Source organism: Methanobrevibacter sp. (assembly GCF_045603845.1).
GTDB lineage: Archaea > Methanobacteriota > Methanobacteria > Methanobacteriales > Methanobacteriaceae > Methanocatella.
Window position 1 is genome coordinate 1 of sequence record NZ_JAZUMY010000074.1, and the last position, 49,530, is coordinate 49,530.

Below are 49,530 nucleotides of genomic sequence, written 5' to 3' on the forward strand. Positions count from 1 at the left end.
TGAAACCATAAAACCGATTTTTGAAAAAGCAGGATTTACAATAGGCAAAGATTTATATCTTGCACATTGTCCTGAAAGAGTATTGCCAGGAAGGATAATTGAAGAGCTAATCCATAATGACCGTATAATCGGCGGAGTAACACCAGAATGTGCCCGAAAGGCAAGTGAAGTTTATGGACAGTTCGTTGAAGGAGACTTGATGTTAACAGAAGCAAAAACTGCAGAGTTATCAAAATGTATGGAAAACACTTTCAGAGATGTTAATATTGCTCTTGCAAATGAACTTGCTAAAATCTGTGCTGAAATTGGAGTCAATGCATTGGATGTTATTGAAATGGCAAATAAACATCCAAGAGTTAACTTACATTCACCTGGTCCTGGTGTTGGCGGACACTGCCTAGCTATTGACCCTTACTTTATTTATGCTAAAGCGCCACAGACTGCTAAGATAATAAAGCTTTCAAGGGATACAAACAATTCAATGCCTGAATTTGTATGTGATAACGTTAGAAAAATTATTTCAGAGGGTAAGATTGCTGTTCTTGGTGTTTCATATAAGGGAAATACCGGAGACGACAGGGAAAGTCCTGCCTATGAAATCATAGCCAATCTAGAAAAGGACTATGAAATAGCCATACACGATCCTCATATAGACAATCCTGACTTTGTAAGCTTTAAAGAAGCTGTGGACAGAGCAGACCTGATTTTAATATTATGTGACCACAATGAATTTAAAAATCTGGATTATGATTTGATTCATGAAAAAACAATACTTTTCGATACTAAAAACATTATTGAAGAAGTTCCAGATAATATTAAGTTATATAACTATGGAAATTTATATGAACTTAACGATTCCTGATGTTTCTTAAAGGTTTCGTTAACTTCCAGCTATTAGAATTTTCCATTTGGTTAATCAGTTCATTTTGAGCTTGAATCTGACTTTCAAGTTCACTTATTCTATCTTCCAAAGTGAATACATAGCGGTTGGTTTCATTAAGATAATTATTCAGTTTTGATAAAAATAATGTGGAAAACTCATTATAGTCAAAGGTATTGAAACTCGGATTTTCATGGCCTGTAAAGTCCTTAACAGTGCTGATTAAATTTTTTCTATATTTCAGATAATCCTTTCTATTTTCCGGCGGGTTATTGACGTCGAATATATTGTAATTTGCTTTGTATTCGTCCAGCGTAATGAAATCAAACCATTCCTTGAATCCGGAAAATCTTATTTCACCGTTAATTATATCGTCATTAATTAATAAAACCGGCGTTTCCAAAGCCAGGCAAGGCAAAGCCACATGAAGCCTTTTGGTGATTACGCAGCTGGCCCTCTGATATAAGTTTAAAAGGCATTCGCCATAGAAGAATTTCTCCCGGCTCGTATAAATCCTGTCCTCTAAAAAATGATATTTTTTAGTTAATTTGCGCTTATTCAAATCTGTCGGAAGACCCTGGGATACTACATAGATTTGCTTATCGGTTTTGCTTCTGACAAAGGATACGACATCATCGGACACATCAACTAAAACAATGTAATCCTCTTTTTCAACATCAGGATTGCCTTTAAGCGTTAAAGTAAGACATCCTGAAAAATATGAATCGATGCCGTTTGACTTAAGAAATTCCTGGGTTAAGGGATCCCTTGCACCGACAGGACCGTATTTTGTTAAGAAGTCCCTGCTTTCATCAGACAGGAACGCCTCAGGAGTATTCTGATTGTTAGTATTTAAATGCATTGCAATCAGTAAAGGATTAATATTCTCATCAACAGGTGGCCATGACTTCTTATCGTGAAGATACCATGCATTCATAATCATTTTGAATTCTTCATCCGCTCTAAATTCCGATAAGTTATTAAAGTCAACATAATAGTCCACTTCAGGTAAAAATCTGCGGGCGGCTATGCTTTGAATTTCATTGCCCACATTTTCCAAGTAATTATAGCATATTAATCCATATTTCATAAAATCACCTATCTTCAAACCATACATAGGTTGCACAGTAGGTATCCTCACCTGTTTGCCTTCCAAGATATGTCATTTGTGCCGGTACGGTGTCTATCTGAAGCAGTTCTAGAAATGGAAATTCCCTTTTCATATAATCATCATCTATTTCGTCCTGAAGGTGAACTTCAAAAGGATTTCCCTGCCATTCATGATGGTTTTCATACATATAGGGAACTTGAATAAATAATTTTGAAGCCTTTCCGTTGATGAATCTGTTCAAAAGAGTTTTACTGTCTTCCAATGATATGTGTTCCAACACATCGCCCATTATGATCAGATCATATTTTTCAAATTCAAAATCCATTACGTTTTCAATGAAAATATTATCATAAATAAAGTTCAAACCCATCTCATTGATGTTTTCAGGCCATGCATCGACGCCGTCAATATTCTCGTAATAAAATGCCTTTAGGATTTTGCCGTAAACTCCGCCGCCAAAACCGACATCCAGAATCCTTTCACTTCGCTCAACATTATTCAAAACCCAATCAAGAAAAACGGTTTTGCCAACATCGCCGGAAGATCCTCTGATTTTCCGCTTGAACATATTCTTATCAGCCTGAGTTTGCTTTAAAATGGCATTTTCTTCTTTTAAAATATTATTTTCATTGAGAAGCAGTTCATAATTTTCTTTATAAAATTTAAACTGGTTGCTTTGGGACAGTAATTTGTTCTTAAAATTCATGTTGATTTCCTACTTAATATTTTTCCAAGTATTGGTTACAATTTCCATTGTTTTGTCTACGCCGGATATTTCCTGAACGTCTTCCTGAGCCTTTTTCCTTATTTTTAACAGTTCATCTTCATCTAAAGCCATTATCTCATTAATTCTATCTTTAAAAGCCTCTTTATTATTAGCTTCAACAATAAATCCGTTAACGCCATCATCTATGATTTCAGGTATTGAAGAAACATCGGTTGTCAATACAGGCGTTCCATAACCCATAGCTTCAAAAAGGATTGTTGGAATGCCGTCCATATCACCGTCGCTTGCACGTTTACATGGTGAAACCAGCAAATCAGATTGCCTCAGCACTTTCTTGACTTCAGCTGCACCCTTAAGCTCATCATTGATTGTGATATTTGAAAGGTTAAGCTCTTTAACCTTATTTTGAAGCTCCTCTTTTAATTCACCGAAGCCGTAAACGGAAAATTCACAATTTTCATTTTCAAGTAGCTTGGCTATATCAATCAAATCATCCAAGCCTTTCTTTTCAGTGTATCTGCAAATTGACACTATCTTTTTTGGATTGTTGCTGTTTAACTCTATCTCTTCAATGTCATAGTTGCTTGCCTGTTTGGTGATGACAATCTTTTCTTCTAAAACATCACGTTCCATCAGATAGTTCTTATGAAAATTGCCTAAGGTGAATATTGCCTTACAGTACTCGTTTTGAGAAATTGCCCCTACATTATTTGCTTCATCGACCCAATATCTAAAAATATCCGCCGCATGAGCGAAAATTGTAAAAGGTATCTTCAGATTGTCTATCATAGGATGGATAAATACTGTGCCTATCGGATAAACAAAGTGAGTGTGAATCAATTGAATGTCATTTTCAATCAGTATCCTTTCTAAATTATTGACTAAATCTTCATGGCAATCGGCATTTTCATCGAAACGGATATTTTCAACTTCAAAGTCCAAATTTGCAGCAACGTCAGGTGTTGAAAATGAAATTACTTTAATATTATACCCGTTTTCGACCAGCCATCTGATTTCATTAATTACAAAAGTCTGTGAAAGTGACGGAAAATTAGCCAGCACGTAAGCTATATTAATGTTTTTTAAATCACTGTAATCTAAAGATTTATGTTTATTAAATAAATCTTTGACGAACTTAAACATCAAAACACCTAAAAATCAATGGATTGATCTTTATTAGTCACATGTCCGTTCCATGCTTTAAGGGAAGTCCATTCAGCAAACTCATCAGACCAGAACGGATCATTTGAATCAAGTCCCAAAGCCAAAAATATTGAACAGCAAATATATAAGCTTCCAGTGTTTATATCACTTTCAGCAATGTCGACCTGATGACCATTGAAACCCAATAACAACCATCCACCGTTGGTAAAATTCTGATTACCTTCAAAAATGTTTCTTAAAACTTTTGTTAAAGCTGACCTGACTTGGGCAACTTCAATATTTCTAGGTAAAATTCTAAGCAGGGCAACCTGTGACAATGTGTGGAAAACTCCGGTACGATAACTGATTGATTTTCCTATAACCGGAAAAGTTCCTTCAGGAGATATGTACCTTTCCAATTGTGAAGCCAGCCTTGAAGACCTCATGAATTGTACATCCAAGAATTCACCGTCAGGCAATCTGTATTTTCTCATTACCATTAAAATGTCATTGAGCATTGGGTGAATAATAAAACTGTTATAGTAATTTTTAGTAAATTCCGGTCCGTCTGCATAAATCGCATCGCCAATATACCATTCATCCCTGAACTTATGAACGGCGTAAACCAGACGTTCCATATCACACTCTCCGGTGAATTCCAGAAGGGCTGCTTCAATCATTGAAGTGTATAAAAGCCAGTGATTCTCATAAGGAGCAATGATTCTTGTATTTTTAAGCTCTTCAGTGACTTTTGCCTGAACATCCATCGGTAAGTTTAGCCAGATTTGATTTTTTGAACGGAGCAAACCCTGGGCGAATAATGCCATGTCAACCAAAGACTGTTTAGGTTCGGTGTATAATATGTAATCATTCTTTTTTGGATTAACGGCAGTGGAAATAGCCTTAATAGTTAAGTCAATGTATTTTTCACGTAATCTACCTTCTTCAGATTCATCCGGTCCCAGTTCCAACCAAGGTGCAATGCCGTTAAATACACGAGCAAAAGCTTCAAGATAAGCGAATTTTTCACCTTCCGGACTGCTGGACTCTATAATCATATTTTTTCTTAAGGAATCCTTTTTAAGGTTCATTAATACAGGTAAAGCTATTTTCTGTAAAGTTTCTACCCAAAAAATTCTATCTTCCCAAACAGGAACCTGTTCTTCCATAACAGGAATTTCTTCTTTTTTAAATCTTCCAAAGAACTTACTCATGAGAAATATTTTGTTTGACATATTATAATAAATTTATGATTATATTAATCTCAAAAGTCAGTTTCCGTTATAATTTTTTCGATTATATTTGAATTTATATAAAAAAAAGGATAATTGCTTGTCAACTTTCGATTAATGGCGCTAGTTTTCATTTAATAGGTCTTTTTCAAAAAAATATTAAAAATGGAAGAGAAAAATCTTCCATAATCTGATAAAGTCTAAGCTATTTGAGGAGGAAATTGTGATTCCTCTAAATTAATGTTTGGCTTATCCAAACCGTCCAAATGCTGCTGATCAACTACACGGTGAGGATTCTCATTCCAGATTTCCAATGCTTCCTCATAAGTGTACTGATTGGAGTAGGTACCATCTGAAACCTGTACTCCGCAAGCGTCAGGACAAATAGCTTCTTCAGGAAGTGCTTTAGTAACATTTCCGAACGGGATGAAACCTCCACAAATACACTGAGTATATATGTCCGTATAATCAACTGATTTTTTAACGTAGATATTTGTTCCAGGAATATTTCTCATGTCATCTGTTGGCACGAAATTAATTGCCTGAATGACTCTGTCTACAGTTTCTTTTTGATTAATGTGGTCAAAATAATCATAAGTCATATTAGCTATATCCTTATACGGGACAAAGTATTTTTTAGGTGTGTAATTTGCATTTAATTTACTGCTATCATCAGAAATCTCTTTTCCAGAATTTTTATCTAAATTTAACGTGTCTGCAAGAGTAGTTAATGAAACTTTTTCTGAATCATTTACTATAGCTATCTGATTATTGGGTGAAGTTACATTATCAGATGAATCATCCTGTACAACAAAATCGCCCAATCCCGTATTAATAATTGCATAACTTCCAGAGATTAGAAATATGCATAATAACGTTATTATTCCAATATATTTTTTGTCCATACTTTTCCACCTCCATTCACTATGTATATGTTAGTAATATATTACATTTATTCTATATATATGGATTTTGAACTGCATCCGGAATCCAAATAATGCAGGAAAATTTCTTGATTTCAAGAATTGAAATCTTATTAAATTAAATATGAGACAATATAACAAAATAAATTGATAATTCTTCTTTTTTTCAAAATTTAAATAGAATGTAAGACAAAATATTAATCATTACTATGAGGTTTTATTAATATGTCAAGTACGATGTCTGAAAAAATATTGGCTAGAGCATCAGGTAAAGATAAAGTGGAAGCCGGCGACATTATTATTGCAAATATTGATGTTGCAATGACCCATGATTTAACCGGACCTCTTGCGGTCGAATCCTTTGAAAAGATTGGTGTTGATAAGGTATGGGATTCATCAAAAATTGTTATACCCTTTGATCATCAGGTCCCGGCAGATTCCATCGACTCAGCCAATAATCATATAATCATGAGAAAATTTGTAGAAAAACATGGTATTGAAAACTTTTATGACGTTAATGCCGGTGTTTGCCATCAGATACTGCCTGAATTGGGTCATGTTGTACCTGGAGAAGTTATTGTAGGTGCTGATTCACATACATGTACCCATGGTGCTTTGGGAGCCTTTTCAACAGGTATAGGTTCAACTGATATGGCCATGGTTTTCGCTGAAGGTAATTTATGGTTTAAAGTTCCCGAAACAAACCGTTTTGAAATTACGGGCGAATTGAAAGATAATGTTTATGCTAAAGACGTTATTCTGAATATTATAGGTCAGGTTGGAGCTGACGGTTCAACATATAAAGCATGCGAGTTTGCAGGAGATACCGTTAAGGACATGAGTGTATCTGACAGAATGGTTTTATGTAACATGGCCATTGAGATGGGCGGAAAAACCGGTCTGGTGGAACCTGATAAAAAAACAGTGGAATATGTTGAAAAACATTCCAAAAAACCTTATAAAATATTTAAAACCGATTTGAACGCAGATTCACTTAATATTATAGACATTGATGTTAGTGACTTGGAACCTCAGGTAGCTTGTCCGAATAATGTTGATAACGTGAAAGCTGTAAGCGAAGTGGATGAGGAAATTGACCAGGTATTTTTAGGCTCCTGTACGAACGGAAGAATCAGTGACCTGAGAGATGCGGCAAAGATTCTGAAAGGAAAACGTGTTGCCAAAGGCACAAGAATGTTGGTTATTCCGGCATCAAAAGAAGTTTACTCAAAAGCTTTAGACGAAGGATTAATCAGAATATTTGTGGATGCCGGAGCATTAGTTTCTGCTCCCTGCTGTGGACCATGCCTTGGAGGACATACCGGAATTATAGGTCCCGGTGAAGTGAGCCTTTCAACTTCAAATAGGAATTTCAAAGGCAGACAGGGTTCGCCTGACGGTAAAGTTTATTTATCCTCTGCCGCAGTTGCTGCCGCTTCTGCGATTGAAGGAAGAATTGTTGCACCGGAGTGAATAATATGAAAGGAACTGCATGGAAATTTGGAAATGACATTGATACAGACATCATTCTTCCCGGAAGATATCTGATTTATACTGATGAAGAAAGATTATCAAAGCACTGCATGGAAGGATTGGATGATAAATTTAGCGAAAAATGTGAAAAAGGAGATTTTATAGTTGCAGGAAAAAATTTCGGTTGCGGATCTTCCCGTGAGCATGCGCCGATTGCAATAAAGGGCGTTGGAATTTCAGCGGTAATAGCTGAGTCATTTGCAAGAATATTCTACCGGAATGCAACAAACGTTGGCGTTCCTCTTCTTGAAGCTCCGGGAATCACGAATCTTATTGAAAATGGAGAGGAAATTGAAGTAGATATGGATGAAGGAACCATTACAGCTAAAAATGGTGAAATTATTACGTTCAAGAAATTACCTCCATTTATGTTGGAAATACTTGAAAAAGGTGGGTTAATTGAGTACCTCAAAGACAAAAGAGAATAAATATAAAATTGCAGTCGTTCCTGGTGACGGAATTGGCCGTGAAGTAATGGAAGCTACCATTAATGTTTTAAACAACTTAGATATTGATTTTGATTATGTTTATGGTGAAGCCGGTGATGAGTGCTTGGAAAAAACAGGAAATGCACTGCCTCAGGAAACAATTGACATTGTAAGGGACAGTGATGCATGCCTGTTTGGTGCTGCCGGTGAGACTGCAGCAGACGTTATTGTTAAACTGCGTCAGGAAATGAAGATGTTTGCTAATCTAAGGCCTGTTAAGTCCTATCCCAACACCAATTCCCTGGCGGATGACATTGATTTCATGATTGTTCGTGAAAACACTGAAGGATTATATATTGCAGATAAAGAGGAAATTACCGAAGATGGGGCTACTGCAAAACGTGTAATTACCCGGGAAGCTGAAGAAAGAATTATAGACTATGCATTCAAATATGCCCAGGACAATGACAAATCCAAGGTTACAGGAGTTCACAAAGCAAATGTTTTAAAGAAAAGTGATGGTTTATTTAAGGAAATCTTTTATGAAGTGGGAGAAAGATACCCTGACATTAAAAAAGAGGATTTCTATGTGGATGCAACTGCAATGTATCTCATTACCCAGCCTGAAAGCTTTGAAGTGATTGTTACAACCAACCTGTTTGGCGACATACTGTCAGATGAAGGCGCAGGCCTAGTTGGCGGACTTGGACTGATACCTTCCGCAAATATTGGAAGTGACGGAGCATTATTTGAACCAGTGCACGGTTCAGCTCCAGACATTGCAGGAAAAGGAATCGCCAATCCGATTGCAATGATGCTGTCTGCCGTGATGATGCTCAGATACCTTGAAGAAAATGAATCTGCAGACAGACTGGACAACGCCATTTTAAAACTTTTAAGCGAAGGAAAAGTATTAACCGGCGATTTGGGCGGAAATTCAACCACAAAAGAAGTTACAGAAGAAATAATTAATTTATTATAGGATTAGAATATGACTCAGAATTATAAGGAAAAGTATTTGTCTAAAAAATACGAACTGTTTGAAGTGGAAAATCAATTGGAAAAAGTTAAAAAAGACAATGCTAGCTTAAAGTCCAGATATGATAAAATTAAAAAAGAAAATGAGCATTTCAAATCCAGTAAAGCCTATAAACTATGGGATAAATATAGGAAAGACAAAAAAGCTGAAGAAAATAATGATGAGTTGAAATTCATTGACGAAATAAAGGTGGCATTAATCTCTGACCAGTTTACTCACGACTCTTTCAAATTCGAGTTTGAAATTGTTGAAATAATGCCTGAAAACTGGTATGAGAAGTTTGAAAAAGAAAAGCCTGACATATTCTTCTGTGAATCCACCTGGCACGGATACTGCAATGGCCAGAATAGAGTGTGGTCCGGAAAAGTAGAAAAAATAGATGGGGAAGGCGAAAACAGGACAATCCTTTTTGAAATTTTGGATTACTGTAAAAAGAACAATATCCCAACCATATTCTGGAATAAGGAAGATCCTATCTATTACAGAGCCACAGGAGAGTTTTTCACAGACACTGCAAGCAGATTTGACTATGTATTTACATCAGCAGAAGAAATGGTTGAAAACTATAAAAAAGATTTTAATATAGAAAATGTTTATCCGTTGATGTTTGCAGGACAGCCGAAGCTTTTTAATCCATTGAAGTTTACAGACGACAGCATTTGCGAGGTCGTCTTTGCGGGGTCATATTATAAGCACCATGAAAACCGCATGAAAAAGATGGACATGATTTTCGATAAAATAATTTCTCAAGATATTGACCTTAAGATTTATGACAGAACATACTATGAGGACATTCCACATATCGGATATCCGGAAAAATACAAAAAATACACAAATCCCCCAATTGACTATAAGGACACTGCTAAAATCTATAAACAGCTGAATTGGGCCATAAATATTAATACGATTACCGAATCAAATACTATGTTTGCAAGAAGAGTTTTTGAACTCGCTCTTTGTAATACAAACATAATCAGCAATTATTCTAAAGCTATGGAAAGAATATTTGAAGACAATGTATTTATTGTTGAAAATGATGATTTTCCAAATTTAAATGAGAACTATGATGATAAAAGATTGAATAACCTTTATACAGTGTTAAAAAGTCATACATATTCTGAACGCTGGAAATATATATTGGACACCATTAATTTCCCATATAAAGAAAAATCAAATGAAATAAGTATAGTGTTTGATGCAAATGACATAAATATTGATGATATTATTGAAAAATTCGGTGAAATCCAATATAAAGACAAGAAATTGGTTATTATTTGCGATAAAAAGCTAGAAATTAATGACGTTTTAATTTTCAGCAGCGTTGATGAATTTTTAGCTCATGTTGACAGTGAATATTACATCATTGCAGATGATGGGCTGGACAATGATTTCATCGAAAGGGCAATTCTGCATTATAAATACCTCAACAAAAGTTACGGAATAAAACAGTCAAAAGACAAGTTCAGGATTGACATTACAGATGACTATACAAATGTTTTATTTAACAGAAAGATTAATGATTTAAATAAGGAATGCTTTGATATTTATTATATTTAACTAAAATGAGGCTAGAATATGAAAAATGAACTGATTATATCCTATGCATTTAGCCCGATAAACACCACTACAAGCAATGTTGTTGCAAAAAGAATATTAACCGAAAAAAATACCGTGGATGTTATCTGTGCAAGTTTGGATGAAATGAACAGGGACTTTACACTTGAAACGTATGTCAACGAATATGTCGGAAAAAAATATGTTGTCGAATCAAACTTCTCAACAGACTGGAACAATATTAAAAACTTCATAAATGAAGGCATTAAACTAATCAATGGCTATGACAGGATTTACAGCAGAGCCAACTTCGTTCATTCCCATTTCCTGGCACTAGAGTATAAGCTGAATAATCCCGAAACTTATTGGAGAGCGGAGTTTTCAGATCCGTTAATATACACCTTTGGAAACAGGCATCTGAGCGGAAAGCTTGAAGATGAGGAATACATCAATAAGATTAACACCATTCTAAAAGAGAAAAACTTAGAGTTAATTAGTTCAGATATGGATATTAACTGCATTTGTGAATATCTGACGTTTATTTTTGCAGATGAGATAATATTTACCAATGAAAGCCAGAAAGACGTGATGATGGATACGCTGAACCATAAGGTGGAAGACCTAGTGAATGAAAAAACCACCATTTCACCGCATCCGACACTGGATGAGAAATATTATCATATAAAGGAAAGCAGCTATCAGTTGGATGACAATTATGTTAACTTCGCTTATTTCGGAGTTATTTTTTCAAACAGGGCTTTAGAAGACTTCATTAATGCATTTGATAGTGTTTATGACAAATACAGGGAAAAAATCAGATTGCATATATTCAGCCCGAACAGAACATTATTCGAACAGGTCTTAAGCAGAGAACTGCTGGAAAAAACTACCTTTAACAATAACGTTGATTATCTGGAGTTTTTAAACCTTACAACAAAATTTGACGTGCTGATAGTTGAAGACAGCTATACAAAAGGACATTTCATTAAAAATCCATATCTTCCATCGAAAATATCCGATTACAAAGGTAGTGACACGACAATTTGGGCGATATGCGAAAAAGACAGTGAAATGTCAAAACTGGATATTGAATATAAATCCCCAATAAATGATTTATATGAAAATATGAACACCTTAAACTTTATAATGAGTGAAAAAACCAAGCTGCCGATTAAATTACGTCATGACGTTGTTGAAGATGTGTATAAAAAAGAAAGATTGACCGAGTTAACGCAAAAGATTATAGAGTTAATTGAAGTGTGTGAGAGAGAATTTGAAAAGGACAGTGTTTACGAATCCCGAATCAGTGAACTGAACAGAAAAATTCAGAAATTGGAAAATGAAAATTCAGAAATTATTAACTCAAACAGTTGGAAGCTTACAAAAAATTTCAGAAATATTGGAAAAAAATTTAAATAACTTAAAAATGTTATATTAATTATAATTTAAGGAGATTTTTATTATGAAAAAACTTAGTAGAATGCAATTAGCTGCACTCTTTATCATAATCATTATGGTATTAAGTGGGGTTGCTGGTTTCTTACTCTTAATATTTGCATAGATTTTTTAAATGGAGGATTAAAATATGGTTAAATACGAAATTGCTGCAGTCGTTGCAGAATTCAATTATGATATTACACAAATGATGTTAGAATTAGCTACAGCTGAAGCTAAAAATAGAGATTGTGAAATTACAAAAGTAGTGGCAGTTCCAGGTGTTTTCGATATGCCTCTTGTCATTAAAAAATTATTACAAAAAGGTGAATACGATGCTATTATCACCTTAGGTGCTGTAATTGAAGGCGCTACCGACCACGATCAGATTGTTGCTCAGCATGCTTCACGTAAAATAGCTGATTTGGCTTTAGAATATGACACTCCAGTAGCTTTAGGTATTACCGGTCCAGGTATGACCAGATTAGATGCGCACAGACGTGTTAAAAACGCTAAAAGTGCTGTAGAAGCTGCTATTAAAATGTGTGACAGATTAAAAGAAATTTAAGATGATTATATGGAAATTCTAAAACCTGAAGAGTTAAAAGAAAAATTTTCAGACCCATGGGTTGCACCATACGAAAAGGTACTTACAATGGTTGACGGCGACAAAGTAGAGATTGTCGAATATCACCCATGTATTTCAGGCTCCCACTGGTTACTGCATCAATACAAAAACAATTCAGAACTGATTGATGACGCTTATCGTGACGGCAACAAACATGTCTATTCATGTCATGTCGGATCTGCTCCTCTTGATTTGAAGGCCAGTTTCAATGCTGCCGGAATAGATGAAATCAAAATAGTTGATGATGAAGTTAAGGTAACGCATGCAGGCCTGGCCGGTGCTGGCGTTGGAGCCGGAATGTGTAGAGGAATGGGTAAAGGAGTCAAATACATCGAGCTCATAAAGTCTGGCGGAGGCTCTAAAGAGGGAAGAGCAACCGTAGTGACACCAAAACTTGAAAAAGTCGTTATCGGTGTTGATGACACGGATGTGAAAGATGCAGGTGCAACATGGACAATGGCACATAACTTAGGTGTTGAATTAGCTAGTGAAGGTTTTGAATACCTTGACCATATTATTGTCCAGTTATATCCACATAATCCGCATAAAACTCAAAACTGCGTTTCCATTGCACTCACTTTTGCTGTTGAAAGCGAAAAGAAAGAAGAGTTAATCAATAGAGTTATTGAAATTCTTAAAAGAGATACCTTATCTGACAAGACTGCAATAGCTATTTTGGAAGGTCTTGAAATACCGGAAAAGCTAAGGGAATATTCAATTGCAACAAAATCCAGTATGATGGATGTCGAAACGGCTGAAGCGACCGCTCGTGATTTAGGCATTGAACTGATAGCAGTTACCGGTGAGCAAGGTAAAGTTGGTGCTCTTGCAGCTTTAGGTTTATATAATGATGTGGAAGAAGCTGTAAAAGCTTATGACAAAAAATAGAGAGATTTTTCTCTCTCATTTATCTATTTAAGTGAAATACATATCAACAAAGTAATCATTGCCGAACTGTTTTATTGATGAAGAATTCATGTAGGTGAATTTCAACTCAATGTAATGATCGCCATATGTATAATTCTGATTGTTTATTGTTCCGTCTGAATATGAAAAGGAACCCAAATAGGAATTGTCTGCAAAGACTGAATAGCTTTGATTTTCATTGAACAAACCTGTGGAATATCCGATTGAAGTATTGTCTACTACAACTTCATAAGTCCAACCGCCTGTTTGTCTTGATTGGATGTCGAATTTTTCAATTACAGATACGTTTTCACCATCTATACTGTGATATATGGTTGATTTTTCGAAAATATCGGCAAGACGACTATTTTGAATGATATCTCCGTCATCGACATCAATGGTATTCTTTACGTCTAAAGGAAGTCTTAATATATCCGGTTCAAAGTTTCTTGTATCCTCGATGATGTAAGATACACCATTTACAACAATCGTGTCATTTGCTTTAACGCCAAGCGTCATCATTGCATCTGACGGCATCCTTAGTATATCAGATTCATTTTCAATTGCGGAGTCCACGGTGTAGGGTCCCCTTACTGAAACTGTATTGTCACTGTTCTGGTCTGTAAATATAATTAAATTTCTGGAGTTAGGCTCGATGGAAATTGCACCGTTTTCAAATGTGGCCGCTCCCAAAAAGGTTGAAAGCATCAGAAGCAAGAGAACCATCGATATGATTAACGGGAAATGAATTCTGATGAAAGACTTGAATAAACTGGCTCTAGGAGTTTTCCGATACATTATGATGGACTGGATAATAACCTTTATTATATAATAAACAGCAAGAATTATTCCAATAAGAGTAATTATGACTCCTATGGATAAAGGTATGAATTTGACGAAAAATATCATGAATAAACCTAAAATAACCAAAGATAAACCTACAATAGACATACGGATATAATATCCTATATCATCAATCATCGTTACCCTGCCGTACTTGTTGGCACGGTTCATAATTGTTCTTACAACCTCATTAGCCATGATGTTTAAATCAGCCAATGGAGACATGTCATGCTCTATTGCACCGATATCGACCTCCATAATGGAAATGCCTAAAATATTAGCATCAATAACAATACCTACATCAACACCATAATCCTTTTCAAAATTAATTTTTTTCAATATTTCCTTACGGGCTGCAAACTGACCGCTTAACGGCTGTTCAAATGAAATTTCCGGGAAAAAGAAGTTTAATAACGGTTTTGCAGTGAGTTCAGTAACCCTTCCACTTTCACGTGCGAATTTGGTCTTGGTAATATCCGTCTTTCCAAGCAAGATCGGTTTAATCATTGATTCGACCTTTTTAGATGTTAAATTATGAATATCCGCATCAATAAAAGCAATGATATCACATTCAGCATTCTTATATCCGGTATGAAGCGCTTCACCCTTACCCTTATTGACTTCATGATTAATTACAATAGCTCCTGCATTACTGGCTTCCTGGGCTGTGTTATCTGAAGACCCGTCATTGACAACTATTATCTCATCAACGAATGAAACGGATTTTACAACATCAACCACCCTAGCTACTGTATTTTCTTCATTGTAAGCAGGTATAATAACAGAAACCTTCTGGTACTTAGGTTTGGATGTTTTTATACTGGCAAGCAAAAATGCAAGAATAACAAATAACCAAGACAATTTTTCACCTTAAAAATTACTTAATATATTCATAATTATATTATTTAAATAGTATAAATGTTTTTAAAAAAATAGGATTAGATGTTTCTAATTGTGATTGTATTAGAAACATATAATTCGTTGTACAAGCTAGTTATAATGTATTCACCAGGTATCAGATTAATATTTAACTTGGCAATTCCTGAAGCGTTGCTTAGTCTAACATAAAATACGCCGTTGATATTGAATGTCACGTTTACGCCAGGAGCTATATCTCCAACCTCATCCAGCAGCCTTACGTTGAATGTTGTTCCATCCCTGTAGTTCATTGAGATATCCTGGGATTCTATTATGGACAGGACAGTGATCTTATTGGAAACAAAGGACTGGCCATATTGTGCGGTAATGATATAGGTGCCCGGATTGAGATTGATATTCAGGCTTGCAACACCGTTTGAATTCGTTAGCCTTGTATAAAATACACCATTAATGTTGAAAGTTACATTGACACCTGCCAAAGGATTGCCTTTCTCATCCAAAACCTTTACTGAGTATCTGGAAGCATTTCTATAATACTTGACCAGATCGGTGTTTTCAACCAGACGTGAAAGGACTGTTATGTTGTAAGACCTCTCCTCACCGGTTATCGGATTGGTAATCGTCAGGATATAGACTTTAGGCTCCAGGTTGATATTTAATTTTACTATACCGTTTTCATTGGTTTTGCGGTCATAAAATACACCATTGATGTTCATTCTGACGCTTACATTTGAAACCGGATTTCCATTATAGTCCAATATGGTTGCATAATATTGAGTGTCGTTTCTAAAGAATTTGACAATGTTGGATGAGTTTACAGTTGATTTGATGGATACATTCCTTGATATGTTGGAAGGAAGATATTTTTCATCCCCATCGAAAGTTACCAAAACCTCATAGACATTGGAATTCAGATTTATTGCAATTGATGCTGAACCATTTGCATTGGTAACTCTCCTGTTATCAACTCCATTGATTCTGATTAGGATATTTTTATTGGATAATGTCTTGTTGTTCTTGTCAAGCAAAGTAACGTAAAACCTGCTTCCGTTCTTATAATACATCACCAGATCATCAGCATCGAAATGTGTTTTAACATTGTCTATGCTGAAATTACCTTTTTGAGAAGCGTTTTGATAAATGCCGCTTGAAAAGCTTGCATCAACAGTATACTTTCCATAGTCCAAATCTTTAAGTGATATGCATCCGTATCCATTAGTGGAATTGATGTCATATGCTTTGGAATTGACTTTAAGGGAAACCGTGCCGTTAATTGCATCTGAAAATCCTACGGTAATCATAACTGCATCATAATCCGTCTTTAATATGTTGAGAGTCATTGATAAAGGCAATTTTGCTACATTGAAAGTTGCATTTGCCGTTGCAATATTTGAATAATATCCGATTGCCGTATAATTGCCCGGATTTAAAATGTCTTCTACAATGAATTCACCATTGGAGTCCATGGAATACTTTTTAGAGTCAATTATTATGTTTACAGTTCCTGAAATGTTTGAAGCGTTTGAAGTCAAAGTATTTCTGATAACTAAATTCTCACCGTAGACTATATCTGAAATATTGAATGTCAAATCAGCTGATTCAACAGAAACATCAATTATATCGGAATTTAATGAATTCAAATAATATTCATTGCCTTCATATGTTACAAAAACAGGATGTGTGCCTGCAGAAGTTAACTGGACTGATAGGCTGGCAATTCCATTAACGATAGGTATAGTATAATTTTTGGAATCAATGCTGAAAGTAACATTTCCGAATGGGACTGAATTGCCATATTCATCATTTACACAAGCCGTTATATTGGTCGGGAACTTTAAGGAGACTACTTCTGGAATATTCAGAGTTATATTTGTATTTAGTGCTGTAATCGTGAATGCTTTAATGCATGCGACCTGTGAATCGTAAGTGTGGCCATATTGTGACATGTTGGACTTATAATTATACAAATCAAACCAGTGATTTCCGTCCAAACTGAAAAATGACACTCCCTGAGAATACAGGATTCTGTTTGACCTTACCTTTTCTGAAATAGGAAAAGATGCAAATTTCTCAGTTTCGATTTTAATAGCTATCTTAAATTCATCGCCCCTTTTCAATGGAATGAATTCATCCAAATCAAAGGTATAATATCCTGCATTGGATATTCCGCTTTGAGTGGTCTTTAGAATATTATTTACATAAATCTGTGCCGTCCAGTTGGTGGTTGCGTTGAAATATGTTGAAAATGCGGCTAAAAATTCATCGTCTGTAGCATTGAAAATATTTTCATACCAGACAGTACTTTCACCGCTTATCAAATAGTCCGTGATTCCGATAATGTCATACTGATAGTTTTTATCATAGCGTATCGTATCGTTTAGAATAATCGTATATGTTGACTTGTCATAATCTCCCAGTCTTACGCAATTCTTATCATAATATGAAACATAGAAGTAACCTTTGTTTCCCCAGGTCTCGCCCCAGCTATTTTTACAAATCCATGCGCCTTCGCCGTCAGGAGTTGTTTTAAAGTTGCTTTTGGAGTAGCCATCATCCCATCCGACAATGGTTACGGCGTGGTTAGGACCGGAAGTTCCGGAATAATAATAGCTATTTGATTTCATGTTTGCGCTTGAATAATAAATACCGGTTGCAACAGCACCATATTTAAGAATAGCCTCCTTAACCGCATTATTGTCAGTGTAATTTGAACGTGTGAGATAAACTATATTTTGAACATGGATAGTACTGTTTATTACCGGGGACAAAACACTGTAATCACTGAATGTTTCCAAATCCTCTTCTACGGCTCCAAGCCAGCTTACAAGATAACCTACACCCATATCATCGTATCCACCTTTGTTGGTTGTAAGCACCCAGCCATAATCTGAATAATATGCCATGACGTTTTTCATGTTCTCCTCTGACAGATCATGAGTGATTCCAGTTACCTTTAAAATACAGGATTCCAAAGCGGCCAGTGAAGTGAACGCCCAGCAATTTCCACTGCTTTTCTGACTTTTTACAGGAGTTACAAGTCCATAATCTCTCAAATCATATTTTGAAGGTATTGATCCATTGAAAGAGAAGTTACCCTTTAATGGAGTGTAGTTTCCGTTGCCTAAGAAGAGATTATATCCTAAAGCGTTATAATAATCATTTTCAATTTTTGCCCTGTTGTTTTTATAAGTATTGGATGAAATAATGTTTTGGGTGTTTAGAATTGTGTAAATGGCTCCGCCTTCATTAGTCGCCTCGTTTGAAATAAATTTTGATGCTTTAACGGAAAAATTAGATGAATTGTCTGCAAATACGGCCCCTCCGCTTAAAGCATTATTGGATGTGAATGCTGATGAAGTAACGTTCATTGAGCCGTACATCTTATAGATGGCTCCTCCCTGATAATCTGCCGTGTTACCCGTGGCAATTATTGAATCTATATTACTGATGGAAGCCAAATCACATATTGCTCCCCCAAAGGTAGCGTTACATGATGTGAAATTGGATTTATTTACAAATAATTGTGAGTCTTTGGAATAGATTGCTCCGCCGGCATTTGTCAATGTGTAGCAATCTGTAAAAGCGCAGTTTTCTACAAATAAAAGTGAATTTTCTTCACTAGCTATAGCTCCCCCATACTTATAGGCATTGTTATTTTCAAAAGTGGAGTTTACTATGAATACATTAGAACTTTTAGCGTATATTGCTCCGCCATAAGTAGCAGAATTGTTTTTAAAGACGGATGATAAAATTGCTGTCGTACCTCCGGAAGAATAGACTATACCACCAAATATGTTGCCATAACCTCCAGTATAACTACCTTGACTATTTTCAAAAATCACGTTGCTGGCAGTGAAATTTCCATTAATTTTAATTGATAAACCATCCAATTTAATATTTTTAATGCTTAAAGAACCGTGAGAGTTAGCCTGTAAAGATCCGCCCTTAATAATCGTGTTTAATGGACTTTGTCCAATTATTGTCAAATTATTTAAACTTCTTGACTTATCCAGCTGATATTCACCTGTGGCAAAGTGAGCAATTCCATTTTCTGACAATCTGGTTGAATATAAATATTTATAGGGATTTGTTTGAGAACCGTTCCCGTCAATCTCTGATGAAGAGTTGAAATAAATATCGTTTGCAGACAATAGAACACTATCATCGCCAACAGCCAGGCCATCATCTATAGTACTGTTATCACTGGCAAAGCTGGTCGGAATAATTAATACGAATATGACAAGAAACAGGAAAATTATGTTTAAATGTTTCATTATTTCATCTCAAATACTTTAATTATTAATAATATATAATTTTCATTATTATTATATTTAGTATATTGAAGACTTGAAACAAAAAAGAATATAAAAGATAATAAAAAGAGTCAATATAAGATGGAAATAACTAGGAGGACTGTTTATTTACAAAAGACTGTTAATATTAACATTAACGCTATGCTTTATTTTTTCAATTTCTGCAGTATCCGCAAACAACATCAATCCAACAGACAGCAATCCCGAATATGAAACCGCTTTTCAAAACTTTAATCATGACAATTTTTCACTGGATGAGATGAGCGTTTCAAAGAAATCCAATTTCTGGGACATCTTTAACTTTGGAAACGACAAATACGGATACTGGGTCTGGGCAACTGACATGTATGATGTCGATTTTGATAAATTATCAGACAATGGAGTTAAATACATATTCCTGAACTCCTTTGCCTTTACCGAATATGGTCAAAGGGATGTTCTGGACTGGATTAAGCAGGCCAACGACCATGGAATTGAAGTTCACATCTGGATGCAAATATTCAATACAGGAAGCTGGATTTCACCTCTGAAAAGCGGGACACCAGATAACCAGTACTTCAACTACAAAATTGAAGAAGCCAGATACTATGCCGGACTTGATGAGGTAAGCGGAATACAAATAGACTACATCAGATTTGAAGGCAATGCATATGAATACGAAAATGGAACAAAGGCCATCAATCAATTTGTTGAAAATTTCACTAAATCTGTTAGGGAAGTTAACCCTGATTTGACGCTGTCCGCTACGGTAATGCCTGAAGCCGATAAAGACGAATATTACTACGGCCAGGACATTCCTACAATATGCAAATATGTGGATGCCATAGTCCCTATGCTTTACAAAGGAAATTATAACGCCAACAGCACATGGGTTGAAAACACGACCGAATGGTTTGTAAACAATTCCGGTGATGCTGAAGTGTGGTGCGGCCTTCAAACATACGAATCCGACAACAACATTTCAGACCTGCCGGCCAGCGAACTTATAAAAGATGCCGACAGATGTTTTAATAGCGGATCGGATAAGGTAATATTCTTCAGATGGGGAATGAACGAAGAGCTTGACAATAAAAAACTGAACTGATATGATAATTGAAACCCTACAAAAAGAACTGAACATAAGTTCTTGGCAAGTTAAAAAAGTAATTAATCTAATAGATGATGGAAATACGATACCTTTCATTGCCAGATATCGTAAGGATGTTACAGGTTCACTTAATGATGAAATCTTAAGAAAATTTGATGAAAGGCTGAAATACTTAAGAAACCTTGAAGAGAAAAAATCAAAAATCATCGAAAGAATTGATAATCAGGGAAAATTAACCGGTGAACTTAAAAAAAGCATCCTGAATGCAAAAACACTGGTTGAGCTTGAAGACATCTACAGACCATTTAAAAGCAAGAAAAACACAAGAGCGACCATAGCTAAAGAGAAGGGTTTGGAGCCCTTGGCGGACATCATTTTAAAGCAGGATGTTAAAAAACCTGTTATTGATATTGCAAAAGACTACATCAATCCCAAAAAAGATGTTTTAACTCCTGAAGATGCAATTAACGGTGCTAAAGACATAATAGCTGAGGAAATATCAGACAATTCCGATTTCAGAAAGAAAATCCGGCAGAATACTTTTCATACCGGAAAGATTGAAACCAAATATAAAGATAAAGACATCTCATCCGAATATGAAATATATTACGATTACAGTGAAGATTTAAAAATGATACCGCCACACAGAATCCTTGCAATCAACAGGGCTGAAAAAGAAGGAGTTATCAGAGCGAAAGTTACAGTTGAAACAGATGACATCATAAGATATATTTCAAGACATGTCCTGAAAAACAAATCCAAAATTCCTGAAAAGATTGAATATAATCCTCATACGACACCAATCATTAAAGATTCAATTAAGGATTCATATAAACGACTGATTTCACCTGCAATTGAACGTGAAATAAGAAATTTCCTAACTAAAAAGGCTGAAGAAAAATCAATTAAGGTATTTGCCCAAAATTTGAATCAGCTGCTGATGGAATCTCCGCTTTCCGGAAAAACAATTCTCGGATGGGATCCAGCATTTAGAACCGGATGTAAGCTGGCAATCATTGACAGGACAGGAAAAGTCCTTGATACTGCATTAATATATCCTACAGAACCCCAGAACAAAATTAACGAATCCAAAAAAATCGTTCGTGATTTAATTAAAAAATATGATATTGACGTTATAGCTATAGGCAACGGAACCGCTTCAAGGGAATCCGCCGAGATTGTAGCAGACATTATTAAAAATACGAACGTTGAATTTATTATTGTTAATGAAGCCGGCGCGTCAGTTTACTCAGCAAGCCAGCTGGCCGATGAAGAATTTCCGGATTTCAGCGAAGGCGAGCGAAGTGCCGTAAGCATTGCAAGAAGGCTTCAGGACCCGCTGGCGGAACTTGTAAAAATCGATCCAAAATCAATCGGTGTGGGACAGTATCAGCACGACATGAACCAGAAGGAACTGGGAGAATCACTGAACGGCGTTGTTGAAAAGGTCGTTAATGAAGTGGGTGTTGATTTAAATACAGCATCATACAGCCTATTGAATTACGTGTCCGGCCTTAACAAAACCACATCAAAAAACATCATCGAATACCGTTATGACAATGGAGGATTTAAAAACCGTGAAGAGCTTTTGAATGTCAAAAAACTAGGTAAGAAAACTTATGAGCAATGTGCTGGATTTGTTAAAATCACCAACTCAGAAAATCCTCTGGACAATACGACAATACATCCTGAATCATATGATGCAACAATAAAACTTTTGAAAAGTCTTGGATATGGTCTTGATGATGTCGGGAAAGACAATTTAAAACTTGACAATTTAAATCTGGATGAAATTTCATCAAAACTCAATATAGGTGTTGAAACTCTAAAAGATATTGTAAAAGAGCTTAAAAAGCCCGGCCGTGATCCTCGTGAAGACATGCCCAAACCAAAATTAAGAAAGAATGTCCTTTCCATTGAGGATTTAAAGGAAGGTATGGTACTGGAGGGAACCGTTAGAAACATAGTGGATTTTGGTGCATTTGTCGATATTGGAGTCCATCAGGACGGACTGGTTCACAAATCACAGCTAGCCAACAAATTCGTCAAGCATCCCCTTGACATTGTCAGTGTCGGAGAGATTGTAAACGTGAAAGTCTTGGATGTAGATATACAAAGAAGGAGAATTCAGCTGTCTATGCTAATTTAAATATGATGATTTAATAAAATATTGTATATGGTGATTGGATGAGAGATTTGACCAATAAATTATTCGTTGAAAAAACCGATAACATACTTCTGCAGTTCTTCAGATTTATTTTTGTGGGAGGAACAGCATTTCTAATTGACTTTTTCATATATTTCTCATTAGTGCACTTTTTCAGTGTCAACTATCTGATATCCGCAGCAATTGCATTTTTCATATCAGTTCTTGCAAACTATTACCTGTCCACATCATGGGTATTCAACCAAAGCCAAATCGAAAACAGGGCTATTGAATTCAATTTATTCTTGGCAATAAGTTTTGTGGGATTGATATTTACCGAAATACTGCTCTACATATTCACGGATATGTTTTCCATTAACTATTTATGGTCTAAAATATTCGCGTCAATTATTGTACTTTTCTGGAACTTTTCAGCACGTCGTGTGATGTTTTACGGCAAGAAAATACGATAAAAAAACACTTGATTTTTGGTGATTAATATAAAGCACTATTTAAAAAGCAGAGTAATCTGGATATATCTAATAACAATATTGGTATTTACCGCAGCAATATTTGCTTTAAACGAATTTGATTTTTCAAAAATCAACCTAATATTAATAGCTTTCGTTATATGTGCAGGATTCATATTGCTGTCCTATTCAACAAAAAGCAAAGACGTTCACAGGACTGCACTGCTGTATCTGCTTATTTTCGGTGTGATAGTTGCATTCACGTCTCCCATTTTTATAGCTCCCGATGAGGCTGAACACTTTGCAAGAAGCGATTTGACTTCTGAAGGCATACTAATCCCCGAATATACTCCAAATCAGGGATATTACATGAACAACTACTTTTGGGATATGGTCTATAACATGGGATCGACAGTTTTCAATGCCAATTTCTCACATACCGATATCTGGGACGGACAGGGATATTTTGAATCGGTATTTTCCCAAAATCTCTTTTACGCATATATCGCACAGGCCATAGGAATATTTCTTGCTAAGATAGCTGACCTGTCAATGATATGGACATTATGGCTTGGCAGAGCTTTCAATGCAATTTTATATTCCATTATAGCATGCTTTGCAATTAAAAAAGCACCAAAATACAAATATACATTGTTATTTATGGCATGCCTCCCATTAGCCGTTTTTCAAGCTTCATCAATGAGTGCAGACTCCTTAATTTTTGCAATGGGAATTTTAAACGTTTCCTACTTTATTCGGATGTATGAAAGTGAAAGCATTGACAAGTCAGATCTGTCAGTTTTTCTTATATCAGGCTTGTTGATGGGTCTTTTGAAAGTTCCATATGTCTTCATGCTGCTTTTAATATTTCTGATTCCAAAAGACAAATTCAAATCCGAAAACATTAATGTCCTCATTAAAGCAGCAGCAATTGTTATAATGGCAATTGCTATGACATATTCCCTTAAATACGCATCCCATGAACTGCTTAACGGCGGAAGAATAAACTACATTATCCAAAATAACATCAGCACTTCCGGCCAGTTCAATTACATACTGAACAATCCTTTAAATGTAATATTAACATTTATAAAAAGCATCAGCGCTTCATTCTACACAATATTCATTCAGGAACTGAGCTTCTATCATCAGATTTATGCAAACGGCCAGTACATATTCAATATAATACTATTTATAATGTTTTTTGTGTTTTCACTGTTTTCAGCAAGCGAATTTGACAAAAAAGAAAGGATATGGTTTATTTTCATTTTCCTTCTGGTTTATCTCAGCACATTTTTAACTCAGTTTTTAAGCTGGACGCCTGTTGGATTAAGCAGCATTCTAGGCATTCAGGCAAGATATTTCATTCCAATTCTGATGTTGATTCCTTTTATTTTAGGCAAAAACTGCTATAAAAATCTTGATGACTATAAGGATATAGTTATAATGTTAATAACACTCTTCCTGTCAGGCATGCTGATATTGACTTTAATTAATTTTTATTAATGGCTTTTTTTTGAAATTTTTTTGAAATAAAATACAATGTTAAATATTAAAAAAATTATATTAATATCTAATATTAATTATAATGAAGGTATTTTACAATGATTCCAAAAGTGATGATTGTATTGGGCAGCGGCTCTGATATGGCTGTTGCTGAGAAAAGTATGAATATTTTTGAAAAACTGGAAATTCCCTATAGTCTAAAAATAGCTTCAGCCCATAGGACTCCAAATCTCGTTCGTGAAATCGTAAGGCAGGGTACTGATGCCGGAATTGAAGTGTTTATTGGAATTGCAGGGCTTGCCGCACACTTGCCGGGTGCTATTGCGGCTTATACTCCAAGGCCTGTCATAGGAGTTCCGGTTGATGTGAAAACAAACGGCATAGATGCTCTTGAATCCTGTGTTCAAATGCCATATCCTTCCCCGATTGCGACTGTCGGAATTGACAGGGGAGATAACGGTGCGATACTTGCTGCCCAGTTTATGGCAATACATGATGAGGAAATCCGCCAGAAAGTTATCAACCTAAGAAAGGAATACAAGAAGAAAGTTTTTGAAAGCAATAAAGCCGTTGATGAATTTGAAGATAAAAAATACCTCGTTAAGGATTTCATGAATGTTGACAATATAAAAATCGAGAAGGATGAACTAATCGATATTGACAGTTCACTGATTAATAAGGATGCGGATGTTGCAATTATTGTCGGAAGGCATTCCGATTTGATTACCGCTAAAAAGGTCAGCGTTACACTGGACAGACTTAAGATAAGCTACAATATGAAAGTAGTGTGCCCGATCAGGTCAAACAGTAAATTCAAAAGCTATATCAAGGAAGTTGAAAATTCAAAAATATTTATTGGAATCAGTTCAAACTCATCACAGGTTACAGGCGCATTGGTCGGCCTTACAGACAGGCCGGTTATTGGCGTTCCATGCGAAAACGAAAATGGAAACGATTATATGCTAACTACAGTCAACATGCCTCCGGGAGTGCCTGTAGCAACAGTCGGAATAAACAACGGACGTAATGCGGCTGTTCTTGCCGGTGAAATACTTTCAATTAAAGATACTAACATTATTGAAATATTAACTAAATTAAAAGACAAAAAAATCAATTTGTAGGGATTAAAAATGAATATTGATAATGAAAATATAATAGAAATTACTGAAGAGCTATCCTCCGAATTTGAAATAAGCCGTGTTCTTAGAGACTATCCCAAAGACACCGTCATTATTAAAAACGTTAAGGGATTTGACATGCCTGTCATTTCAGGTATCTGCAATACCCGTGAAAAAATAGCTGAATCAATTAACTGTAAAGTTTCTGAAATCACTGAAAAAATAATTGAAGCAAGTGACAATCCGATTAAAGTGGATAAATTTACCGATTTCAGTGAATATGATACTTTAGAAGTTGATTTGGATAAAATTCCTATATTAACGCATTATAAAAGAGATGGCGGCAAATATATCACGGCAGGTGTCGTTTTTGCACGTGACCCTGAAAACGGAATCCAAAACGCATCAATTCACAGGATGATGGTATTAGATAATAAAAGGCTTGTCATCAGAATCGTTCCAAGAAACTTATACACATATTTCCAAAAGGCTCAAAAATTAGGCAGGGACCTGGAAATTGCAATAGCTATCGGAATGGACCCTGCAATACTGCTTGCAAGTACCACTTCAATTCCAATCGACTATAACGAAATGGAAGTGGCAAATGCATTCAAGGACGGGAAACTGACTTTAATCAAATGCGGTGAACTTGAAGTTCCTCAAGCAGACATCATTCTGGAAGGTAAGATTTCAGTGACTGAAACTGTTGCTGAAGGACCATTCGTTGACTTGACTGACACTTATGACATCATCCGTGACCAGCCGGTCATTAACCTGGAAAAAATGCATATCAAAAAAGACAATCCTGCATATCACGCAATAGTTCCTGCAGGATTTGAACATAAACTGCTCCAGGGACTTCCTCAAGAGCCAAGAATATATAAATCAGTTAAAAATGCAGTTCCGACAGTTGAAAATGTAGTTTTAACCGAAGGAGGCTGCTGCTGGTTGCATGCTGCCGTTTCAATCAATAAACAGACTGAAGGTGACGGCAAAAATGCCATCATGGCCGCATTATCAGCTCACCCATCACTCAAGCATTGTGTTGTGGTGGATACTGACGTTAACGTGTTTGACGCTGAAGATGTTGAATATGCAATAGCTACACGTGTAAAAGGAGACAGGGACATTATGATTGTTCCTAATGTCCGTGGCTCATCACTTGATCCTGTAGCTGAAAGTGACGGCACCACAACAAAAATTGGTGTGGATGCTACAAAATCACTGAAAACTTTAGAAAAATTCGAAAGAGTGAGTTTTGGAGAATAATATGGGTTTGAAATACTAACCCATTTAATTATTTATCCAAAATCTCCTCTTCAAGTTCCTTTTTAGAAAAATTACTAAGCCTAACCGCCTCATCAATTCCCCAAGATCTCTTAATTTTAAGAGCCATATTGAATTCTCCTTGTTCCACTCCTTGTTCCAAACCTTGTTCCAAACCTTGTTCCAAACCTTGCTCAAATATTCCACTATTCATTACTTTCTCATATATCTCATCTGCGGGCATATTCATAGTTAACACCTTAATTAAGTTATTTCGTTCAGTTTCATCACTGACATACTGATGAATCGCTGAAATCAACGGCAAATAATATTTCTCATCATCAAATAGATTCTTATCTTTAATTTCCTCTATCAAACTGCAAACATCCCTTACTTTATTTAATCTAAATTTTTTCCTAGTCATGAATGGCAATAGTACTAAAAATTGGATTTCCCTTAGTGACAGTTTTAACTTATTATTAATTTTATTTTTAATAGTTAAATACTTAACTTCATCGTAATAATCTGTTAAATAGTGTATAATTGGCTTTAACAGAGATGTTTCGGTTTCATCATATATATAGATTCTTGATTTGATGTGATATGTACAGATAATTACTGTAACAACCGGTTTTCCTGATTGGCATTGTAAATGAACCTTATAATCCATATATTTTTTCAAATGTTCTTTTTTAAGTTTCTTATCCTGAAATTCAAAATTCAACAGTATTCCTTCACGTGTTTCAAACACTAAATCCGTAAATAAGTCCTTCCTTTAAATGTATTCAATTCATTCCTGTATAATCTGATTACATGATAATTCAATCCAAAGAAATCAACGAACAATTGTCCAAAAAGTATTGCCGATACTTTGAAGAATTTGTCAATATTTTGATGTTTCATCATTAACCTCCATAATTTAATTAATACAAATTATTAAAAAATTAATACTTAAAAATTATGGAAGTGCGACTGCGTGATTTTTTAAAAAAGGTATATTCTTTTTGAAAATCTGAAAATTTTTAAAACATCAAATCAAATATTTCCCAAATAAACATGTTTTATTCCTTTATCTAGGGCAATGGCACGGGCTTTATACAGTGTTTCTTTATTGGTAGGTTCTATATCCCTCATTTTATAATATGGAAATGCCCGTGAAAAGTGCAGCGGAACATCGACCGAAAGCTTACAAGCAACAAAATCGCAAAGCTCTTCAATCTCTTCAATTGAATCGTTATAGTCATTAATGATAAGGTTGGTCACTTCCAGATGCTTGCCTTCCATATATATTCTTCTTAAGTTGTCCAGAACGATATCCAAATCCGCACCGCAGACTTTTTTATAAAAATCCTGAGACATAGATTTCAAGTCTATATTGAATGCGTCGACAAATGTCAGTATCTCTTCAAGTGACTGGGAAGACATGTATCCGTTGCTGACATAAATCACTTTCAAGTTTTTTGACTTTGCAAGCAGAGAAGTTTTTTTGCTGAAGGGCAAGTGTATCGTAGGGTCATTATAGGTCCAAGCAATTGACTTACAGTTAAACTTAAGTGCATTTTCAACAATCGTTTCTGGCAGTATCTTGATACCATCCCCGAATTTTTCATATTCATGTGAGATGATATAGTTCTGGCAGTGCAAACATGTCATGTTACACCCGAAACCTCCGATTGAATATGTGAATGTGCCCGGCATGAAGTGATTCAGAGGCTTTTTTTCAACAGGATCAGGACTTAATGAAGACACAATGCCATAACTCAAATCAAAAAGCTCTCCATTGATGTTTTTATGCTGTCTGCAAACTCCAACACTGCCATCCTTAATCTTACAATAGTTGGCACAGATTTCACATCTGACCTTTTGTGTTTTGGAGCTTTTTTTGTATAAGTTCTGACTAACTAACATAGTGATTGTATCCCCTGTTTTCTATTTCCCTAACATCTCCATTAATAAGAGTGATTTCGACTTTATCAGACGTATTGACCTCACCTATAACCTTATAGTCAATATCCAAATCATTATCCTCACTGATTGTAAAAAGCAGTTCGAAATCTTCACCGACATGCAAAAGCAAATCCAAATAATTTAAACCCAAATCGGCAGATAATCTTTTATATTCATCAGATATTTCCAGTTTTTCCTCATAAATCATGAATCCCAAGCAATCCGGCTTCATTTCATAGAGCTCTGATGCAAGACCGTCAGTAATGTCGGTTGCGGATGTAGCGCCGGCATCTTTGATGATTTTGCCTTCCTTCAATCGTGCATAAGGCTCTAAAGACCTTTTTGTGTAGATGTTTTGCCCATTCAAATTAAATCCTAAGGCGACAAGTCCGACATCACCGCTTAAGCAGATTAAATCGCCCTCTTTTGCGGTGTTTTTCATCATCGGATTGTCACACAAGCCCAAAGCAGTGCCTGATATGATGATTTCAGAAGCCTCGTTTGTATCCCCGCCAATCAGAGGAATGTTATAATACTCACAGGCTTTAATGACTCCTTCAATTATCTGTTTAAAACTATTGACATCCAAATCCTTGGGAAGGGCAATTGACAATAAAAATCCTAAAGGGTCGGCCCCCATGGCTGCAAGGTCACTTACATTGACCGTCACGGCCTTAAAGCCCATCTGAAAATAGGACATCCCTTCCGGAAAATGCCTTGATGCAATCAGCATGTCACATGTGGAAATGAGATTGGTATCATTAAAATCAGTAATAGCTGTGTCATCGGCGATTATGCTTTCTGATTGAGATAAAATATATTTAATTAATTCCTTTTCACCGATATCTGATACATTTAAAGCCATGTATATAGTATTAATTTTAAAATAAATAAATCTTAAGAAAAAAAAGTAAAAATTAATGTGAATAGTCACATTAATTCTATTCTACCACTCTAATGGTATTTCCATTGTATAATGATGAGTAGTATCCGTCATCAAGTGTACCAAACAAACAGAACGGATTGCTACCTGCAGTAAAGTTTTGACCGTTATTGATAAAAGTTTGGGTAAATGAAACTAATCCATTGGCATCGGGATAAGCACCATAAGTGGTTCCGTTATAGTATAAAATACCGTAATGAGGAGAGGTTATCGGATTGCCGGAGTTTTTCTCATGCAAATAGAATTGAATCGGTTGACCAACTTTTACAGTAGCGTTTACCAATTTGATGGTAGGGGAAATTCTAATTTTGATGATGTTTGAAATTACACATCCGTCAAATTCGGAAGTAATGATGTAGTTTCCAGGGATTAAATTAATATTTAATGAAGCGGTTCCGTTTTCATTACTTGTTCTTTTATAGAACACTCCGTTGATGTTGAATGATACTTCTTTATTTTTAGCTAAAGTACCGTTATTATAATGGAGCTCTACAGTGAACTTATTGCTATTATTATATTCCATGGAAATGTTTCCGCCGGAATTTGAATTTTTAACGACAATAGTGCTCAATACTTTAATAGTATTTGATTTTAACTCGGAAGTGTTTGTATTATATGCTGTGATTACATAAGTTCCTGGATTTAAATTGATATTCAATTTAGCTGTACCGTTAGCGTTGGTCTTGCGGTCATAGAGTACACCATTAATATTGAATTGAATAGTGGTATTGGCTAAAGGATTGCCCTGACCGTCTGTGAAATTAGCGTAATATTGAGTATCGTTTTTGAAATATTTGGAAATGTCTTTTCCTTGAATGGTGGATAAAACAGTGATATTGTTTGAAATCGCATCACCATTTAATGTATTTGTTGCAGTAATGACATATTTTCCAGGGTTTAAGTTAATGTTCAATTTAGCTGTACCGTTTGCATTGCTTGTACGGTTATAGAACACTCCGTTGATGTTGAATGTAACTATAGTATTGGCAGCAGGCATTCCCTGACCGTTTAAAATGGTAGCATAGTACTGGGATGCATTTCTGAAGAACTTTTCAAGATTTTCACCGCTGATGGTTGGCAATACGGTAATGTTGTTTGAAGCGTTTTCACCGGTTGCCGGATTGGCTAGTTCAATAACATAGTTTCCAGGAGCCAAATTGATAACAAATCTGATGGATCCGTTATCCTTTGTAGTCCTGTTGTAAGTTACTCCGTTGATTTTTACAGGAACTGTCTGGTTAACTAAAGGATTTCCGTCCACATCATAAAAAGTCGCTTCAAATTGGGTATCGTTTTTATAGTATTTAGTTAAGTCACTGGATTCGATTGATGATTTTTCAGTTTGATTATCATCAGTACTGTTTTCGTCTGTCTCATTACTGTCAGTTGAATTGGAATCTTCTCCTCCCAAATCACTGGAATTTGTTAAAATAACATTATTTTCATCAATAATATCGGCGGATATAATATCATCAGCTACATTAACATCGGAGCCTATGATATCCACTCCATTATCAGCATCAGCTATTTCCTCAGCGCTTATGGCTGAGATTGAAAAAATAGCCAATATAATAATAGTTATCAAATAAATATTTTTAAAATTCATAAATATCACATAAATTATTTTGATGTAATGTAATTTATACATTATTATAGTATATAAATTTTACTAAAAAAAAGTTTTCAGAACAGCTATAAGTGTTCTGAAATTCTGTCCTTGATGATATCATACAGCCTTGTATCGATACCAAGAGGGTCAGTTAAGATTATTTCACCATCAAATTCAAACTCTTCATCGTCATCGTCATGATGGTGGTGATGATGATGTCCGTGATCGTGTCCATGGTCATGATCGTGATCGTGATGATGATGGTGATGATGTTCATGTTCATCGCCTTCAAAATCGCTTTCAATACCAAGTAAAGATGGAATATCCCTTTTTGTGTGAAGTCCATGAGCGACAAAAACAGGCACGACTATAATTTTTTCCAAATCATTACCTTCAATTAATTTATTCATAGTTTCTGGAATTCCAGGTTTTCTAATTTCCATAAATCCGTATTCAATAATAGCTTGAGGGAATTCTTCCCTGTACATATCAGTATAAGCTTTAATTACTTCTTCACCATCGTCTAATCTACTTCCATGGCTTAAAAGTAAAATACCAGTTTTTTCATCAATCATAATAACAACTCATTTTTTATTACTTATTATAATTTATAATTAAAAATATTTAAAGTTTCTTTAAAAATGGTTGTTAAAAAGTTAATATTAAAAAGAATTATTAACTTTTTTAATTAAAATATCGATTAGGATATCATCGGCCTTGATTGGCTCCGGATACAAAATTTCACCATCAAAATCAATAGCTGCAATGTCATGATGGTGATGATGGTGACCATGATCATGGTCATGATGATGCTCATGTGAATGTGGCTCTTTAAGACCTAAAATAGTTGGAATGTCGTTTGTTGTATGAACACCCGGTGCAATGAATACCGGAACAACAATCAGCCTTTCGATGTCATTTTCACTAAGCAAAGCATCAACAGCTTTTGGAATATCCGGCTCGGACAGTTCCATGAATCCGAAATTACATGGATAATCAGTGACTTTTTCAAATTTGGCAAATAAAGCTGAAATGAACTGCTTATTGTATTTCAATCTGCTTCCATGAGAAACTAATAATACACCAGTTTTCGCATCTTCATTTAATTTGGATTCATTTAAAGCCTCATCTATTCTCTTATCGATGAATTTGACTAAATCATCATCAGGCCCGATTGCTGAAAGTAATTCTATTTCCCCATCAAAATCTACCTCATCAGCAATGGAGAGATAATGTTCATCAGGATAATTGCCGTCAGGACATCTAGGATCAATTTCCAAAGGGTCTAAACCTAAAAGTATTGGTATATCGATGTTAGTATGAATTCCGGGAGCTAAAAATACGGGAAGTGCTATAATCTTATTCAAATTGTCAACTTCACCTTTTAAGTTTTCAACAGCGCCTGAAATAGATGGCTCAGACACTTTCATATAACCAACTTCAGTTGCATAACCTGTTTTTTCAATAAATTTATCTTTAATTTCTTTAAAAGTAATTTCACCAAATGGTAAACTACTTCCATGACTAATAAGTAAAATTCCGATATTATTTGACATAATATTAATATTAAAAAAAGTATTATTTAAATGTGGTTATTAAAAAAAATAGAATATTTTTAAGGGAAATATTACTTTTCCCTAAAATCAAATTATTTGATTGGTTTGAATTTGAATCCGTATGAAATAACGCCGTCAGGGCCGTCTTCAGAAATTCTTCTAAATACCATTTCAACAGGATCGCCAATTTCAATTTCATCAACATCACAATCAACCAATTGTGAAGTTAATTTTGCGCCTTCTTCTAATTCAATGACAGCAACAGCGTATGGTGCTACTTTTTTGAAATCATCAGGAGCGGATCTGATAACGGAATAAGTGTAAATCTTTCCTTTTCCTGAAAATTGGAATGGTTCCAATTTACCTTTTCTTCTACAATTTGGGCAAACAACACGAGACGGGAAAAATACATCTCCACATTCATGACATTTTGAACCTAAAAGATTGTATCTTTGTTGTATATGACGCCACATTCTAACAGTATCTGACATGAAAGTCCTCCAAATATTTTTTTAATTATTACTAGATTTAAAAACAATAATATAAAAAAGTATCTTATGAATTAAAGGTTCTTATCAAAATCATATATAAAGGTTTTAAAAAAACACGGAGTCGCACTTCAAAAACTAATATAAAAAATATGAATCAATACCTTATTCCATGTATTCTAAACTCGATAATCAAGGAAATTTAATTACAGGAACAACCGTCATTTTGGTAGTTTCGCTTATTCTGATTGTAATATTTATTATCAATAGCATAAATTACATGGAAAGTGAAAATATAGACTCTATCGAAAATGACAATGTAAAATACATTATTGAAGACTATAAGAGAAATTTGGAGCAGCTGGGTAGGGAATCGATAGCTGAAGAAACAGAAAAACTCTATCATGCACACACTATTCATGACAGCAGAAAGGAAATCAAGAAAATCATGAATAACAAGCTGAAAGATGTGAATCTGGAATATAAGAAAAAGTACGGAATTGACATTCGCTCAGAAGTAACCTCTGTTGAAAGCACAGACAGCCCATGGAAAGTTTTGTTTAAGGTCAGGGTTAAAGCCGACAAGGATTCCCATCAGTATAATGGAATAATTGAAAGCAATTCATCAATTGAAGGTTTAAAAGACCCTCTTCCATATGCAAAGCTGCCTAAACTTCGTTATAATATACAGCACGAATGGGACACGATTTTTTATTTCCAGGCATTAAGCCAATATTTAAGGTCAAACGGAATAGACGGTTACGAGGCATACGTTGGGGCAACAGCGCCATTAACCATAAAAAAATGTCCTTATGACCCCTATATTCATCACGGCGATGGAAATACTATGAATGACTGTTTAAAAAAGGGATATTTCCATGAAAGCGCTGACGGAAGCTGTTATTTGTGCAGACTGGACGGGAAGGGAGTATGCCCACATTATGGAATGGAAGTATTTATCCAGACATATATCCCTTGGAAAAATGAAAGCGTATCGTGCTCGGATCATGTTGTGTTTAACGACCATTATCCTGGAGAAAAATTAAACAAATTAAGTCCGACAAGTCTTATTTTGGACGATTCTCATGCAAAAAAATACGGGTTGGTTCGGGATGGATAACAGAGGAAACTTTACACTTGAAATAGTGGTGGTGGGAATTATAGTCCTTCTTATTTTAGGAGTCATATTAACGGCATCGGAACTTTCCCAGGAAAAAATTTCAAAGGGTGTGGAAAACAACAATATTGAAAAGACAATCACTGAAGTTTGCGACAGTCTTATAAATGATGCGGGAAATCCCATAAACTGGGAAGACTTTAAGGCTAAAAGAATTGGACTTGCCATCGTCAATGAAGATGACAACGTCATTCCAAACAGCGTCTCATACTACAAACTCCTTGAACTCGGCAGAAATTACGATAACTATGTTACAAAAAGAATCTTTGATGAAAAATTTCACTCATCGATGGAGCTGATTCCACGTGAGACATCCGTTTCAAGTGTAAAAATAGGTTCGGATGAAAAGGGCAGCAATAACGTTTACAGCGTTAACAGAATTGTAAAATGCGATTTCTTTAAAAAATATGTTGTATGTGACTTTTTAACCAACGGAAAATGCAATCACGACCATAATCAAAAGGACCACAGCTGCAATTATCTTAAATTATTCAGCTCAAACCTTAAAAAGCTTGATTACTATCTGCTGTTTGATGACGGCGAAAAAAACAACGTCAAATACTCAATTGACACAACACACTTTAAATATTTTGGAGACGGTGCTAGAGTTTCAAAAACGAAAATATATCTGAATGATGATTTGGCCGGATTATTTGAATCGGAAGAAACGAGTTCCGTAATATTCATTCATCTGAATAAAAAGGATACAAAAGCTGTGCTGGTAGCCGTTCCAAAGGATTTCGATAAAAGCAAACTGAACTACAACTACTTTACAACCCAGACCTGTGATTTTGTTATTAAGGCTTGGAGCTAAATCGCCGCTCCAAGAATTAATAGCGATACTGAAATTAATATAAGACTGGAAATTGCATCAGTAACGCTTGTGGAAATTGGAATTACAATATTGTCCGGATCCAAATCCCTGTTGTATGACGTGATTGATATGTAATATACGACAAAAATCATTACTGAGATTAAAATGATTCCTGAAATCAGTGAAATGGATATTATATTTAAAAATCCGACACCGGACAAGCCTAAAATTTGAGTTGAATCCTCAGCGATGAATCCTATTAAAGGAAACATAACGATAGCCAAAATATAACAAATTAAAAAATTGTGAATGCTTTCGCCGGCAGGCCTTTTCATAGGCTCTATTACACCGTAGTGAAGAGCAGATGATAATCTTGCGCTCAATATGCTTATTAAACTGCCGCTTTCACCTGAGAATAATGGTAATAATGTAAGCAGGCTAGGGTTGGTCAGCAGAGTTTCTATTGAAGAGTTCAATATTCCTCCGGCAGAAACGCCTAAAACGGAACTTACAAGCAAGACTGGAGTTGACTGTGTAATGATCTTTTTAGACTCATCGGACATTTTAATAGAATAAACAAAGGCTATCACTACGCAAACAACAATTATAAGTGAAACAATGTATTTAATCAGCATATTGCTGTTCAAATAGGATAATATGAGTACAGCAGCTACAATTGCCGGCAAGGTAAACAAATCACCGACAGCTGCAATTACAGGTGTTGTTACGTTATCGGGATCCCATCCATGATTAAAGCTTCTAAATGAAATGAACATTGTTATCGGAAGCATGATAACGTTGGAAATCACACCGGCCATTATGCTAATAAAAATAAAATCGACTAAAGGGATTGATTCAAAATTAAAAGCTAAACAGAATATTTTGGCAAGTACTGCTAAAAACAGTGATAAAATCATTGTCAGTACAAAAGCTGAAACAATATTGCTGTTCAACTGCTCTGACCTTTCGAATTTAGGGGAAATCATACCGATGTGCAGATTCGTTGAGAGTCTTGAAGCAAAAGATCCGAAAATGTTTCCTCTCATACCGATAGCACCGGGAATAATAACAAGCAGACCTGGAAAAGCCTTTAGGAAAAAGGTCATGTTTCCTAAAATGATTCCGGCAAATAAATCTCCCAATGCACAAATTAAAAGTGCAATAAAGCTTTCCTTTATAACTGAATTATGTTCTGTGATAAAATCCGGAATTGAAGATAGTGAACTGCGAATCTTCTTCTTTTTTGTTTTCATGCATATCACTACCCCCCATCATTTTATCACCTAATCTTCATCTTCCAGTTCTTCTGGAATATCTTCAAGTGAACATGCTGCAGATGCCAATTTTCTCAAGAGTTCTGCACCTTCATCAGTTCCTTTTAAAAGTAAAATATCATTGGCGAGAATCATAGTATTTTTATCTGGACCGTAAATCCATGATTCTCCTCTTCTGATTGCAATAACACGCATTCCTGTACGGTTTGCTAAAAATAATTCTCCTAAAGTTTTATTTGCTAAATCTGATTCTTCAATTACACTGATTCTAGCAATCATTTTGTCGGATTCTTCCATAACCATCTTAAATACAGGATGCGGTTTGATACCTTTAATTACTAAATCAGCCAAATCTTTAGCGGCATTTGCCATACTTTCAGCGGCCTCAGCAATTTCAAGCAAAGCTGTCAGTTTCTCTGCATCCTCATAAGACCTTGCCGCAACCAAAGATTCCTTTTTAATCTCATAATTCATGGCATTAACCCTATTTTCCAAAGTCAATACCTCTTCAGCAGCATCAACGCTGTTAAATAAAACTGCCGAATAAGCTAAATCTACCATTAGCTCCGACATATTCTTCATTTCAATTAAAAGATTTTTAATCGACATATAATCACCTATAAATCTCTTGGATTATTTTTTAATAAACATGCTCTTCTTAATTTTAACAGTTTTTTCTTTTTAGATTTCAAATCGTCAACTTCTTCTAGAATTTCCTCAATAGGGCCTCTCATGCATTCAACGGCTTCCTTTTTATGAGGCCATTTGCATTCCTTACAGTTCCAGACGTTCTTGCCCTTAATCCATTCACCACCTGTTGAAGAATCACCGCAAGGATAAAAAGGACAATAGCAGAAATCACAGTACTGGCCATCCCAGTGACATGGATAGTATTCACATTCCCTGTTCGGACCGTGTGGAACCTCGCCGTTCAAGAACTTCTCATAATGATTTCTTGAAAGCTCATGAATTGGAGACCTTATGACATAGCCCCTTGGAGTTATCAGCTTTCCATCCTGAACATAAGTCAGGTCATTTCCTACAATCAGCGTGCATGACATGTTAACAATATCTTCAGTCAAATCCTTAACCTTGACAACTGTCTCCTTTGCCGGTTCATAGGTACTGTCAACAATACCAATTAAGGCATTTTCTCCCTTAATGTCCCAAACACATTTTTTAAATCTTCTGAATGGTTCCTTACGTGTTTTGCTTATAGGATTATAGATAGCTATGATTAAATTAGCTTCTAGTGCATGCCTTAGCTTTTTTTCAATTTCAGACAGTGGAGTTAAAATATTGCTTAAACTGATTGCTGCAAAATCATTCAATGGAGCTCCTAACTTGGATGATGCGTAATTAAGAGCTGAAACTCCCGGATATACCTTCACTTCGATGTCATCATATTTGGAAAGGATCTGATATAAAACGTTTGCCATTCCAAAGACACCCGGATCTCCGGAACTGATTAATGAAACTGTTTGGCCTTCCTTACTTTTTTGAATAGCAACTTCAGCCCTAGCTATTTCATCCCCCATTCCTTTTTTCAAAATTTCCTTATCAACAATGAGATCTTCTATTTGGTTAATATACTTCTTATAACCAATTATAACGTCAGACTCTTCAATGGCTTTTAAAGCGCCTAAAGTCATGTTTTCTCTATTTTGACCAATTCCAATTACATTAATCATAATATTCCCTTAATATAATTTTAAAACAGAATCTACCTTTATGGTATCTGTGTCAACTACCAGTTCTCCACTTCTATAAAATGCAACGCCTGAAACGATGACCTTATAGGATGGATTCTGACTGATTATAATTTGTCCTGAAGTTGAATTAGGTGCTGCATAGCCCAACGCTTCAACGGTAACATTGAATTCGCTGTTGTCTGTGTCATCAAATGTTGATGCGTTCATTGATTCAACATTGATTCCATCCACATTCGACAGATTCTCCATCTGCATTGCTACATCCTTCTGATTGGTAATGTTAACATATGTTGGATCTTTGATTAGCACTTCATTGACATTCTGAGGATTAAAGAAACCGGTAATCTTGTTTACCTGCATATCAATTAATCCCTGAACATCAGGAACTTCAGCTGTGACAATTGTATATGAACTAAATAGTCCTATCTCAAAAAATATTATAAATAAGACAATTACAAGTATTATTCTAAGTATTTTTGCCATTTTATCACATCTTGCTATATAATATAGTTAAATCTATTTTTAATATATAATAAATATAACTAAATCACCCATCTAAAAATTACCTCCTCATACAATATAACCTTCTCATATTCTCAAAGTTTATAAGCATTGAAAATAAAAATTTTAACTAATATGACAAACAACATTTTACTTAAATTCGCAAAGAAAGGAATTAATTTATCGCCTGATGCTTACAAAAAAGTGATGTCTCAAGACAATCCCTTAAATTTCGCTTCAGATTTAATTGTTAAACTTAAAAGCAGTGATTTTAAGGCTATGGACTTGATATCAGTAAATGGTGAAATAGTTGATGAAGTCACAGGAAATAAAACTGAAAAAAATGAGGATTCAAAATCATCAGCTCCCGAAACAGATAAGCCATTAGATGATTCCAAAACTGAAAAACCTAAATTGGAAGTTGGCGAAGATAAAAGCTCTTCCTCTGAAGGTATTGTAAAAAAGGATGATTCAGAAAAAGTTGTTGATGCTAAAATTCAATTCAAAAGAAACCTGGAGAAAAGTGATGTCACATATGATTTTGAAGTTATCCAGGACAGTTCAAACAAATCATACACAAGCGGAGAAATCGGGGACCTGATTACTTATTTCCAGTCAAGATATGAGAAATTATACAATATCCTAAAGCAGAGGCCCGATTTGAAAATGACAACAAAAGTTGCAGACATTGACGACGGCCAAACTACATTGAACCTTATTCTGATGGTTAGGGAAATCAGATCCACAAAAAACGGCCACAGATTTGTTGAATTTGAAGATGATACCGGAAGCATCTCCATACTCTTTTCAAACAAAAATGAGGAACTCTTTGCAGAAGCCGAAAAGCTCGTTAAAGACGAAGTTGTTGGAGTTATTGCTAACAAGAATGATGACTTTGTAGTAGCCAACCAGTTGATTTATCCTGATGTTGTGAGAATTTCAGAAAAGGAAATGGACTTCGGTATAGTCTTTCTATCCGACGTTCACATCGGAAGCCTAACTTTCCTGGAAGATGCATTTCAGAAGTTCATTGACTGGATAAACTGTGAATATGGTTCAGAAGAGCAGAGAAAGACGGCCGAAAACATCAAATACCTAATCATTGCGGGAGATATTGTTGACGGTATAGGCGTCTATCCGAATCAGGACAAGGAACTGTCAATAAAAGACATTCGCCTACAATACGATGAAGCTGCAAGATTTTTAGGCAATATCAGAAGCGACATTAAAATAATTATCACTCCAGGAAACCACGATGCATCAAGGCTTGCTGAGCCTCAGCCTGCAGTTCCTGAAGAATACGCAAAATCTCTATATCAGCTTGACAACGTTGAATTCGTTAGTAATCCTGCCGTAGTGTCATTGGATGGAATCGAAGTACTGATATATCACGGTGAAAGTTTCAATGAGTTGCCTATGGCTATAAAAGGACTATCCTATGAGAAAAATGAGGATATGATGGTTGAATTAATGAGAAAAAGACATCTTGCTCCAATTTACGGGGAAAGAACTCCTCTGGCTTCTGAACTTGAGGATTACCTGGTCATCGAGCATGTGCCGGACATTTTCCATACCGGACACATTCACATTAACTCATACAAAAAATACAAGGGTATACATATGATTAACTCAGGTACCTTCCAGACTCAGACAGATTACCAGAAAATTAAAAATATCGAGCCTACTCCGGCTCAGGTTCCTATAATAGACAGGGGACAATATAAATTGTACAGGTTTATAGACTAATTGGATGATATAATGCAGGACAACGTTAAAAGATTAATAAAAACATGCAATGATTTATATGAAAACAAATTTGTCAGCGGCAAATCAGGAAATGTAAGTATCAGACTAGATGATTATATTGCCATTACGCCTACATTAAGGTCATTGGGCGATTTGAAAGAGGAAGATATTGTTCTGGTTGACATGAAGGGCAATTGCCTAACCAGCGGTGAGCCTTCATCCGAAGTGGGGATGCATCTGGCAATATATAAAAAAAGAGATGACGTTAACGCTATTGTACATATCCATTCTCCATATGTCACCGGATTTGCATTTTCCGATAAAAAAATCAAAAGGCTTGAAGGATTCGGTCAGATCAATCAGGAATACTTATCATCAATCGAATATGAAAGGCCTGGATCTGAGGAACTTGCACTGAAAGCATCTGAAGGTATAAAAGACGAGGATGTACTTATTTTAAAAAATCATGGGATGATTTGCGTTGGTAATAATTTAAAAGAAGCGCAATCACTTGCAATGTTTATTGAAGAGTCAGCAAAAACTCAGTTTGTGTCTATAATGTTGAATTCAGTGAAGGATATTTAATAATATCATTCATCTGAATCGTTTCTTCTAGCTTCGTAACCTTCATTAATCATTTTTAATATTAAGCCTGATAATGAAGTATCTTCACGAATAGCCATAATTTTAAGTTCTTTTTTCAAATCACTTGGTAAATTTATAGTAGTTTTGCTTACATCTGACATGTTATATAGTTTTATTTATTATATTAATATATATTTTTCTATGACAAATATTCGAATTACCACAAACAATTAAATATAAGATTTAACATATTTTACTATATTATATTAAAACTTATTTTAATTTAATTTTTGGAGGAGGAGTTTTATGACTAATCAGAATATTGAGGAAGTATGTGAAATACTAGAATACATCACAAATGAAAATAGTGTTCCACGTAACATTAGAGAAGCAGCTAATGAATCTAACAAACTCTTAAAAGATGATGAAAAAGATCAATCCGTAAGGATAAGTACTGTTTTAGGTAAATTAGATGAAATCAGTAATGATCCAAACATCCCTGTTCATGCAAGAACTTTAATATGGGAAGTTTTATCTAAATTAGAAGCAATCTAATTTATTTATTATTTTTTATTTTCTCCCAACGCCACAGATACCGTAACGCCATCAAAAGCCGTTTTCTTATATATCAGTTTTGAATTGAAGCCTGCTGTAATCAGTGCAGAAGGTTCGCATACACCGGCAATTCCAAACTTGGATTTTACAAAATCAGATTCTTGGATATCATTTGACTTGAAGAGTTTCAATCTATCCAAATCAACAAAATTAACCGGAATATTTAATTCTTCAGACAAATCCAGAATGCCCTGTTCATCCTTTTTAATTTCTGCTGATGAAAACATGTTGATTCTTGACTTATCCATTTTCAAATCTTTCAATACTGTCTTAACGGCTTCATTGATTTCATTTTTGCTTTTTCCACGTCTGCAACCGATTCCGAAAACAACATTGCGAGGTTTTAAAGTAATTTTATGATTGTCACATTCGACTTCGATTTCGTTTTCATTAATTCTGCTTGAAAAATAGATTGACACATCCATTTCAAGTGTATTATCATTAAGATAATTGAACAGATAATCATAATCAGAGCTGCTATTGACTGTGAAAACCAATGGCTTTGACTCTAAAATAGATTTGTTGAAATGCAGTATCTCTTTGGTATCGTCAATTGATAAATACAGATCTTTAGCCAAAACGTCAATTCCCAATTTTTTATTGACATCGGTAGATGTTGTAACAACTGGTGTGGCATCAATCAGCTCAGCGACTTTCAACGTTAACTTATTTGCTCCCCCAAGATGGCCTGATAGCATGCTGATGACGAAATTGCCGTTGTCATCAATGTTTAAAACAGCAGGATCGCTAACCTTTGACACTATTAAATGTGAAATGCTTCTTATCAGTATCCCTGAAGCCATTATAGCAATTATTGCATCATATTCATTGAAAACTAAATTAAAAACAGTTTTTACATCTTTGTGGTAAATATCACATCTTATTATAGTGGAATCATTATCTAAGAGGTTCTTTATTTTAAAGGATAAATCATAACCCCTTTTGGAAACTGAAACAATAGCTATTTTCATATTATCACATAAACTATGGTCATTATAATTAATATAAATATTGTAAATAATGATATTGTCGTTGACGTTAACCTTATTGCCTTTGAAATATCAGAGACATTGATTTCATGTGTATTGTCACCCAGAATATACGTTCCTTTTTTTACAAGCTGAATATTAAGAGCCCCTGCTGTCGGTGCCATAGTGTAGCCTGAATTTGGACTTGGACATTTTCTTGCATCTCTTCTCATTATTTCATATGCATTTTTTCCATCATATCCTAACAGGTAGGCAGACATTACAACAAACAGACCTGCCATTCTTGATGGAATGTAATTTAGGACATCATCAAGCTTTGCCGGGAAAAAACCGATATCAATCAGTTCATCTGTGGTGTATCCAAGCATTGCATCAAGAGTATTTGAAATTCTATATATGAATGGAATAAATAATAATATAATATAATAATTAATATTAAAAATTATAAATAAAAATGATAATATCATGAAATAAAAAATAGGAGATATATAAGAGTCAGTTATATTTTCTGTCATGCTTTCAATGGTTGCTGAGACAATAAAGCTTTCCGTAAGCTCCTCGGTGTCACGGCTGACAAGGTATGAAACAGCCTGTCTTGCTTTATTAATATCTTCCTTTAAATCGTTTTCAATGCTTTTGGCTGATGTTATAAGCATTTTAATGGAAAATGTGGATGACAATATAATAGAATAAACAATAATAAATAAATAATCATTTACTGATGATAATAATATTATAATAAACAGCAATAAACAGCAAACAGCTACTGTAAAAAATGTTGTCAGAAAACCTGACCATCTGTTTTTCATTTGAATAAAAATACCTTTGAAAAGATCAATGAATTTTCCTATAATAACGACAGGATGTATTTTTGTCGGAAGTTCACCATAAATCAAGTCTATTGCTAAACTTAAAATTAAAGTAATTATAATAAAATAATAAACTTCTAACATAATAATATATTATTTATAATAAAAAAATAAATATTTTATTATTTGTAAAATGAAAGTGATATTTATGAAAATTAAAGAAGAAACAATAAAGGACTGGATAGTCGATGAAGGAATTTTCAGAGAAAAGAAATTAGAGGATAATGCTGATTTTCATTTCATTGTTGAATTTCCAAAGGATAACATAATGGATGTTGTAAGGCCTAAAGGAAAGGATTTTGTTCTTATTGCCTGTGCAACTCAGGTATCTCCTCAGCATTTGGATTTGATGAGCACAAGTTCTCCAAAGGAAAGAAGCAATTTTCTTTTGGATGTAAACATGTCACTTAACCAATTTTTAGTAGATGTTCAGCTTGCAGTTGATCAGTCCACTAACCTGCTTCAGCAATATGTCATCACTTATCAGATTTTTGATGATGGATTAAGCAAAAATAACTTATATGATGCATTGAAAAGAGTATTCAAGGCTAAAATACAATGTGTATGGTTGATTGAGAGAAATTTCGGTACAATAACCAATGATATTTCAAAACCTTCAAATGAAAATTCAATGTTCATCTAGAGAGACAGACATCCATTTCAAGTGAAAGCCAAACGAAGGTATATTAAGAATGAAGGGGTATATTTCAAGTGAAAAAACACTTGAAAAACACCTTAATTTTTTTTGCTCAGAATTTAATATAAAACAATATTTTTACTTATTTTTTGATTTAGACGATTTTTTCAAAAATTAATTTTTTCGTTACACTTGAAATTATTGTCTCGATTTTGCGCCGCTTGAAAAACGTGTTACACTTGAAACATACCTCCCTCTCTGCCATGACAAATCGTGATAGTTTAATCAAAAATTTTTTCTTTTAGGTGATTTGAGATTAATCCATAGGTATTATGCTCTTATTTTACATTTGAAATACTACTCTTTTAATTGAAATGGTACTCTATTTTGGTTATTTTTTTAAATTGATTGTATTAAATATTTTTTAATATAAAAAGTTTTTATCGAGTTTTTTAAATGAAATAAAAGTTAATAATCCTTTTTAACTTAATTAAAGGTTTTTAAAGTAGTTTATTTTTAACATTTATAATAATTTTATAACTTCATTGTAATATTTCAATGAAAAAGTTTATTTAAGAGCTTGTTTATATATTAACACTGGAAATTATACTTATGTTATTTTTCTATTTTTTACAACTTATTTATGGGTGAGGAAATGGCGAATATTTTTGAAAAAGATAATATATTTGAAGGCATACAAAAGGAAAATGTCATATTTAAGGATAAGAAACCTTTGGACCACAGATATTTACCTGACAGATTATTGCACAGAGAAGATCAGGTTACTCAAATTGCAAGATACTGGGTAGATGCATTGAATGATGTAACACCTGCAAACATTACCATTTACGGTAAAACAGGTACCGGAAAAACTGCAGCCGCTAAATTTGCGCGTTCCCAGCTTTTGGAATATTCTGCAGACCAGGACGTTTATATCAGGATTGAATATATAAGATGTACCGATTACACTACCGAATATCAGGTAATTGCCCAGCTATGTCAGAAGCTTGGCCGTGACGTTCCCCACAGGGGATGGACAAAAGCTGAAGTTGTAAACACTTTCCGTGATATTTTCAGAACCAATGCTTTCGGTAAAAAGCTTATTTTAATTGTTATTTTAGATGAGATTGACATATTGCTAAACAAGGATGGAGATGGAATCTTATATACATTAACCAGAACAGACAATGTTTCAATTTTATCAATCAGTAACTTCCTTGACTTCAAAGGATTAATTAAGTCAAGAGTAACAAGCAGTCTCAACGATAAGGAAATAGTATTTCCACCATATGGGGCAAATCAGTTAACCGACATCTTAAATGAAAGGGCTGAAATGGCTTTCAATGAAGGCGTTGTTGAAAGTGACGTAATCCCATTGTGTTCAGCTATGGCTGCCAAAGAGGAAGGGGATGCAAGATTCGCTTTGGATTTGCTTAAGACTTCAGGTTTTATAGCCGGCGAAGAGGGATCCAAAACCATTAAAAGCGAACATGTAAGAATGGCTAAAGACAGAATCGAACATGATAAATTTGTTGATGTTGTTAAAACTCTTCCAACCCAACAGCAAAGGGTTTTGGAAGCTATTTTAAAATTGACCAATGAAAAAGAGGAAATTACCTCCGGTAAATTATATGAAGCATACACAGAGGTTTCTAAAAAGGATGCTGTTACTTACAGAAGGATTTTCGATTTCATCAACGAACTTGAAATGCTGGGAATCATTTCCACCAATACCATTTCACGAGGACGTGGAAAAGGAAGAACTAACATTATCAAGCTTCAATGTGATGAGGATTTGCTTGAATCAAGCTTATATCAGCCTAATATTTAGGGTTGTTTTTAATTAATGTTTTTAATATTGCCATCCTCACAGGCACGGCATTTGCCGCTTGGGTGAAATACTTGTTGTATTTAGTATCATCCACATCACCATCTATTTCGTCAATTCTAGGTAATGGGTGCATAACAATCAAATCCTTACCTTCCAGCATTTTTTTATTGATAATATAAGCCCCTTTTATTTCCAGGTAATCGTCAATATCTGCAAAGCGCTCTTTTTGTATTCTGGTCACATACAGGACATTTACCTTATCGATGATTTCGTTAATGCTTGAAACTTCAGTATAGGACATGTTTACCTTGTCCAGGTCATGAAGAATTTCCTGAGGCATTTTCAATTTGTCCGGGGATACGAAATAAAGTTCCACATTATCATAGAGACATAATGCGTTGGCCAGTGAATGCACTGTACGTCCGTATTTCAAATCACCAATCAGAGCTATTTTTAAATTATCTATTGATCCAATTTCCTTTTTGATTGTATATAAGTCGAGCAGTGTTTGGGTTGGATGCTGGCCTGCTCCATCACCTGCATTAATGACGGGAACATCAACTATGTCTGAAATGAATTTTGACACTCCTTCAAGTTCATGTCTTATTACGAGAGCATCACTATAGCCTTCAAACATTTTGGCAGTATCTGCTATGCTTTCCCCTTTTGAAACACTTGATGAACCGCTGCTTTCAAAGCCTATGCATTCACCGCTTAAACGTTTCATTGAGGTTTCAAATGACATTCTTGTCCTTGTTGACGGTTCAAAAAACATTAATCCAAGAATTTTTCCTTTCAGTTCTTCTGAAATTTCTTTGGATTGAGCAATATCTTCTAGTTTAGATGCCTCATTTAAAATATAATCAATATCTGACCTTTCAAAGTCTTTAATTGATATGATGTTTTTCAGTTCAAAAATTTTAATCAACCCTTTTAGTGCATGTCTTAACGTTATTATCAATATTTGATTATCATATTTAATATTCTTTAAATTTCACTCAAAATTTTTAATTGAATTCACATTAGCTTTTTTAATTTTTATCATTATTTCAATTAAACTAACACTTAAATTATTCTTTCAATCGGCACTACAAGAATGTCTTTTGCACCTGCATTTCTCAAATCGTTGACAAGTTCAAATACCTGGTCCTCATCAATTACCGCTTGGATTGCAACGGTTTTTTCCTTTGATAAGACTTCAGAAACTGTCGGACCTTCCATTGAAGGCATTAGTTTTCTTACTTCCTCAAGGTCTTTGCTTTTGACATTCATCATAATGAGCTTTTTGCCGAAAGCGTCAATAACTCCCTTAATGCTTCTGCTTACAGCTTCAACTAATGTTTTTTTCTCTTCCAATGAATTTTCATTTGTAATCAGAACAATAGTACTTTCCAATATTGTATCGATTATTTTAAGATGATTCATTTTCAATGTTGTACCTGTACTTGTCAGGTCTGTGATTAAATCTGCCACGCCAATGAACGGGGCAATTTCAGTTGATCCGCTTAATTTTACTATTTTAGGATTTAAATTATGATCTTGTAAATATTTTCTTGTCAGTGTTGGAAATTCGGTAGCCACTGTCATTTCTGAGGTCACGTCATCAATTGAATTTATTTTTGAATCTTCAGGAGAAGCTAAAACAAGCTTTGTCTGACCGAAATTCAAATCGATGAGTTCAATGACTTCACTTTCGCTTTCCTTAATCAGATCTATACCTGAAATTCCCATATCAACGATTCCGTCAGATACAAATTCCGGAATGTCTGATGCTCTGGCAAACATTATGTCAATATTTTTATTATGAGTTTTTGAGATTAATTGTCTGTTATTATTATCTTTTAAACCTAATCCGGCTTTTTCCAGTATATCTACAGATGGATTACTTATTCTTCCTTTAGATGGAACTGCAATTTTTAATTTCATCTCAACACCAAATCTTTCTTTGTATTATTATTTAGTTTAAATCTTTAAAATACTTTCATTAATATTATTTTTTTAGGTACTCCTTAATTTTTCCAAAATATTTAAATATATAATCTTTATATAAAGATATTTAGATTATGATTATTTTTTAGTCATAATGTGTTGATTGAATTTTAGTGAGGTGAAAAATATGGCAGAAATTCCAAAAGCTCCTATTGCTAGAATCATTAAAGATACTGGTGCTGAAAGAGTAAGTGAAGATGCAAAAGTTGAATTAGCTGAAGCATTAGAAGAAATCGCACGTAACATTGCTATTAAAGCAAATGAAGCTGCAAGATTAGCAAAACGTAAAACTATCAAAGCTGAGGATATTAAATTCGCAGTAAACGAATTAGACTTATAAATTTATAAGTCATTACTTTTTTTATTTTTTTAAGGTGTTATTATGGCAGATAATACAATTTTAATTAAAAACGCATTGATTTTAAATCCTAGTGTTAATTATGAAGGTAAAAAGGATTTATTAATTAAAAATGATTTGATTTCTGAAATTTCTGATGATATTTCAGAAGAAAATGTGGATAAAATCATAGATGCAACAGATAAAATTTTACTTCCAGGTCTTGTAAATACCCATACTCATTTATCAATGACTTTATTCAGAGGTTTGGCCGATGATTTGAGTCTTGATGAATGGTTAAATGATAACATATGGCCTATGGAAGCTAATTTAAATGGTGATTATTGTTATATTGGTGCTCTCTTAGGAGCAATTGAATTAATAAAATCCGGAACAACCACATTTTCAGACATGTATTTTTACATGGAAGATGTTGCAAGAGCAATTGAGGAATCCGGAATAAGAGCAGTACTATCATATGGAATGATTGATTTTGGTGATGAAGAAAAATGAAAATCTGAAATCGAAACAAACATGTCTTTATTTAAAAATTGTCATGATACTGCTGATGGTAGAATTAAAGTATTTTTTGGCCCTCATTCTCCATATACTGCTTCAGAAGAATTATTAAAAGAAGTTCGTAAATTAGCTGATGAAACAGGTATGAAAATCCATATTCATGTAAGTGAAACTCAAAAGGAAATCGATGATGTTTCACAGGAAAAAGGCTTAAGACCATTTGAAT

Annotated in this window: 46 protein-coding genes and 1 pseudogene; 23 read left to right on the top strand and 24 right to left on the bottom strand. The window is 34.7% G+C overall.

Annotation, left to right across the window (positions count from 1 at the left end):
• Positions 1–862, top strand: an 862-nt coding sequence (locus ACKI2W_RS07270; RefSeq protein WP_407380697.1) for a nucleotide sugar dehydrogenase, incomplete at its 5' end; no start/stop codon positions are given.
• Here ACKI2W_RS07270 and ACKI2W_RS07275 read toward each other — a convergent pair.
• The 5 genes from ACKI2W_RS07275 to ACKI2W_RS07295 all read right to left on the bottom strand — a co-directional run bounded on the left by ACKI2W_RS07275 (position 849) and on the right by ACKI2W_RS07295 (position 5,998).
• Positions 849–1,970: a polysaccharide pyruvyl transferase family protein gene (locus tag ACKI2W_RS07275; protein ID WP_407380699.1), complete on the bottom strand. Its 1,122-nt coding sequence runs from the start codon at positions 1,968–1,970 to the stop codon at positions 849–851. The two genes, ACKI2W_RS07270 and ACKI2W_RS07275, sit on opposite strands and share 14 nt — an antisense overlap.
• A gap of 4 nt (positions 1,971–1,974) precedes the next feature.
• Complete coding sequence (locus tag ACKI2W_RS07280; protein ID WP_407380701.1) at positions 1,975–2,697, bottom strand: class I SAM-dependent methyltransferase; 723 nt, start codon at positions 2,695–2,697, stop codon at positions 1,975–1,977.
• A gap of 9 nt (positions 2,698–2,706) precedes the next feature.
• Positions 2,707–3,861, bottom strand: coding sequence for a glycosyltransferase (locus ACKI2W_RS07285; RefSeq protein ID WP_407380703.1), 1,155 nt, complete (start codon positions 3,859–3,861; stop codon positions 2,707–2,709).
• Between the two features lie 8 nt (positions 3,862–3,869).
• Positions 3,870–5,096, bottom strand: coding sequence for a DUF2264 domain-containing protein (locus ACKI2W_RS07290; protein ID WP_407380705.1), 1,227 nt, complete (start codon positions 5,094–5,096; stop codon positions 3,870–3,872).
• Between the two features lie 197 nt (positions 5,097–5,293).
• Positions 5,294–5,998: a hypothetical protein gene (locus tag ACKI2W_RS07295; protein ID WP_407380707.1), complete on the bottom strand. Its 705-nt coding sequence runs from the start codon at positions 5,996–5,998 to the stop codon at positions 5,294–5,296.
• 243 nt (positions 5,999–6,241) lie between these two features.
• Here ACKI2W_RS07295 and hacA point away from each other — a divergent pair, with 243 nt between their 5' ends.
• The 7 genes from hacA to mmp11 all read left to right on the top strand — a co-directional run bounded on the left by hacA (position 6,242) and on the right by mmp11 (position 13,520).
• A complete protein-coding gene (hacA, locus tag ACKI2W_RS07300; protein ID WP_407380709.1) occupies positions 6,242–7,489 on the top strand; it encodes a homoaconitase large subunit in 1,248 nt (415 codons plus the stop codon).
• A gap of 5 nt (positions 7,490–7,494) precedes the next feature.
• The gene (locus tag ACKI2W_RS07305) at positions 7,495–7,977 is read left to right on the top strand and encodes a 3-isopropylmalate dehydratase small subunit (RefSeq protein ID WP_407380711.1); all 483 of its coding nucleotides are present in this window, start codon (positions 7,495–7,497) and stop codon (positions 7,975–7,977) included.
• Positions 7,949–8,959, top strand: a complete 1,011-nt coding sequence (locus tag ACKI2W_RS07310) for an isocitrate/isopropylmalate family dehydrogenase (RefSeq protein WP_407380713.1) — start codon at positions 7,949–7,951, stop codon at positions 8,957–8,959. Before ACKI2W_RS07305 ends, ACKI2W_RS07310 begins: the two co-directional genes overlap by 29 nt.
• A 9-nt stretch (positions 8,960–8,968) precedes the next feature.
• Positions 8,969–10,573 (top strand): glycosyltransferase, encoded by a 1,605-nt coding sequence (locus ACKI2W_RS07315; RefSeq protein ID WP_407380715.1) that lies wholly within the window; start codon positions 8,969–8,971, stop codon positions 10,571–10,573.
• Between the two features lie 18 nt (positions 10,574–10,591).
• Positions 10,592–11,989 carry a hypothetical protein gene (locus ACKI2W_RS07320; protein ID WP_407380717.1) on the top strand — a complete coding sequence of 466 codons (1,398 nt, stop codon included), beginning with the start codon at positions 10,592–10,594 and terminating at the stop codon, positions 11,987–11,989.
• Positions 11,990–12,155: 166 nt separating this feature from the next.
• Entirely contained in the window at positions 12,156–12,572 is a 417-nt protein-coding gene (gene ribH / locus ACKI2W_RS07325; RefSeq protein WP_149731868.1) for a 6,7-dimethyl-8-ribityllumazine synthase, read from the top strand.
• Positions 12,573–12,581: 9 nt separating this feature from the next.
• A complete protein-coding gene (gene mmp11, locus ACKI2W_RS07330) occupies positions 12,582–13,520 on the top strand; it encodes a methanogenesis marker protein 11 (protein WP_407380719.1) in 939 nt (312 codons plus the stop codon).
• Between the two features lie 27 nt (positions 13,521–13,547).
• Here mmp11 and ACKI2W_RS07335 read toward each other — a convergent pair whose 3' ends face one another.
• Positions 13,548–15,242, bottom strand: coding sequence for a glycosyltransferase (locus ACKI2W_RS07335; RefSeq protein WP_407380721.1), 1,695 nt, complete (start codon positions 15,240–15,242; stop codon positions 13,548–13,550).
• 77 nt (positions 15,243–15,319) lie between these two features.
• The gene (locus ACKI2W_RS07340) at positions 15,320–19,534 is read right to left on the bottom strand and encodes an Ig-like domain repeat protein (RefSeq protein WP_407380723.1); all 4,215 of its coding nucleotides are present in this window, start codon (positions 19,532–19,534) and stop codon (positions 15,320–15,322) included.
• A gap of 298 nt (positions 19,535–19,832) precedes the next feature.
• Here ACKI2W_RS07340 and ACKI2W_RS07345 point away from each other — a divergent pair, with 298 nt between their 5' ends.
• The 6 genes from ACKI2W_RS07345 (at position 19,833) to ACKI2W_RS07370 (ending at position 27,169) form a co-directional block, all read left to right on the top strand.
• Positions 19,833–20,657 (top strand): putative glycoside hydrolase, encoded by an 825-nt coding sequence (locus ACKI2W_RS07345; protein ID WP_407380725.1) that lies wholly within the window; start codon positions 19,833–19,835, stop codon positions 20,655–20,657.
• 1 nt (position 20,658) lies between these two features.
• A complete protein-coding gene (locus ACKI2W_RS07350; protein WP_407380727.1) occupies positions 20,659–22,809 on the top strand; it encodes a Tex family protein in 2,151 nt (716 codons plus the stop codon).
• A 38-nt stretch (positions 22,810–22,847) separates the two neighbouring features.
• Entirely contained in the window at positions 22,848–23,279 is a 432-nt protein-coding gene (locus ACKI2W_RS07355) for a GtrA family protein (RefSeq protein WP_407380729.1), read from the top strand.
• A gap of 18 nt (positions 23,280–23,297) precedes the next feature.
• Positions 23,298–24,782: a DUF2142 domain-containing protein gene (locus ACKI2W_RS07360; RefSeq protein ID WP_407380731.1), complete on the top strand. Its 1,485-nt coding sequence runs from the start codon at positions 23,298–23,300 to the stop codon at positions 24,780–24,782.
• A gap of 98 nt (positions 24,783–24,880) precedes the next feature.
• A complete protein-coding gene (gene purE / locus ACKI2W_RS07365) occupies positions 24,881–25,903 on the top strand; it encodes a 5-(carboxyamino)imidazole ribonucleotide mutase (protein ID WP_407380733.1) in 1,023 nt (340 codons plus the stop codon).
• A gap of 9 nt (positions 25,904–25,912) precedes the next feature.
• Positions 25,913–27,169 carry a UbiD family decarboxylase gene (locus ACKI2W_RS07370; RefSeq protein WP_407380735.1) on the top strand — a complete coding sequence of 419 codons (1,257 nt, stop codon included), beginning with the start codon at positions 25,913–25,915 and terminating at the stop codon, positions 27,167–27,169.
• Between the two features lie 28 nt (positions 27,170–27,197).
• Here the strand turns inward: ACKI2W_RS07370 and ACKI2W_RS07375 are convergent, their stop codons facing one another.
• The 8 genes from ACKI2W_RS07375 to ACKI2W_RS07410 all read right to left on the bottom strand — a co-directional run bounded on the left by ACKI2W_RS07375 (position 27,198) and on the right by ACKI2W_RS07410 (position 33,712).
• Positions 27,198–27,890, bottom strand: coding sequence for a hypothetical protein (locus tag ACKI2W_RS07375; RefSeq protein WP_407380737.1), 693 nt, complete (start codon positions 27,888–27,890; stop codon positions 27,198–27,200).
• Between the two features lie 26 nt (positions 27,891–27,916).
• Complete coding sequence (locus ACKI2W_RS07380) at positions 27,917–28,069, bottom strand: hypothetical protein (RefSeq protein ID WP_407380739.1); 153 nt, start codon at positions 28,067–28,069, stop codon at positions 27,917–27,919.
• Between the two features lie 132 nt (positions 28,070–28,201).
• Complete coding sequence (amrS, locus tag ACKI2W_RS07385) at positions 28,202–29,074, bottom strand: AmmeMemoRadiSam system radical SAM enzyme (protein WP_407380741.1); 873 nt, start codon at positions 29,072–29,074, stop codon at positions 28,202–28,204.
• Complete coding sequence (thiL, locus tag ACKI2W_RS07390; RefSeq protein WP_407380743.1) at positions 29,064–29,978, bottom strand: thiamine-phosphate kinase; 915 nt, start codon at positions 29,976–29,978, stop codon at positions 29,064–29,066. The genes amrS and thiL overlap by 11 nt, the downstream gene beginning before the upstream one ends.
• A 76-nt stretch (positions 29,979–30,054) precedes the next feature.
• Positions 30,055–31,662 (bottom strand): adhesin, encoded by a 1,608-nt coding sequence (locus ACKI2W_RS07395; RefSeq protein ID WP_407380745.1) that lies wholly within the window; start codon positions 31,660–31,662, stop codon positions 30,055–30,057.
• 86 nt (positions 31,663–31,748) lie between these two features.
• Positions 31,749–32,240, bottom strand: a complete 492-nt coding sequence (gene cfbA / locus ACKI2W_RS07400) for a sirohydrochlorin nickelochelatase (RefSeq protein ID WP_407380747.1) — start codon at positions 32,238–32,240, stop codon at positions 31,749–31,751.
• A gap of 87 nt (positions 32,241–32,327) precedes the next feature.
• Positions 32,328–33,221 carry a sirohydrochlorin nickelochelatase gene (gene cfbA / locus ACKI2W_RS07405; protein WP_407380749.1) on the bottom strand — a complete coding sequence of 298 codons (894 nt, stop codon included), beginning with the start codon at positions 33,219–33,221 and terminating at the stop codon, positions 32,328–32,330.
• A 92-nt stretch (positions 33,222–33,313) separates the two neighbouring features.
• Positions 33,314–33,712: a Zn-ribbon domain-containing OB-fold protein gene (locus tag ACKI2W_RS07410; RefSeq protein WP_407380751.1), complete on the bottom strand. Its 399-nt coding sequence runs from the start codon at positions 33,710–33,712 to the stop codon at positions 33,314–33,316.
• Positions 33,713–33,881: 169 nt separating this feature from the next.
• On the opposite strand from ACKI2W_RS07410, the gene ACKI2W_RS07415 reads away from it, so the two are divergent.
• Positions 33,882–34,829 (top strand): hypothetical protein, encoded by a 948-nt coding sequence (locus ACKI2W_RS07415; RefSeq protein ID WP_407380753.1) that lies wholly within the window; start codon positions 33,882–33,884, stop codon positions 34,827–34,829.
• Positions 34,822–35,700 (top strand): hypothetical protein, encoded by an 879-nt coding sequence (locus tag ACKI2W_RS07420; RefSeq protein ID WP_407380755.1) that lies wholly within the window; start codon positions 34,822–34,824, stop codon positions 35,698–35,700. Before ACKI2W_RS07415 ends, ACKI2W_RS07420 begins: the two co-directional genes overlap by 8 nt.
• On the opposite strand, the gene ACKI2W_RS07425 is transcribed toward ACKI2W_RS07420, so the two are convergent.
• From ACKI2W_RS07425 to ACKI2W_RS07440, 4 genes are read right to left on the bottom strand one after another with little or no spacing between them, the layout of a single operon-like run.
• A complete protein-coding gene (locus ACKI2W_RS07425) occupies positions 35,697–36,953 on the bottom strand; it encodes a magnesium transporter (protein WP_407380757.1) in 1,257 nt (418 codons plus the stop codon). The genes ACKI2W_RS07420 and ACKI2W_RS07425 overlap by 4 nt on opposite strands.
• A 30-nt stretch (positions 36,954–36,983) precedes the next feature.
• Positions 36,984–37,583 carry a potassium channel family protein gene (locus ACKI2W_RS07430; RefSeq protein ID WP_407380759.1) on the bottom strand — a complete coding sequence of 200 codons (600 nt, stop codon included), beginning with the start codon at positions 37,581–37,583 and terminating at the stop codon, positions 36,984–36,986.
• 8 nt (positions 37,584–37,591) lie between these two features.
• Positions 37,592–38,665, bottom strand: coding sequence for a precorrin-3B C(17)-methyltransferase (cobJ, locus tag ACKI2W_RS07435; RefSeq protein ID WP_407380761.1), 1,074 nt, complete (start codon positions 38,663–38,665; stop codon positions 37,592–37,594).
• A 9-nt stretch (positions 38,666–38,674) separates the two neighbouring features.
• The gene (locus ACKI2W_RS07440) at positions 38,675–39,169 is read right to left on the bottom strand and encodes a hypothetical protein (RefSeq protein WP_407380763.1); all 495 of its coding nucleotides are present in this window, start codon (positions 39,167–39,169) and stop codon (positions 38,675–38,677) included.
• Positions 39,170–39,322: 153 nt separating this feature from the next.
• Here ACKI2W_RS07440 and ACKI2W_RS07445 point away from each other — a divergent pair, with 153 nt between their 5' ends.
• The gene (locus tag ACKI2W_RS07445; RefSeq protein WP_407380765.1) at positions 39,323–40,933 is read left to right on the top strand and encodes a DNA-directed DNA polymerase II small subunit; all 1,611 of its coding nucleotides are present in this window, start codon (positions 39,323–39,325) and stop codon (positions 40,931–40,933) included.
• A 12-nt stretch (positions 40,934–40,945) separates the two neighbouring features.
• A complete protein-coding gene (locus ACKI2W_RS07450; protein ID WP_407380782.1) occupies positions 40,946–41,518 on the top strand; it encodes a class II aldolase/adducin family protein in 573 nt (190 codons plus the stop codon).
• Between the two features lie 5 nt (positions 41,519–41,523).
• On the opposite strand, the gene ACKI2W_RS07455 is transcribed toward ACKI2W_RS07450, so the two are convergent.
• On the bottom strand, positions 41,524–41,679 hold the full coding sequence (locus tag ACKI2W_RS07455; protein ID WP_303737051.1) for a Met repressor: 156 nt from the start codon (positions 41,677–41,679) through the stop codon (positions 41,524–41,526).
• Between the two features lie 145 nt (positions 41,680–41,824).
• Between ACKI2W_RS07455 and ACKI2W_RS07460 the strand changes: the two genes are divergently transcribed.
• A complete protein-coding gene (locus ACKI2W_RS07460) occupies positions 41,825–42,073 on the top strand; it encodes a UPF0147 family protein (protein ID WP_407380767.1) in 249 nt (82 codons plus the stop codon).
• Positions 42,074–42,081: 8 nt separating this feature from the next.
• On the opposite strand, the gene ACKI2W_RS07465 is transcribed toward ACKI2W_RS07460, so the two are convergent.
• On the bottom strand, positions 42,082–43,104 hold the full coding sequence (locus ACKI2W_RS07465; RefSeq protein WP_407380769.1) for a cobalt-precorrin 5A hydrolase: 1,023 nt from the start codon (positions 43,102–43,104) through the stop codon (positions 42,082–42,084).
• The gene (locus ACKI2W_RS07470; protein WP_407380771.1) at positions 43,101–44,075 is read right to left on the bottom strand and encodes a cobalamin biosynthesis protein; all 975 of its coding nucleotides are present in this window, start codon (positions 44,073–44,075) and stop codon (positions 43,101–43,103) included. The genes ACKI2W_RS07465 and ACKI2W_RS07470 overlap by 4 nt, the downstream gene beginning before the upstream one ends.
• A 64-nt stretch (positions 44,076–44,139) precedes the next feature.
• Here ACKI2W_RS07470 and ACKI2W_RS07475 point away from each other — a divergent pair, with 64 nt between their 5' ends.
• On the top strand, positions 44,140–44,634 hold the full coding sequence (locus ACKI2W_RS07475; RefSeq protein ID WP_407380773.1) for a DUF2299 domain-containing protein: 495 nt from the start codon (positions 44,140–44,142) through the stop codon (positions 44,632–44,634).
• Positions 44,635–45,283: 649 nt separating this feature from the next.
• Positions 45,284–46,459, top strand: a complete 1,176-nt coding sequence (locus ACKI2W_RS07480; RefSeq protein ID WP_407380775.1) for a Cdc6/Cdc18 family protein — start codon at positions 45,284–45,286, stop codon at positions 46,457–46,459.
• Here ACKI2W_RS07480 and pyrB read toward each other — a convergent pair.
• Together pyrB and hisG are read right to left on the bottom strand one after the other, a co-directional pair.
• On the bottom strand, positions 46,449–47,387 hold the full coding sequence (pyrB, locus tag ACKI2W_RS07485) for an aspartate carbamoyltransferase (RefSeq protein ID WP_407380777.1): 939 nt from the start codon (positions 47,385–47,387) through the stop codon (positions 46,449–46,451). The two genes, ACKI2W_RS07480 and pyrB, sit on opposite strands and share 11 nt — an antisense overlap.
• A gap of 137 nt (positions 47,388–47,524) precedes the next feature.
• The gene (gene hisG, locus ACKI2W_RS07490) at positions 47,525–48,385 is read right to left on the bottom strand and encodes an ATP phosphoribosyltransferase (protein ID WP_407380779.1); all 861 of its coding nucleotides are present in this window, start codon (positions 48,383–48,385) and stop codon (positions 47,525–47,527) included.
• Positions 48,386–48,575: 190 nt separating this feature from the next.
• On the opposite strand from hisG, the gene ACKI2W_RS07495 reads away from it, so the two are divergent.
• Both ACKI2W_RS07495 and ACKI2W_RS07500 read left to right on the top strand, forming a co-directional pair.
• Positions 48,576–48,788, top strand: coding sequence for a histone family protein (locus tag ACKI2W_RS07495; protein WP_058738187.1), 213 nt, complete (start codon positions 48,576–48,578; stop codon positions 48,786–48,788).
• 42 nt (positions 48,789–48,830) lie between these two features.
• Positions 48,831–49,530 (top strand): annotated as a pseudogene (locus tag ACKI2W_RS07500) (amidohydrolase family protein); the annotation flags it as partial.

Coding starts and splice junctions, on each gene's coding strand:
- ACKI2W_RS07275 (WP_407380699.1), bottom strand. CDS start 1,970: ATGAAATATGGATTAATATGCTATAATTACTTGGAAAATGTGGGCAAT.
- ACKI2W_RS07280 (WP_407380701.1), bottom strand. CDS start 2,697: ATGAATTTTAAGAACAAATTACTGTCCCAAAGCAACCAGTTTAAATTT.
- ACKI2W_RS07285 (WP_407380703.1), bottom strand. CDS start 3,861: ATGTTTAAGTTCGTCAAAGATTTATTTAATAAACATAAATCTTTAGAT.
- ACKI2W_RS07290 (WP_407380705.1), bottom strand. CDS start 5,096: ATGTCAAACAAAATATTTCTCATGAGTAAGTTCTTTGGAAGATTTAAA.
- ACKI2W_RS07295 (WP_407380707.1), bottom strand. CDS start 5,998: ATGGACAAAAAATATATTGGAATAATAACGTTATTATGCATATTTCTA.
- hacA (WP_407380709.1), top strand. CDS start 6,242: ATGTCAAGTACGATGTCTGAAAAAATATTGGCTAGAGCATCAGGTAAA.
- ACKI2W_RS07305 (WP_407380711.1), top strand. CDS start 7,495: ATGAAAGGAACTGCATGGAAATTTGGAAATGACATTGATACAGACATC.
- ACKI2W_RS07315 (WP_407380715.1), top strand. CDS start 8,969: ATGACTCAGAATTATAAGGAAAAGTATTTGTCTAAAAAATACGAACTG.
- ACKI2W_RS07320 (WP_407380717.1), top strand. CDS start 10,592: ATGAAAAATGAACTGATTATATCCTATGCATTTAGCCCGATAAACACC.
- ribH (WP_149731868.1), top strand. CDS start 12,156: ATGGTTAAATACGAAATTGCTGCAGTCGTTGCAGAATTCAATTATGAT.
- mmp11 (WP_407380719.1), top strand. CDS start 12,582: ATGGAAATTCTAAAACCTGAAGAGTTAAAAGAAAAATTTTCAGACCCA.
- ACKI2W_RS07340 (WP_407380723.1), bottom strand. CDS start 19,534: ATGAAACATTTAAACATAATTTTCCTGTTTCTTGTCATATTCGTATTA.
- ACKI2W_RS07345 (WP_407380725.1), top strand. CDS start 19,833: ATGAGCGTTTCAAAGAAATCCAATTTCTGGGACATCTTTAACTTTGGA.
- ACKI2W_RS07350 (WP_407380727.1), top strand. CDS start 20,659: ATGATAATTGAAACCCTACAAAAAGAACTGAACATAAGTTCTTGGCAA.
- ACKI2W_RS07355 (WP_407380729.1), top strand. CDS start 22,848: ATGAGAGATTTGACCAATAAATTATTCGTTGAAAAAACCGATAACATA.
- purE (WP_407380733.1), top strand. CDS start 24,881: ATGATTCCAAAAGTGATGATTGTATTGGGCAGCGGCTCTGATATGGCT.
- ACKI2W_RS07370 (WP_407380735.1), top strand. CDS start 25,913: ATGAATATTGATAATGAAAATATAATAGAAATTACTGAAGAGCTATCC.
- ACKI2W_RS07380 (WP_407380739.1), bottom strand. CDS start 28,069: ATGAAACATCAAAATATTGACAAATTCTTCAAAGTATCGGCAATACTT.
- amrS (WP_407380741.1), bottom strand. CDS start 29,074: ATGTTAGTTAGTCAGAACTTATACAAAAAAAGCTCCAAAACACAAAAG.
- thiL (WP_407380743.1), bottom strand. CDS start 29,978: ATGGCTTTAAATGTATCAGATATCGGTGAAAAGGAATTAATTAAATAT.
- ACKI2W_RS07395 (WP_407380745.1), bottom strand. CDS start 31,662: ATGAATTTTAAAAATATTTATTTGATAACTATTATTATATTGGCTATT.
- cfbA (WP_407380747.1), bottom strand. CDS start 32,240: ATGATTGATGAAAAAACTGGTATTTTACTTTTAAGCCATGGAAGTAGA.
- cfbA (WP_407380749.1), bottom strand. CDS start 33,221: ATGTCAAATAATATCGGAATTTTACTTATTAGTCATGGAAGTAGTTTA.
- ACKI2W_RS07410 (WP_407380751.1), bottom strand. CDS start 33,712: ATGTCAGATACTGTTAGAATGTGGCGTCATATACAACAAAGATACAAT.
- ACKI2W_RS07415 (WP_407380753.1), top strand. CDS start 33,882: ATGTATTCTAAACTCGATAATCAAGGAAATTTAATTACAGGAACAACC.
- ACKI2W_RS07420 (WP_407380755.1), top strand. CDS start 34,822: ATGGATAACAGAGGAAACTTTACACTTGAAATAGTGGTGGTGGGAATT.
- ACKI2W_RS07425 (WP_407380757.1), bottom strand. CDS start 36,953: ATGAAAACAAAAAAGAAGAAGATTCGCAGTTCACTATCTTCAATTCCG.
- ACKI2W_RS07430 (WP_407380759.1), bottom strand. CDS start 37,583: ATGTCGATTAAAAATCTTTTAATTGAAATGAAGAATATGTCGGAGCTA.
- cobJ (WP_407380761.1), bottom strand. CDS start 38,665: ATGATTAATGTAATTGGAATTGGTCAAAATAGAGAAAACATGACTTTA.
- ACKI2W_RS07440 (WP_407380763.1), bottom strand. CDS start 39,169: ATGGCAAAAATACTTAGAATAATACTTGTAATTGTCTTATTTATAATA.
- ACKI2W_RS07445 (WP_407380765.1), top strand. CDS start 39,323: ATGACAAACAACATTTTACTTAAATTCGCAAAGAAAGGAATTAATTTA.
- ACKI2W_RS07450 (WP_407380782.1), top strand. CDS start 40,946: ATGCAGGACAACGTTAAAAGATTAATAAAAACATGCAATGATTTATAT.
- ACKI2W_RS07455 (WP_303737051.1), bottom strand. CDS start 41,679: ATGTCAGATGTAAGCAAAACTACTATAAATTTACCAAGTGATTTGAAA.
- ACKI2W_RS07460 (WP_407380767.1), top strand. CDS start 41,825: ATGACTAATCAGAATATTGAGGAAGTATGTGAAATACTAGAATACATC.
- ACKI2W_RS07465 (WP_407380769.1), bottom strand. CDS start 43,104: ATGAAAATAGCTATTGTTTCAGTTTCCAAAAGGGGTTATGATTTATCC.
- ACKI2W_RS07470 (WP_407380771.1), bottom strand. CDS start 44,075: ATGTTAGAAGTTTATTATTTTATTATAATTACTTTAATTTTAAGTTTA.
- ACKI2W_RS07475 (WP_407380773.1), top strand. CDS start 44,140: ATGAAAATTAAAGAAGAAACAATAAAGGACTGGATAGTCGATGAAGGA.
- ACKI2W_RS07480 (WP_407380775.1), top strand. CDS start 45,284: ATGGCGAATATTTTTGAAAAAGATAATATATTTGAAGGCATACAAAAG.
- hisG (WP_407380779.1), bottom strand. CDS start 48,385: ATGAAATTAAAAATTGCAGTTCCATCTAAAGGAAGAATAAGTAATCCA.
- ACKI2W_RS07495 (WP_058738187.1), top strand. CDS start 48,576: ATGGCAGAAATTCCAAAAGCTCCTATTGCTAGAATCATTAAAGATACT.